At 48.9% G+C, this 57,671-nt stretch carries 50 protein-coding genes and 2 tRNA genes (2 of these 52 cut by a window edge); 42 read left to right on the top strand and 10 right to left on the bottom strand.

The features are described 5' to 3' along the window. Window positions 1-870, bottom strand: the 5' portion of a protein-coding gene (locus tag C942_RS09035; RefSeq protein WP_007464889.1) for an NADP(H)-dependent aldo-keto reductase. It extends 165 nt beyond the left edge of the window; 870 of the gene's 1,035 nt are visible here — the first part of the coding sequence; it begins with the start codon at window positions 868-870; the stop codon falls past the left edge of the window. A 187-nt stretch (window positions 871-1,057) separates the two neighbouring features. Here C942_RS09035 and C942_RS09030 point away from each other — a divergent pair, with 187 nt between their 5' ends. Continuing rightward, on the top strand, window positions 1,058-1,360 hold the full coding sequence (locus tag C942_RS09030; RefSeq protein WP_007464887.1) for a DUF6482 family protein: 303 nt from the start codon (window positions 1,058-1,060) through the stop codon (window positions 1,358-1,360). Here the strand turns inward: C942_RS09030 and mutH are convergent. Then, window positions 1,355-2,023 carry a DNA mismatch repair endonuclease MutH gene (gene mutH / locus C942_RS09025; protein WP_007464885.1) on the bottom strand — a complete coding sequence of 223 codons (669 nt, stop codon included), beginning with the start codon at window positions 2,021-2,023 and terminating at the stop codon, window positions 1,355-1,357. The genes C942_RS09030 and mutH overlap by 6 nt on opposite strands. A gap of 841 nt (window positions 2,024-2,864) precedes the next feature. Between mutH and rppH the strand changes: the two genes are divergently transcribed. The 5 genes from rppH to C942_RS09000 all read left to right on the top strand — a co-directional run bounded on the left by rppH (window position 2,865) and on the right by C942_RS09000 (window position 8,303). After that, the gene (gene rppH / locus C942_RS09020; RefSeq protein WP_007464883.1) at window positions 2,865-3,386 is read left to right on the top strand and encodes an RNA pyrophosphohydrolase; all 522 of its coding nucleotides are present in this window, start codon (window positions 2,865-2,867) and stop codon (window positions 3,384-3,386) included. Window positions 3,387-3,412: 26 nt separating this feature from the next. Next, window positions 3,413-5,671 (top strand): phosphoenolpyruvate--protein phosphotransferase, encoded by a 2,259-nt coding sequence (gene ptsP, locus C942_RS09015; RefSeq protein WP_007464881.1) that lies wholly within the window; start codon window positions 3,413-3,415, stop codon window positions 5,669-5,671. Between the two features lie 6 nt (window positions 5,672-5,677). Then, window positions 5,678-6,481, top strand: coding sequence for a sulfite exporter TauE/SafE family protein (locus C942_RS09010; RefSeq protein ID WP_007464879.1), 804 nt, complete (start codon window positions 5,678-5,680; stop codon window positions 6,479-6,481). Window positions 6,482-6,528: 47 nt separating this feature from the next. Continuing rightward, entirely contained in the window at window positions 6,529-7,335 is an 807-nt protein-coding gene (gene lgt / locus C942_RS09005; protein WP_007464877.1) for a prolipoprotein diacylglyceryl transferase, read from the top strand. Window positions 7,336-7,451: 116 nt separating this feature from the next. After that, window positions 7,452-8,303, top strand: coding sequence for a thymidylate synthase (locus C942_RS09000; RefSeq protein WP_036799403.1), 852 nt, complete (start codon window positions 7,452-7,454; stop codon window positions 8,301-8,303). A 137-nt stretch (window positions 8,304-8,440) separates the two neighbouring features. On the opposite strand, the gene C942_RS08995 is transcribed toward C942_RS09000, so the two are convergent. Continuing rightward, the gene (locus C942_RS08995; RefSeq protein ID WP_007464873.1) at window positions 8,441-9,583 is read right to left on the bottom strand and encodes a Na/Pi symporter; all 1,143 of its coding nucleotides are present in this window, start codon (window positions 9,581-9,583) and stop codon (window positions 8,441-8,443) included. Between the two features lie 480 nt (window positions 9,584-10,063). On the opposite strand from C942_RS08995, the gene nhaA reads away from it, so the two are divergent. The 4 genes from nhaA to C942_RS08975 all read left to right on the top strand — a co-directional run bounded on the left by nhaA (window position 10,064) and on the right by C942_RS08975 (window position 12,901). After that, window positions 10,064-11,224 carry a Na+/H+ antiporter NhaA gene (gene nhaA, locus C942_RS08990; RefSeq protein ID WP_007464871.1) on the top strand — a complete coding sequence of 387 codons (1,161 nt, stop codon included), beginning with the start codon at window positions 10,064-10,066 and terminating at the stop codon, window positions 11,222-11,224. A gap of 1 nt (window position 11,225) precedes the next feature. Continuing rightward, a complete protein-coding gene (locus C942_RS08985; RefSeq protein ID WP_007464870.1) occupies window positions 11,226-11,507 on the top strand; it encodes a hypothetical protein in 282 nt (93 codons plus the stop codon). Between the two features lie 96 nt (window positions 11,508-11,603). Next, window positions 11,604-12,488, top strand: a complete 885-nt coding sequence (gene nhaR, locus C942_RS08980; protein ID WP_036799379.1) for a transcriptional activator NhaR — start codon at window positions 11,604-11,606, stop codon at window positions 12,486-12,488. A gap of 110 nt (window positions 12,489-12,598) precedes the next feature. Continuing rightward, window positions 12,599-12,901, top strand: a complete 303-nt coding sequence (locus C942_RS08975; protein ID WP_007464868.1) for an ArsR/SmtB family transcription factor — start codon at window positions 12,599-12,601, stop codon at window positions 12,899-12,901. Between the two features lie 70 nt (window positions 12,902-12,971). Here the strand turns inward: C942_RS08975 and rpsT are convergent, their stop codons facing one another. Next, window positions 12,972-13,232 carry a 30S ribosomal protein S20 gene (gene rpsT / locus C942_RS08970; RefSeq protein WP_036799376.1) on the bottom strand — a complete coding sequence of 87 codons (261 nt, stop codon included), beginning with the start codon at window positions 13,230-13,232 and terminating at the stop codon, window positions 12,972-12,974. A 208-nt stretch (window positions 13,233-13,440) separates the two neighbouring features. Here rpsT and murJ point away from each other — a divergent pair, with 208 nt between their 5' ends. The 10 genes from murJ to C942_RS08920 all read left to right on the top strand — a co-directional run bounded on the left by murJ (window position 13,441) and on the right by C942_RS08920 (window position 28,236). Next, window positions 13,441-15,000, top strand: a complete 1,560-nt coding sequence (murJ, locus tag C942_RS08965; protein ID WP_007464867.1) for a murein biosynthesis integral membrane protein MurJ — start codon at window positions 13,441-13,443, stop codon at window positions 14,998-15,000. Window positions 15,001-15,114: 114 nt separating this feature from the next. Continuing rightward, window positions 15,115-16,086: a bifunctional riboflavin kinase/FAD synthetase gene (gene ribF / locus C942_RS08960; protein ID WP_036799373.1), complete on the top strand. Its 972-nt coding sequence runs from the start codon at window positions 15,115-15,117 to the stop codon at window positions 16,084-16,086. Then, the gene (ileS, locus tag C942_RS08955) at window positions 16,083-18,947 is read left to right on the top strand and encodes an isoleucine--tRNA ligase (protein WP_007464865.1); all 2,865 of its coding nucleotides are present in this window, start codon (window positions 16,083-16,085) and stop codon (window positions 18,945-18,947) included. The genes ribF and ileS overlap by 4 nt, the downstream gene beginning before the upstream one ends. Next, window positions 18,947-19,477: a signal peptidase II gene (lspA, locus tag C942_RS08950; protein ID WP_232428158.1), complete on the top strand. Its 531-nt coding sequence runs from the start codon at window positions 18,947-18,949 to the stop codon at window positions 19,475-19,477. The genes ileS and lspA overlap by 1 nt, the downstream gene beginning before the upstream one ends. Window positions 19,478-19,575: 98 nt before the next feature. Next, window positions 19,576-20,010, top strand: coding sequence for an FKBP-type peptidyl-prolyl cis-trans isomerase (gene fkpB, locus C942_RS08945; protein ID WP_007464861.1), 435 nt, complete (start codon window positions 19,576-19,578; stop codon window positions 20,008-20,010). Between the two features lie 12 nt (window positions 20,011-20,022). Next, on the top strand, window positions 20,023-20,964 hold the full coding sequence (ispH, locus tag C942_RS08940; protein WP_007464859.1) for a 4-hydroxy-3-methylbut-2-enyl diphosphate reductase: 942 nt from the start codon (window positions 20,023-20,025) through the stop codon (window positions 20,962-20,964). Window positions 20,965-21,086: 122 nt separating this feature from the next. Next, complete coding sequence (gene dapB / locus C942_RS08935) at window positions 21,087-21,896, top strand: 4-hydroxy-tetrahydrodipicolinate reductase (protein WP_007464857.1); 810 nt, start codon at window positions 21,087-21,089, stop codon at window positions 21,894-21,896. A gap of 550 nt (window positions 21,897-22,446) precedes the next feature. After that, the gene (gene carA, locus C942_RS08930; RefSeq protein ID WP_007464855.1) at window positions 22,447-23,586 is read left to right on the top strand and encodes a glutamine-hydrolyzing carbamoyl-phosphate synthase small subunit; all 1,140 of its coding nucleotides are present in this window, start codon (window positions 22,447-22,449) and stop codon (window positions 23,584-23,586) included. Between the two features lie 16 nt (window positions 23,587-23,602). Beyond that, window positions 23,603-26,830: a carbamoyl-phosphate synthase large subunit gene (gene carB, locus C942_RS08925; protein ID WP_007464853.1), complete on the top strand. Its 3,228-nt coding sequence runs from the start codon at window positions 23,603-23,605 to the stop codon at window positions 26,828-26,830. Between the two features lie 551 nt (window positions 26,831-27,381). Continuing rightward, the gene (locus C942_RS08920; RefSeq protein WP_007464848.1) at window positions 27,382-28,236 is read left to right on the top strand and encodes a magnesium transporter; all 855 of its coding nucleotides are present in this window, start codon (window positions 27,382-27,384) and stop codon (window positions 28,234-28,236) included. A 131-nt stretch (window positions 28,237-28,367) separates the two neighbouring features. Here the strand turns inward: C942_RS08920 and dacB are convergent, their stop codons facing one another. Together dacB and C942_RS08910 are read right to left on the bottom strand one after the other, a co-directional pair. Continuing rightward, window positions 28,368-29,780 (bottom strand): serine-type D-Ala-D-Ala carboxypeptidase, encoded by a 1,413-nt coding sequence (dacB, locus tag C942_RS08915; RefSeq protein WP_007464845.1) that lies wholly within the window; start codon window positions 29,778-29,780, stop codon window positions 28,368-28,370. A gap of 115 nt (window positions 29,781-29,895) precedes the next feature. Then, window positions 29,896-30,894 carry a porin gene (locus tag C942_RS08910; RefSeq protein ID WP_007464842.1) on the bottom strand — a complete coding sequence of 333 codons (999 nt, stop codon included), beginning with the start codon at window positions 30,892-30,894 and terminating at the stop codon, window positions 29,896-29,898. Window positions 30,895-31,414: 520 nt separating this feature from the next. Between C942_RS08910 and greA the strand changes: the two genes are divergently transcribed. Continuing rightward, the gene (gene greA / locus C942_RS08905) at window positions 31,415-31,888 is read left to right on the top strand and encodes a transcription elongation factor GreA (protein WP_007464840.1); all 474 of its coding nucleotides are present in this window, start codon (window positions 31,415-31,417) and stop codon (window positions 31,886-31,888) included. 106 nt (window positions 31,889-31,994) lie between these two features. Here the strand turns inward: greA and yhbY are convergent, their stop codons facing one another. Further along, entirely contained in the window at window positions 31,995-32,291 is a 297-nt protein-coding gene (gene yhbY, locus C942_RS08900) for a ribosome assembly RNA-binding protein YhbY (protein ID WP_007464838.1), read from the bottom strand. A gap of 140 nt (window positions 32,292-32,431) precedes the next feature. Here yhbY and rlmE point away from each other — a divergent pair, with 140 nt between their 5' ends. From rlmE to nlpI, 15 genes are all read left to right on the top strand, one after another. Next, window positions 32,432-33,061, top strand: a complete 630-nt coding sequence (gene rlmE, locus C942_RS08895; protein ID WP_007464837.1) for a 23S rRNA (uridine(2552)-2'-O)-methyltransferase RlmE — start codon at window positions 32,432-32,434, stop codon at window positions 33,059-33,061. 40 nt (window positions 33,062-33,101) lie between these two features. Continuing rightward, window positions 33,102-35,075, top strand: a complete 1,974-nt coding sequence (ftsH, locus tag C942_RS08890; RefSeq protein ID WP_086004394.1) for an ATP-dependent zinc metalloprotease FtsH — start codon at window positions 33,102-33,104, stop codon at window positions 35,073-35,075. A gap of 121 nt (window positions 35,076-35,196) precedes the next feature. Next, entirely contained in the window at window positions 35,197-36,042 is an 846-nt protein-coding gene (gene folP / locus C942_RS08885) for a dihydropteroate synthase (RefSeq protein WP_007464833.1), read from the top strand. A 9-nt stretch (window positions 36,043-36,051) separates the two neighbouring features. Further along, window positions 36,052-37,389, top strand: a complete 1,338-nt coding sequence (glmM, locus tag C942_RS08880) for a phosphoglucosamine mutase (RefSeq protein WP_007464830.1) — start codon at window positions 36,052-36,054, stop codon at window positions 37,387-37,389. Between the two features lie 202 nt (window positions 37,390-37,591). Further along, window positions 37,592-37,924: a preprotein translocase subunit SecG gene (gene secG / locus C942_RS08875; protein WP_007464828.1), complete on the top strand. Its 333-nt coding sequence runs from the start codon at window positions 37,592-37,594 to the stop codon at window positions 37,922-37,924. A 12-nt stretch (window positions 37,925-37,936) separates the two neighbouring features. Further along, window positions 37,937-38,021: transfer RNA gene (locus C942_RS08870), tRNA-Leu, on the top strand. A gap of 58 nt (window positions 38,022-38,079) precedes the next feature. Then, a tRNA-Met gene (locus tag C942_RS08865) sits at window positions 38,080-38,156 on the top strand. Window positions 38,157-38,337: 181 nt separating this feature from the next. Continuing rightward, entirely contained in the window at window positions 38,338-38,793 is a 456-nt protein-coding gene (gene rimP / locus C942_RS08860; RefSeq protein ID WP_036799368.1) for a ribosome maturation factor RimP, read from the top strand. A 22-nt stretch (window positions 38,794-38,815) separates the two neighbouring features. Next, the gene (gene nusA / locus C942_RS08855; RefSeq protein WP_007464824.1) at window positions 38,816-40,303 is read left to right on the top strand and encodes a transcription termination factor NusA; all 1,488 of its coding nucleotides are present in this window, start codon (window positions 38,816-38,818) and stop codon (window positions 40,301-40,303) included. Window positions 40,304-40,332: 29 nt separating this feature from the next. Beyond that, on the top strand, window positions 40,333-43,107 hold the full coding sequence (gene infB / locus C942_RS08850) for a translation initiation factor IF-2 (protein ID WP_007464822.1): 2,775 nt from the start codon (window positions 40,333-40,335) through the stop codon (window positions 43,105-43,107). A gap of 97 nt (window positions 43,108-43,204) precedes the next feature. Then, window positions 43,205-43,600, top strand: coding sequence for a 30S ribosome-binding factor RbfA (gene rbfA / locus C942_RS08845; protein WP_007464820.1), 396 nt, complete (start codon window positions 43,205-43,207; stop codon window positions 43,598-43,600). A gap of 2 nt (window positions 43,601-43,602) precedes the next feature. Continuing rightward, a complete protein-coding gene (truB, locus tag C942_RS08840; RefSeq protein ID WP_007464818.1) occupies window positions 43,603-44,547 on the top strand; it encodes a tRNA pseudouridine(55) synthase TruB in 945 nt (314 codons plus the stop codon). Window positions 44,548-44,877: 330 nt separating this feature from the next. Beyond that, window positions 44,878-45,147, top strand: a complete 270-nt coding sequence (gene rpsO / locus C942_RS08835; RefSeq protein ID WP_007464817.1) for a 30S ribosomal protein S15 — start codon at window positions 44,878-44,880, stop codon at window positions 45,145-45,147. A gap of 250 nt (window positions 45,148-45,397) precedes the next feature. After that, window positions 45,398-47,521 carry a polyribonucleotide nucleotidyltransferase gene (pnp, locus tag C942_RS08830; RefSeq protein ID WP_007464815.1) on the top strand — a complete coding sequence of 708 codons (2,124 nt, stop codon included), beginning with the start codon at window positions 45,398-45,400 and terminating at the stop codon, window positions 47,519-47,521. Between the two features lie 228 nt (window positions 47,522-47,749). Next, window positions 47,750-48,646 (top strand): lipoprotein NlpI, encoded by an 897-nt coding sequence (gene nlpI, locus C942_RS08825; protein WP_007464813.1) that lies wholly within the window; start codon window positions 47,750-47,752, stop codon window positions 48,644-48,646. 86 nt (window positions 48,647-48,732) lie between these two features. On the opposite strand, the gene C942_RS08820 is transcribed toward nlpI, so the two are convergent. The 3 genes from C942_RS08820 to C942_RS08810 all read right to left on the bottom strand — a co-directional run bounded on the left by C942_RS08820 (window position 48,733) and on the right by C942_RS08810 (window position 52,814). Further along, window positions 48,733-49,608, bottom strand: a complete 876-nt coding sequence (locus C942_RS08820) for a U32 family peptidase (RefSeq protein ID WP_007464811.1) — start codon at window positions 49,606-49,608, stop codon at window positions 48,733-48,735. Between the two features lie 11 nt (window positions 49,609-49,619). Further along, window positions 49,620-50,615, bottom strand: coding sequence for a ubiquinone anaerobic biosynthesis protein UbiU (ubiU, locus tag C942_RS08815; protein WP_007464807.1), 996 nt, complete (start codon window positions 50,613-50,615; stop codon window positions 49,620-49,622). A gap of 159 nt (window positions 50,616-50,774) precedes the next feature. Continuing rightward, window positions 50,775-52,814 carry a sensor domain-containing protein gene (locus tag C942_RS08810; RefSeq protein ID WP_007464805.1) on the bottom strand — a complete coding sequence of 680 codons (2,040 nt, stop codon included), beginning with the start codon at window positions 52,812-52,814 and terminating at the stop codon, window positions 50,775-50,777. A 198-nt stretch (window positions 52,815-53,012) separates the two neighbouring features. On the opposite strand from C942_RS08810, the gene ubiT reads away from it, so the two are divergent. The 6 genes from ubiT to glgX all read left to right on the top strand — a co-directional run. After that, window positions 53,013-53,534 (top strand): ubiquinone anaerobic biosynthesis accessory factor UbiT, encoded by a 522-nt coding sequence (ubiT, locus tag C942_RS08805; protein ID WP_007464803.1) that lies wholly within the window; start codon window positions 53,013-53,015, stop codon window positions 53,532-53,534. Beyond that, a complete protein-coding gene (locus tag C942_RS08800) occupies window positions 53,524-54,027 on the top strand; it encodes a GNAT family N-acetyltransferase (protein ID WP_007464800.1) in 504 nt (167 codons plus the stop codon). The genes ubiT and C942_RS08800 overlap by 11 nt, the downstream gene beginning before the upstream one ends. A gap of 133 nt (window positions 54,028-54,160) precedes the next feature. Beyond that, window positions 54,161-54,562, top strand: a complete 402-nt coding sequence (locus C942_RS08795; RefSeq protein WP_007464798.1) for a DNA polymerase III subunit psi — start codon at window positions 54,161-54,163, stop codon at window positions 54,560-54,562. Next, a complete protein-coding gene (gene rimI, locus C942_RS08790) occupies window positions 54,552-54,998 on the top strand; it encodes a ribosomal protein S18-alanine N-acetyltransferase (RefSeq protein WP_007464796.1) in 447 nt (148 codons plus the stop codon). The genes C942_RS08795 and rimI overlap by 11 nt, the downstream gene beginning before the upstream one ends. Window positions 54,999-55,226: 228 nt before the next feature. Then, on the top strand, window positions 55,227-56,807 hold the full coding sequence (prfC, locus tag C942_RS08785; RefSeq protein ID WP_007464793.1) for a peptide chain release factor 3: 1,581 nt from the start codon (window positions 55,227-55,229) through the stop codon (window positions 56,805-56,807). Window positions 56,808-56,963: 156 nt separating this feature from the next. After that, window positions 56,964-57,671, top strand: partial view of a glycogen debranching protein GlgX gene (glgX, locus tag C942_RS08780; protein ID WP_007464792.1) — the start only. 1,371 nt of this gene lie beyond the right edge of the window; only the first 708 of its 2,079 coding nucleotides appear in the window; the start codon lies at window positions 56,964-56,966; its stop codon lies off the right edge, out of view.

The raw sequence follows: 57,671 nt of genomic DNA, 5'->3' as shown, positions 1-57,671 counted from the left end.
CGCCATTTGAGCCGGGTCCAAACCGTGTTTATTGGCGATATCGATATAAGCCTGAGTTGCGGCAACGCCTTGTGGTGTGAAGTAGCGGGAAAAGCGCTCGAACAGAGCACAGCGAGCCCCTTCCGGACGGGCACCGTTTAAGTATTTGCCGCTCAGGGAACCGAATGCCAGCGGCGAATAGGCCAGCAGCTCCACGCCTTCATGGTGGCAGATTTCGGACAGTCCGACTTCAAAGCTGCGGTTAAGCAGGTTGTAAGGGTTCTGGATTGAAACCACTCGAGGAAGGTTGTGTTTATCAGCGAGGCGCAGGAATGACATTACTCCCCACGGCGTTTCGTTTGACAGCCCGATGTAACGGACTTTCCCGGCCCTGACCAGTTCGGCCAGTGCTTCCAGTGTATCGGTAATCGTGATCCCGCAATTTTGATCTTTATACGGATAGTTGAGTGTGCCGAAGCAGTTGGTTTCGCGCTGTGGCCAGTGGATTTGGTAGAGGTCGATATAATCGGTTTGCAGGCGGTTCAGGCTGTTTTCTATTGCATCATGGATATTGCGCCGATCCAGCGCCATACTTTCGCGGATATACGGCAGGCTTCTCGGGCCTGCGACTTTGGTCGCCAGAATAACTTTATCCCGCTTGCCACTTTTCTTCAGCCAGTTGCCGATATAGGTTTCCGTCAGCCCCTGAGTTTCCGGTTTTGGAGGAACCGGGTACATCTCAGCGGTATCGATGAAGTTTACTCCCCGCTCAAAAGCAAAATCCAGTTGACTGTGGGCATCCGTTTCGCTGTTCTGCTCGCCGAATGTCATCGTACCGAGACAGATTTTACTGACTTCCAGCGAGGAATGGGGGAGTCGGTGGTATTCCATAAGCCCTCCTTGGACCAGTGATTTACTTCGAATATAACCTGTCTTTATCGTGCTGAGAAGAATGGAAAGGTAATTTGAGATATTCAGAATTTCTGAAGGGCATCTTGCTGATATTATTAATATGTCACATAGTTAAACTCTGATTGATCTCAAACTAGGCATCAACCTCGTGAGTCCAGGAGGCAGCATGAAACTGACCCAGTTGAAGCATTGGCTGAAGGGAAGCCATAGTCAGACCCCCAAGTGTATTTTGACCAGTTATGCCGGCTGTTCAGATTATTTGATGGAAGTGGAGTTTAAGCATCAGCTTGAGCCGCTCAAGGACGACAATGATGAAATGCTGCATTTTCAGTCGATTGAGCAGGTGAAAGAATTGCTGCAGCCGCTCGGGATCACCTCTGTGACATTACGGGTGATTGATCCTTATGATGAATTTTCACCTGATGGCAAGCCATCCATTTGCCAGGAAGATATGACGATTGCGTTATAGGATGAAGTTACGCCCAAGCAGTCCTGCGGTGAAGCTGGTTTTAAGGTAAAAACCCCGCGGCAGGGTTTTTATCGGCTGGCCGTTGGCACCATAGGCTTCGGTCAGCGCTTTGCTGTTAGCGGCTTTCGGACGTAGTTGCAGTACTTCACCGTGCCTTGCGGTAATTTGTTCTACTTGTCCGAGAACAATCATGTCCATCAGTTCTTCCCAGTCTTGGCGAAGTTGCTGCTCCTCATCGGCAGACGGACTCCAAAGCAGTGGAGAGCCGACATGGCGATTCTCCAGAGGAATATCCCGCTCACCTTCAACCGGGATCCAGAGTACCCTTGCCAGCTTATGGCGGATATGGCTGTTTTCCCAGCTTAGCCCCTGCAAGCCGATAAGTGGTGCCACACAGACAAAGGTGGTTTCGAGCGGCTTGCCGTTATAACCGATAGGGATTGTCTTTAATTCAATGCCCAGCTCCATGAAGTCCGGCACCGGTTTACTGCCCGCTGCTGCCCCCAGATGCCACTCCAGTAACTGACCGACCCAGCCTTTATCCCGCTTCAGGTTAGGTGGCGGGATTATCCCTGCCTGTCTGGCTAGTTCGCCTAAGGTCAGTCCGGCCAGTTCATGGGCTCGGTCGAGAAGTTCTTGCTCTGTCTGGGGAGTCGGGCGCATATCGGTTGAAGTTCTGTTTGGGACAAATATTTGCCGGAGCCGGGCATACTACCACAGCGCTTCTATGCTGATAATAGTACTCCAATCGCTTCTTCAGTTCTTTGGCTCGAGTTATCTCTGTTTCAGTTGCTATTAGGCGGGCTGCGGTTGAAATATGAACGATCCTTTGTGTCAAATAATTGAATGGCTGCATAAAAAGGTAGGTGTTACCTGTATCCAATTGAATAATAGATGTTTTATTAGCTTTGTGAATAAATAGACGTCGACGACTTCGCTCGGAAAATACGGTTATCAAGTAAGAATGTAAGGATCTTTCACAAAGATATCCACAGGATATTTGGGTAAATATTGTGTTTTCAGTAGATATGTGTATTTATCCAGGTGTTTGTTGGATATTTAAACACATGTTTGAGCGGGATAACTGCTGCTGACGGTTTTTGGTGTGGATAAAGTGAGTGTTGGTTGATCTTTAACCGATCCGTTTTTTATAACAAAAATGATCTTGTCTTAATGAGCGGGTTATAATTTACGCTTGATTTAAGTTTATGATTCTAAATGCTTTATTTATTCTTTCTTTGCCTTTTGATTACAGTTTTGTATCTGGGGGACTCTGTCATAAAGCTGGAGTGACAGGGCTTCTTCACAAATGTATCCACAGAAAACGTGTATAAATGTGGCTTGGGTCTCATTTGCTTGTTTATAAATTAGTCAGGTGTGCGGAGTTATCCAGAAATTGAGTGCTAAGTAGGAAAAAACGGTTATTAATTAGAATGTTTGTTTACCCATTGCATTGTCTGTGAAAAAATCACTGTTAATAGAGAATTATATTAGAGGTCGTCCAGTGATTGATGGCGATGGATACCGCCCTAACGTAGGGATAGTTATCTGCAACAGCCATGGCCAGGTATTCTGGGCTCGACGATATGGACAACATTCCTGGCAGTTTCCGCAAGGCGGTATTGATGAGGGTGAAACGCCTGAACAAGCCATGTATCGGGAACTGTATGAGGAAGTAGGGCTTACAAAAAAAGATGTCCGGATTTTGGCGTCAAGCCGACATTGGCTTCGTTATAAATTACCCAAGCGCCTGGTAAGGTGGGACTCTAAGCCTGTTTGTATCGGGCAGAAGCAAAAGTGGTTTTTGCTCAGCCTGGAATGTGATGAGTCAAAGGTTAACATGCAGCGTGGCAGTACGCCGGAGTTTGATGGCTGGCGGTGGGTCAGTTATTGGTACCCGGTGCGTCAGGTTGTGTCTTTTAAGCGTGATGTCTATCGGCGGGCGCTGAAGGAATTTGCTGCAATGGCGATGCCATTCAAGGAGCGAAGAGAGCGTAAAGGCAAACGCCGAGGCAAGCGAGGATAATGCAGTAATCCCAGATAAGGTTAATTATGCTGACGCAGCTTAGAGAAATTGTTGAGAAGGTCGCAAGTGCCCCGAGCCTGATGGAAGCACTTGATCAGCTGGTAGTCAGTACCTGTAATGCGATGAAGACGGAGTGTTGCTCCGTCTATATTGCCGATCATAAGCGTCAGCAGTACACGCTGATGGCAACTCAGGGACTGACCAAGCCTCACCGTCAGATCCGGCTTGGTTTTGACGAAGGCCTTGTCGGTCTTGTCGGCAGCCGGGCTGAGCCGATTAATGTCGCCGATGCCCGCCATCACCCCCACTTCAAACATCTTCCCGGTATCGGTGAAGAGTCATTCGGCTCTTTTTTCGGTACGCCGATTATTCACCAGCGCCAGGTGCTGGGTGTTTTGGTTATTCAGCAGCGTGAGCGCCGTGAATTCGATGAGAGTGAAGAATCTTTCATGGTGACACTGGCTGCCCAGCTGGCGGTCATTCTGGCTCATGCCAAAGCGCAGGGAATGTGGCCGGATCAACGCAACGGCCTACATCTGGTCGGTTCTGCCGCTTCTCCAGGCGTGGCAATTGCCCGAGCCTGGTGGGATGACAACCAGCCTCGGCTGGAGCAGGTGCTGCCGGTATCCTGTGTCGATGTTGAAGCAGAGCAGGAACGGCTGAGTATTGCCATTGAGCTGGCCAGTGCGGAGTTTCGCCGACTGCGAAAGCGTTTTGATAGTGAACTTCATAAAGAGACGCTGGCCATTTTTGACCTGTTCAGCCACCTGCTCAACGATCCTATGCTGCGAAAGGATTTATTTGCCAAAATTGCGGATGGCGATCAGGCCGAGTGGGCGATCCGCCAGGTGGTTGAGGCGTACTCCGAGCGTTTTGCCCGGATGAAAGATGACTACCTCAAGGAGCGTGCTCAGGATATCCGAGAACTGGGTCAGCGCTTGCTATTTTTCCTTCAGAACGAGGAAGGCATTGAACACCAGTGGGATGAACCTGTGGTGTTGCTGACTCGTGAGCTGACGGCAGCCATGCTGGCCAGTATTCCCAGAGATAAGCTGGCGGCGGTGGTTGCTCAGGAAGGTGCGGCCAACTCCCATGCGGCTATTCTGTCGCGGGCATTAGGGATTCCGGCTATCATGGGCGTTGATTTTGTGCCGGAAAAAGTCCATGACAGCCAGGTGATTGTGGATGGTTACCTCGGGGATTTCCTGGTTGAGCCGAACCGTCATGTTATGGCCGAGTACACCCGTTTGCTTCGGGAAGAAAATGAGCTGACCCGGACGGTTGAAGGTGAGGTAGGTAAAGCTGCGTGTACTTTGGATAAGGAGCGGATTTACATCCACCTTAATGCCGGCCTGAGTGCTGATACCAGTATTGCGGTTAATCGCGGAGTAGACGGTGTAGGTTTGTACCGTACTGAAGTACCGTTTTTGCTACAACGCAGCTTTCCTTCCGAGGAAGAGCAAACGTTGCAGTATCGCTCTATTCTGATGACCTACCGAAGCAAGAAAGTGGTTATGCGGACGCTGGATATCGGTGGTGATAAGCCGTTGCCTTATCTGGCTATCGAGGAAGACAACCCGTTTCTCGGCTGGCGCGGTATTCGTTTTACCCTGGATCACCCGGAAATCTTTTTGATCCAGGTCCGGGCGATGCTCAAGGCAAGTATTGGACTGGAAAACATGGATATCCTGTTGCCGATGATTTCAGGCATCGGGGAGCTGGATGAATCGAGGGCGTTGATCGACCGCGCTTATACCGAAGTGGCCAAGTATGCACAGGAGCAGGGAGAGACTCTTAAGCGCCCTAAGATCGGGATCATGGTTGAAGTCCCGTCTATCCTCTATCAGCTTCCAGCCCTGAAAGGGAAAGTGGATTTTATTTCCGTTGGCAGCAACGACCTTACCCAATATTTATTAGCCGTGGACCGGAACAATTCCCGGGTTGCCAATGTCTATGATGCACTACACCCTGCGGTACTGAATGCACTTAAGCACATTGCAGATACCAGCCGGGTACTGGATATGCCTGTTAGTGTGTGTGGTGAGCTGGCCGGTGATCCTGTGGGAGCCTTATTGCTGGTGGGGATGGGATACCGTTCTCTGAGTATGAATACCCGCAACGTTGCCCGGATTAAGTATATTTTGCGTCATATCGCGGTCAGTGAGATGGAGCAGCTGACAGATTCGGCTCTGCAGTCGACTTTTGCCGATGATGTCCGCAAAATGGCAACGGAATTTGTAGACCAGCGAGGACTGGGTGGATTTATTCGTGCAGGTAAGCAGTAGGTTAGAATGATTGATAATGCGTTGTGGCTGTTTGCCATGTGTCTTGCGCTCGGTAGTGTGGTTGGTTTACTGGCCGGGATGCTGGGGATTGGCGGCGGTCTGGTTGTGGTTCCTGCGCTGGTATGGCTGCTACCGAAGGCTGGAATTGAAAGTAGTTTGGTAATGCACATTGCGCTGGCAACCTCTTTGGCCAGTATTGTTTTAACTTCTGGCTCATCAGCCCGTAATCACTTTAGATTAGGCAACGTTGATTTTTCCATTGTGAAGTCACTGGCGCCGGGAGTGGTTGTCGGCGGTCTCGGCGGCAGCGTTATTGCAGAGTTGGTACCGACGGAGCTCTTACCTAAGATTTTTGCCGTTATTGTCCTTATGCTGGCACTGCAGATGCTGCGTTCAATGCGGATCTCCCGCCAGGGCAAAATGCCGGGGCCTATTGGTACTATCTGCAGCGGAGGGGTGATTGGAGTGGTATCCAGTTTGGCCGGAATTGGCGGAGGCTCTCTGACAGTGCCATATTTGAATTGGCATGGTGTGGAAATGCGCAGGGCCATCGGTTGCGCTTCGTTGTCCGGTGCCATGATTGCCATTGCCGGAATGCTGGGCTTCATTGTTGCCGGCGTCGGAGATGAAGCCTTGCCGTCAATGAGTATCGGTTATGTTTATTTACCGGCATTGTTTGGCATCGTTATGACATCCATGGTAACTACTCGCTACGGTGCGGCTCTGGTCAGCCGGTTGCCGACGGCGACATTAAAGAAAATTTTTGCGGTCTTCCTGCTTTTTATCAGTATGAAGATGTTTTTGGGATAATTGTAGTTCAGGGGAGGTTCGCTTCCCTGCTTTCTGAGATTAATTGAATGAGCCAAGGTTATTTAACATTTCCTAATATTGACCCGGTTTTGATCCAAATTGGCCCGCTGGCAGTGCGCTGGTATGGTCTGATGTATCTGCTGGGCTTCGTTTTTGCCATGTGGCTGGCTAACCGCCGTGCGGATAAGCCGGGCAGTGGCTGGACTCGTGAGCAGGTCAGCGATTTGCTGTTTGCCGGTTTCCTTGGCGTTGTCCTCGGTGGGCGTATCGGTTATGTCCTGTTCTATAACTTTGATATGTTCCTTGCCAATCCGTTGTACCTGTTTAAGGTCTGGACCGGTGGTATGTCATTCCACGGCGGCCTTCTCGGTGTGATTACGGCTATGTTCTGGTATGGCCATAAAAATGGCCGGACATTTTTTAATGTAGCGGATTTTGTTGCTCCGCTGGTGCCGTTTGGTCTGGGGGTCGGTCGTTTGGGCAACTTTATCAATGGTGAACTGTGGGGACGAACCACAGATGTGCCATGGGCAATGGTGTTCCCGACGGGCGGTCCGCTGCCGCGTCACCCGTCACAGTTGTATGAATTCTTCCTGGAAGGTGTGGTTCTGCTGATCATCCTGAATATCTTTATCCGTAAGCCTCGCCCTGCCGGTGCGGTTTCCGGTTTGTTCCTGTTCGGATACGGTAGCTTCCGTTTCATTGTGGAATACTTCCGAGAACCGGATGCCCACCTGGGCCTGTATGGCGGCTGGATCAGTATGGGACAGATCCTGTCACTGCCGATGGTGATTGGTGGTTTGCTGATGATGCTTTGGGCGTACAAATTCCAGGCTAAAAACAAAACAGCCTGATTAAAAGACAGGTTATGGACAGCACAAAGGCGGCATCTTCGGATGCCGCCTTTTTTCTATTCTGGTAAAATCAGGCGCAATTTTGTGCCTAGGCACTGTCATTTATGGGTGGGAATATGAAACAGTATTTAGGCCTTTGTCAGCGTATTGTTGACGAGGGTGTATGGGTTGAAAACAAGCGAACTGGCAAGCGTTGCCTGACAGTGATCAATGCTGATTTGACATATGATGTGGCTAACAACCAGTTCCCACTGGTTACAACGCGCAAAAGCTTCTGGAAAGCGGCGATTGCCGAGCTGCTGGGCTATATCCGTGGCTATGACAATGCTGCTGATTTTCGCGCCCTGGGTACCAAGACCTGGGACATGAATGCCAATGATAACGAAGCATGGCTGAATAACCCGCACCGTAAAGGTGAAGATGATATGGGACGGGTATACGGCGTACAGGGCCGTAGCTGGCAGAAGCCTGACGGCTCGACCATTGACCAGCTGCGCAAAATTGTTGATAACCTGAGTCAGGGTATCGACGATCGTGGTGAAATCCTGACTTTCTATAACCCGGGCGAGTTCGATATGGGCTGCCTGCGTCCGTGTATGCACACGCACACGTTTTCTCTGCTGGGGGATACTTTGTACCTGACCAGTTACCAGCGCTCTTGTGACGTGCCGCTGGGGCTGAATTTTAATCAGGTTCAGGTTTACACCCTGTTGGCGCTGATGGCTCAGATCACCGGTAAGAAACCGGGTCAGGCTTACCATAAGATCATCAATGCTCATATTTATGAAGATCAGGTGGAGCTGATGCGTGATGTTCAGCTTAAGCGTGAGCCGTTTGAGTCACCACAGCTGATCATTAACCCTGAAATTAAGAGCCTGGAAGATTTGGAAACCTGGGTAACCATGGATGATTTTGAAGTGGTGGGTTACCAGCACCACGATCCGATCAAATACCCTTTTTCTGTATAAAACTGTTGCATGGGGTAACTAAGTGTTTACCCCTGAAACAACCGGAATCCGGACTGAGTTCGAAACAACAAAAAGCCCCGCATTTTCCATGCGGGGCTTTTCTTTTTTGGACTAGATTGGACTGTTTGTACTGGCTATTACGCTGTGAATGCCAGGATAGAACCAGGAATTGCCACAAACACCAGGCCAAGGTAACCGGCTACAGCAACTTTGCTCTTTGACGCCAGGTCACTCAGGTAGAACGCTGCTTTCAAAGGCAGTTCACGCAGAAGCGGGATACCGAAGATTAGCAGGGTTGCCATAATGTTGAATGTCAGGTGTACCAGTGCAATCTGCAGGGCAAATGCCGCATTGTCACCAGCGATTGCTGTTGCTGCCAGCAATGCGGTAATACAGGTACCGATGTTCGCGCCCAGAGTGAACGGGTAAACATCACGAACTTTAAGAACACCTGTACCTACCAGTGGCACCATCAGGCTGGTCGTTGTGGATGAGGATTGTACCAGTACGGTTACGACAGTACCTGAAGCGATACCATGCAGGGGACCGCGGCCGATAGCACTTTTCAGGATTTCGCGGGCACGGCCAACCATCAGGCTGCGCATCAGTTTACCCATTGCAGTGATCGCAACGAAGATCAGGGCGATACCGATGAAGATAAGGATCACGCCACCCATGTTACCAAATGCTTCCAGCGGACCTTTTACAAGTCCTACAGCAGGTTTGGTCAGCGGCTTCATGAAGTTAAGGCCTTTCATGCTCATGTCACCGGCACCCATCATAGGTGAAACCAGCCATGAAGAGATCTTATTCAGAATACCGAACATCATTTCCAGCGGCAGGAAGATAGCTACTGCAAGCAGGTTGAAGAAGTCGTGTACGGTTGCACTGGCAAAAGCGCGGCGGAATTCGTCTTTGCAACGAGCATGGCCCAGACTCACCAGAGTATTTGTGACAGTGGTACCAATGTTGGCACCCATGACCATAGGAATTGCAGTCTCAACAGGCAGACCACCGGCTACAAGGCCTACAATAATTGAGGTAACAGTACTGGAGGACTGGATCAGTGAGGTGGCTACCAGGCCAATCATCAGGCCGGCAACAGGGTGGGATGCAAATTCAAAAAGTGTTTTTGCCTGCTCACCGACAGACCATTTGAAGCCGCTGCTTACCATAGATACAGCGACCAGTAATACGTAAAGCATGAACGCTAGGTTTACCCAGCGGACCCAGCGCATAGAGCTGTTTATTGGCGCAGCAGTAGTGGCTTGGGTATTCATAATCAAATTCTCCATGACAAAAACATGTCGTTTGGGTTTCATTTTTTTGAAATCTGCGGCGATGGTAGAGCTGGAATATTTCAGAAATATGACACAGCCTGTCACAAAGAGATTTTCTGATTAAAACGTGACCATAATTGTGGTTTTTCTATGTAAGATTAAGCTTGCAGCAGTTATTAAACATTTGCTTTTATTGTGTTTTTTTTGGTTGGTGCCAAGGTTGGATGAAAATGGGCTTATATCGGGATTTTTTAGTTTGAAGAGTGATTACAATGTTAATTTGTTCAAAATCCGAGAATCATCATTAATTCTGATAGTTATATAAGTAATTTGCGGATATTACTTTGTATGAGGGATAATAGCTCGGTTTTTTCGAGGTGTTATCTCTAAACAAACGATTTTTCACTGGCATAGTGTGACGTCTAAACTAATTTTACATTTTTGTTGTGACATTAGTTTCATGTAAAGGAGTTACGGTCGATGGCCGAAGCAATTCGTAATTTTCTCAAAATGGAGTCTGCAGGCGGAATTATCCTGATCATTGCCGCAGCGATCGCGATGATTATTGCGAACTCGCCACTGGAGCCGCTGTATAACGGCACCCTGCATTCATATGTTGCCGGTCTGTCTGTTGCTCACTGGATTAACGACGGCCTGATGGCGATTTTCTTCCTGCTGATTGGTCTGGAAGTAAAACGAGAGCTGATTGAAGGTGCGCTGAATACTAAAGAAAAAGCGATCTTCCCGGCTATCGCAGCGGTTGGTGGCATGATTGCCCCGGCACTGGTTTATACGCTGTTTAACTTTGCCGATCCGATGGCAGTCAAGGGGTGGGCGATCCCGGCAGCAACCGATATCGCATTTGCTTTGGGTATTATGGCCCTGTTAGGCAGCCGCGTTCCGGTATCACTGAAAGTATTCTTGCTGGCACTGGCAATTATTGATGACCTTGGTGTTATTGTGATTATTGCTCTGTTCTACAGTAGTGATCTGTCAACCCTGGCTCTGGCTGTCGCGTTTGCTGCAACCGCTGCATTGTTCGTGATGAATGTGAAGAATGTAACCAAGATTTCCTGGTACTTGGCAGTAGGTGCGATTCTATGGATTAGCGTATTGAAGTCCGGTGTTCATGCGACATTGGCTGGTGTGGTACTTGGTTTTGCCATTCCGCTGGCAGGTAAAGACGGTGATCGCTCAGAGCATGCGTCACCACTGAAGCATATGGAACACGCACTGCACCCGTATGTCGCATTTATGATTCTGCCGCTGTTTGCATTTGCTAACGCAGGTATTTCACTGGATGGCGTGTCTCTGTCGGGCCTGACATCTATGTTACCGCTGGGTATTGCCCTTGGCTTGTTCATCGGTAAGCCGCTGGGGATCTTTACAGCAAGCGTTATGGCTGTGAAAACTGGCTTGGCGAAGCTGCCTGATGGTGTTGGCTTTACCCATATCTTTGCTGTATCCGTGCTGTGTGGTATCGGTTTTACGATGTCCATCTTTATCTCTTCGCTGGCTTTTGTCGGCGCACCAGAAGACTTCAGCACTTATTCGCGTCTGGGGATTCTGCTGGGCTCGACGATTGCAGCGTTAACGGGGTACTTCATGTTAAGTCGTACCTTGCCTAAAACGGAGGCGTAATATGAAACGTTATCTTCTAAGCGTTGTAATGTTGTCATCTTCAGCGGTTCTTGCGTCAGTTGATTACAATGACTGTACCGAGAACACTAATACGGAAGTGTGCCAGGCCTATTTGGCCGGCCTTAGCCACGGTAAGGCTAGCGTTGAAACCACAGTGATGTCTGAGTCGGAAGATGATTTTCGCTCACGAGCACTGGAGCAGCGTGTAGGAGAGCGTTACCGTAAATCTGTTCAGTCGCAGAAAGAATTGGTTCAGCCTGAAGAGGGCGAAGTTTCCTCCTGAACCACTTTATCCTGACTAATAACGGTTGAAGACCCCGAATGCACAGCGTAAGCTGCGCGTTTGGGGTTTTTCATTTCCGGGAAGTAGTAAAACAGGATGTCTCACCTAAATTACAATCACCTCTATTACTTTTGGATGGTCTGTAAGCAGGGCTCAGTGACCAAAGCTGCTGATGCCTTATTCCTGGCGCCGCAAACGGTGACAGGTCAGATCCGGGCGCTGGAAGAGCGACTGAAGGGTAAGCTGACCAAGCGGGTCGGTAGGAATATCGAGCCGACGGAGCTGGGGCAGTTGGTCTTTAAGTACGCCGATAAGATGTTCGATCTTAGTTACGAAATGCTGGATATCGTGAACTATACCCAGCGGGAAAACCAATTGCTTGAGGTTGGGGTCGCCGACGCTCTGTCTAAACGTCTTGTCAGCAAGGTGCTATTGGAAGGTATCCCTGAAGACGAACGGATTCATTTGCGTTGTTATGAATCCACTCACGAAATGCTGCTTGAGCAGTTGTCTCAGCATAAGCTGGATATGATTCTGTCGGACTGCCCGGTAGACTCAACGCAGAGTCCCGGCCTTTATAGTAAGAAGCTGGGTGAGTCGAGCATGAGCTTTTTCTGCTCGGTGCCGACTAATTCGCTGAATTTCCCAGCCTGTATTGAAGACTATAAGCTTTTGGTTCCCGGCCGACGGACCGCAATGGGGCGTAAACTGCATCATTGGTTTGATCAGCAGGGTATTACGCCAAATATCCTCGGTGAGTTTGATGATGCGGCATTGATGAAAGCGTTCGGGGCTTATCATCAGTCAATGTTTGTTGCTCCGTCAATTTATGCTGAAGAGATTGAGTCGAATAATATTCGTGAAGTGAAACGGGTAAAGGAAATCAAGGAAGAGTATTACGTCATTTTTGCCGAAAGAATGATTATGCATCCGGCCGTTAAGAAGATCTGTGAGGCAGATTTTAGGAAGTTGTTTAAATAACGTTGTTGAAATAAAGCTCCTTCTGGCACGATTTTTCATCGGCTACGGCTAGAAATGCGCTCGTAAATTAAGTACATTAGCATTAACTTAAGTTTAATGATGGTGGACGTATGGAACTACAGCAGATGGAGCAAAATGCCCCGAAGGCCGTAGCACTGCTGAAAGCCATGGCGAATGAACGACGTTTGTTTATCCTTTGCTATTTGCTGGAGCAAGAAATGTCGGTTGGGATGATGAGTGAAAAACTCGGTTTGAGTCAGTCTGCGCTATCCCAGCATTTAGCATGGTTAAGGCGTGATGGGCTGGTTGATACCCGCAAAGAGGCGCAAACAGTCTACTACCGTTTAAAAAGTGAAGAAGTGAAGGCGATGATGCAACTGCTTCATAAGTTGTACTGTGGCGGTGGTCAGTAAACTTCAGGCTTTAGGATATAAAAAAACCGGCGTTAGCCGGTTTTTTTATAACTGAATCGCAACTCTTAGATTAAAGAGCTTTGATTTTAGCAGCTAGACGAGCTTTGTGACGTGCAGCTTTGTTTTTGTGGATCAGGCCTTTAGTAGCCATGCGGTCCATAACAGGTTGCATTTCAGCGAAAGCTTGAGTAGCAGCTTCTTTGTTGCCAGCTTCGATTGCAGCAATAACTTTTTTGAAGAAAGTGCGCATCATAGAACGACGGCTAGCGTTGTGCTGGCGACGTTTTTCTGAAGTGATAGCACGTTTCTTAGCAGATTTGATATTTGCCAAGGGTAACTCCCAAATCTTGGTACGGTGACAATTTAAGGCCGAGGACTATGCCTGCTTAACCAGAGAATGTCAAATGATTTGTGCAAAGAACCGCCGAACCAAACATGTTTGGCACTTGCGGATTAACACGGTTAATATGGCGGCAGATTTTACCAGCATTTAGGTTCGGAAGTCACCTTTTCTGAGCTATCTTTATGAGGTTTTTTTTGTGAGTAAGCGTCTTTTGCGCTCTGGACTGATTGTCAGCACCATGACATTGGTCTCTCGGGTTCTTGGATTGGTGCGAGATGTTGTGGTGGCAAACCTAATGGGAGCCGGAGCTGCAGCCGATGTTTTCTTCTTTGCTAACAAAATTCCTAACTTTTTGCGCCGTTTATTTGCTGAAGGAGCATTCTCTCAGGCTTTTGTGCCTGTGCTTACTGAAAGCCATGCTGCCGGCGATATGGATAAGACCCGCCAGTTGATTGCTCGAGCCTCGGGTACTCTCGGGGTCATCGTTTCCGTGGTAACCCTGTTCGGTATTCTGGGCTCTGGTGTCGTAACCGCGCTATTCGGTGCCGGCTGGTTTATTGATTGGCTGCACGGTGGGCCGGCAGCGCCTAAGTTTGAGCTGGCGAGCCTGTTGCTAAAAATCACTTTTCCTTACCTGTGGTTTATTACCTTTGTTGCGCTGTCTGGCGCAATCCTCAATACCCTGGGTAAGTTTGCGGTTTCTTCTTTTACGCCTGTTTTTCTTAATGTTGCCATTATTGGTTGTGCCTGGTTTCTGGCTCCGAACCTGCCTCAGCCGGAAATTGGTCTGGCGATCGGTGTTTTCCTTGGTGGCCTGATTCAGTTCTTATTCCAAATCCCATTCCTATATAAAGAGGGTATGCTGGCTAAACCGCAATGGGGCTGGAACGATCCTGGGGTAGTAAAAATCCGCACCCTGATGATCCCGGCACTGTTCGGTGTGTCTGTCAGCCAGATCAATTTGCTGTTCGATACCTTTATTGCCAGCTTCCTGACAACAGGTTCAATCAGTTGGCTGTATTACTCCGACCGCTTGCTGGAATTCCCGCTGGGGCTGTTCGGCATTGCGATAGCAACAGTGATCTTACCTGCGCTGTCACGTAAGCATGTAGAACAATCAAGCGAGCATTTTGCTCACACCATGGATTGGGGCGTGCGTATGGTTTTGCTACTGGGGATCCCTGCCATGCTCGGCCTGATGGTTCTGGCGAAGCCAATGCTGATGGTGCTGTTTATGCGAGGTGAGTTTTCACCAACCGATGTAGAGCAGGCTTCGTTGTCATTACTGGCTTACGCTTCTGGTTTGCTTAACTTTATGCTAATTAAAGTACTGGCTCCGGGGTACTATGCCCGCCAGGATACCAAGACACCGGTACGCTTCGGTATTATCGCAATGTTTACCAATATGGTGTTTAACGCCATCTTTGCTTATTTGTATGGTTACATTGGCCTGGCAATGGCCACAGCTCTGTCGGCTCTGGTTAATGCGGCACTGCTGTACCGAGGCCTGCATATGGCGAATGTTTACCGAATCAGCAAAACAACACTGCTGTTTGTTGCGCGTCTGGTATTAGCTGGTGCAGCTATGGTTGCGGCTTTGCTTTGGGCTCTGCCGGCAATGGATCACTGGCTGGCCTGGACACTGAGCGCTCGAGTAATGTGGCTGGGTGGTTTGATTGCTGTAGGAGCGCTAGTGTATCTGGGGACGGTTGTTGTTCTGGGGATACGCCTTCATCATCTGAAGGCTGAGGGCTAAGCTCTTGCCTGAAATATGATATCAGCCAGCGGGAAAATGATTCCGATTGGTATGATGGGCTCAGAGTAGTATATAATCCGTCAGTTTTTCACTCTGCGAAAATTAAAGCGGCGCATGGAATTAATCCGAGGTATACATAATATCAAGCCAGAGCATCACGGAAGCGTGTTGACGATTGGTAACTTTGATGGTGTTCACTTAGGTCATCAGGCGGTGTTGCGCCAGGTGCAGGCCAAAGCCAAAGAACTGGGCTGGCCGGCAACTGTGATGAGCTTTGAGCCTCAGCCGATGGAATTGTTTGCAGGGGATAATGCCCCGGCCAGACTGACGCGGTTCCGAGATAAGTACCAGCAATTGAAACAGCTGGGAATGGATCGTTTGTTTTGTGTCAATTTTAATGCCCATTTCGCCAATATGTCACCGCGAGATTTTGTTCGCCGCTTGTTGGTAGAGCAATTGGGTGTTAAGTTTCTGGTTGTTGGTGATGATTTTTGCTTCGGAAAAGGCCGGAGCGGGAATTTTGCTATGCTAGAAGCTGCGGGGAAAGAGTTCGGTTTTACGGTTGTCAGTACCCAGAGCTTTTGCGTTTCTGAACAACGTGTCAGCAGTACGGCAATTCGTCAGGCCCTGGCAAATAATGATTTGCCGCTGGCAGAGTCGATGCTTGGCCGTCCGTATACTATCGGCGGACGCGTCTCCCATGGACGTAAACTGGGCCGGACTATCGGTTTTCCTACAGCAAATGTACCTCTTAAACGGCGGGTATCACCGGTCTCCGGTGTTTACGCTGTAGAGGTTTTCGGTGTTGATGGTGCTCCGCTTCCCGGAGTTGCCAATGTTGGCCACCGACCGACAGTTAATGGTGTGCGCCAGCAACTGGAAGTACACCTGTTTGATTTTAAATCTGATCTCTACGGACGCCAGATTGAAGTCGTGCTGCGTCATAAGCTGCGTGACGAAATTAAATTTGAATCATTTGATGCGCTGAAAGCGCAAATAGAGCGTGATGCTCAAACAGCACGGGTGTGGCTGTCTGAGCGTAATAATGTCCAATTTCGCCCAAGTAACGGAATCGAGAATCAATGAGCGACTACAAAGATACCCTGAATTTGCCTGAAACAGGGTTTCCGATGCGAGGCAATCTAGCTAACCGTGAGCCTGCGATGCTTAAGCGTTGGTATGATGAAGACCTTTACGGTGAAATCCGTAAAGCCAAGAAGGGTAAAAAATCCTTCGTATTACACGATGGCCCTCCATATGCCAACGGTGATATTCACATTGGTCACGCACTGAACAAGATTCTTAAAGACATTATTATTAAGTCAAAGACTCTGTCTGGCTTTAACGCACCATACATTCCTGGCTGGGACTGCCACGGTCTGCCAATCGAATTGATGGTAGAGAAGAAAGTTGGCAAGCCAGGCCAGAAAGTGACTGCGGCTGAATTCCGCGAGAAATGCCGTACTTACGCTGCTGGTCAGGTTGAAGGTCAGAAAGAAAGCTTCATGCGTCTGGGTGTATTGGGTGAGTGGGACAAGCCTTACCGCACTATGGATTTTGCAACAGAAGCGAACATCATTCGCTCTCTGGGTAAAATTGCAGACCAGGGCCACCTGCTGAAAGGTTTCAAACCTGTTCACTGGTGTACTGACTGTGGTTCAGCATTGGCTGAAGCAGAAGTTGAATATAAAGATAAAGTTTCACCGTCTATCGACGTAAAATTCAAAGCGGTTGACGAAGCGGCGGTTGTAGCTAAGTTCGATTGTGCTGAAGGCCACGAAGGTCAGGGTGATGTGTCTATTGTTATCTGGACAACAACACCATGGACTCTGCCAGCTAACCGTGCCGTTGCTATCCGTGATGATCTGGAATACGTACTGATCCAGACTGAAGGTGGCTCTGATAGTGAACAGCCTTCTGAGCGTCTGATTGTTGCTGCTGAGCTGGCTAAAGACGTAATGGATCGTGCCGGTATCGAGCAATACCGTAACCTTGGTTTCTGTAAAGGTGCCGAGCTGGAGCTGGTTCGTTTCAACCATCCGTTCTATAGCTTCGATGTTCCTGTGATCCTTGGCGATCACGTAACGACTGATTCTGGTACAGGCTGTGTACACACAGCACCTGGCCACGGTCAGGAAGACTTTGCAGTTGGTCAGAAATACGGTCTGGAAGTTGCTAACCCAGTGGGCAGCAACGGTGTTTACCTGCCGGATACAGAACTGTTTGCCGGTCAGCACGTATTTAAGGCGAACGATGCTGTTGTTGAAACGCTGAAAGAGCACGGCGCACTGCTGCACCACCACGCTTACGAGCACAGCTACCCGCATTGCTGGCGCCACAAGACGCCAATCATCTTCCGTGCGACTCCACAGTGGTTCGTATCGATGGATCAGGCAGGCCTGCGTGCAAAAGCGCTGGAAGAAATTAAGAGTGTTCAGTGGATGCCTGAATGGGGTCAGAGCCGTATCGAAGGTATGGTTGAAGGTCGCCCTGAATGGTGTATCTCTCGTCAGCGTACTTGGGGTGTGCCAATCGCACTGTTCGTTCACAAAGAAACTCAGGATCTTCACCCTAATACCAGCGAGCTGATTGAAAAAGTAGCTAAGCTGGTGGAAGAAAAAGGTATCCAGGCATGGTGGGATGTAGAACCTGCTGAGCTGATGGGTGAAGAAGATGCGGCTAATTACGAGAAAGTACTTGATACTCTGGACGTTTGGTTCGATTCAGGTGTTACTCACTTCTCAGTTGTAGACAGCCGCGAAGAATACAATGGCAACAGTGCCGATCTGTATCTTGAAGGTTCTGACCAGCACCGTGGCTGGTTCCAGTCTTCACTGATCTCTTCTGTTGCAATGAAGGGTAAAGCTCCTTATAAGCAAGTGCTGACTCACGGTTTCGTTGTTGACGGTCAGGGCCGTAAAATGTCGAAATCTATCGGTAACGTTGTTGCACCGAAAGATGTAACTAACAAGCTGGGTGCTGATATTCTGCGTCTGTGGGTTGCATCAACTGACTACACCGGTGAAGTTGCCGTTTCTGATGAAATCCTGAAGCGTTCTGCTGATGCTTACCGCCGTATCCGTAACACAGCACGTTTCTTCCTTGCTAACCTGAGCGGTTTCAACCCTGAAACTGACTGTGTAGCGGCAGAAGATATGGTTGCTCTGGATCGCTGGGCTGTTGGCCGTGCGAAAGCTGCACAGGAAGAAATCATCAAGGCTTACGATGATTACAACCTGCACGCAGTAACTCAGCGCCTGATGCAGTTCTGTTCGGTTGAAATGGGTTCATTCTACCTGGATGTAATCAAAGACCGTCAGTACACTGCGAAGCGCGGTGGCCACGCACAACGCAGCTGTCAGACTGCTCTGTACTACATTGTTGAAGCTCTGGTTCGCTGGATGGCACCAATCATGTCGTTCACTGCTGACGAGATCTGGAATGAAATGCCAGCTTCTCAAGGTAATGGTGAGCAGCGCGACAAGTTCGTATTCACGGGTGAGTGGTACGAAGGTCTGTTCGGTCTGGCAGAAGGTGAAGAGCTGAGCAACGAATTCTGGGCTGAGATCCAGCACGTTCGTGGTGCTGTGAACAAACTGCTGGAAGGTGCACGTAAAGATAAAGTTATCGGCGGTGCCCTGCAGGCTGAAGTAACACTGGCTGCAAATGAAGAGCTGGCAGCGAAGCTGAACAAGCTGGAAGACGAACTGCGTTTCGTTCTGCTGACTTCTAAAGCTGACGTTGTTGTTGCTGACAGCAAGCCGGAAGGTGCACAGGAAACTGACGTTGAAGGTCTGTATGTAACAGTTAAAGCGTCAGAAGCTGCGAAGTGTGATCGTTGCTGGCACCACGTTGCGGATGTAGGCACTATCGAAGGTCACGAAGAAGTTTGTGGTCGTTGTGTAAGCAACATTGACGGTAAAGGTGAAGAGCGTAAGTTTGCCTAATGATCAAGTTATCGCCTAAACAAATGCCCTCGTTGAAAGAGTCCGGAGTTCGCTGGCTGTGGCTGGCGGCCCTGGTGTTCGTCATGGATTTTGTCAGCAAGCTGCTGGTTATGAATACCATGGAATACGGTTGGCCTAACCGTATTGAGCTGCTGCCGTTCTTTAATCTGCTGTATGTACACAACTATGGTGCGGCATTCAGCTTTTTGAGTGACGCTGGTGGTTGGCAGCGCTGGTTGTTTACGGCGATTGCACTTGCAGTGTGTGGTTTGCTTATCTTCTGGATGCGCCGCTCGCCGGCCTCCCATAAGTTGGCAAATTGTGCATATGCCCTGATTATCGGTGGTGCACTCGGTAACTTGTTTGACCGTTTGTATCATGGCTTTGTGGTCGACTTCCTGGATTTTTATATCGGTAAGCACCACTGGCCGGCATTCAATATTGCCGATGTCGCTATTTGTGTCGGTGCCGGACTGATTGTCCTGGAAGGCTTTTTGGCCGATAAAGACAAGCAACCGGTTAACCGCTAAAAGCGATCAGACCTTATAACCTTAAGCGCTGTCCGTTGATACGGGCGGCGCTTTGTTGTAAAAAGAGCGCTATAAATATTCAATTCAGGGAAGTGAGCATGTCGGTTATCAAGGAAAACAGTGAAGTTCTGATGCACTTTGCCATTAAGCTCGATGACGGTTCAGTGGCAGATTCAACCCAGGCAGTGGGGAAACCGGCAAAGTTCCGTATGGGCGATGGTAGCCTGACGGAAAATTTTGAAAAATGCCTGTTGGGACTGAGCGTTGGCCAGAAAAGCTCGTTTAAACTGGAGCCGAAAGATGCCTTCGGACCGGCTAATCCCGACAATATCCACCATCTCGAACTGTCTAAATTCGGTGCCGATGCACCTGCCGAGGTGGGAACCATTATTGCCTTCAGTGGCCCTGATGGTCAGGATATCCCAGGAATAATTACAGAAGTTGCCGGCGACTCAGTAACCGTTGACTTCAATCACCCGCTTGCCGGGCAACGGGTCACTTTTGATGTCGAAGTTGTGGCCATAGAAAACTAAGAGCTGTTAGCAATGAAAATCTTATTAGCCAACCCACGCGGTTTTTGTGCCGGCGTAGACCGTGCGATCAGTATCGTTGAACGTGCACTGGAACTGTATCAACCGCCAATTTATGTTCGCCATGAAGTCGTCCATAACCGTTTTGTGGTCGAAGGTCTTAAGCAACGTGGTGCTATTTTTGTCGAAGAACTGCACGAAGTGCCGGATGACAATATTGTGATTTTCTCTGCCCACGGCGTATCTCAGGCTGTTCGCAATGAAGCGAAAGCCCGCCAGCTGACAGTGTTTGATGCAACCTGCCCGTTGGTAACCAAAGTCCATATGGAAGTTGCGCGCGCCAGTCGCCGCCATATGGAAGTGGTACTGATTGGTCATGCCGGTCACCCTGAAGTTGAGGGTACCATGGGCCAGTACACCAGCGAAGAAGGTGGCATGTACCTGGTTGAGAGGCCGGAAGATGTTGAAAAACTGAAGGTCAAAGATCCGAGTAACCTGCATTATGTCAGCCAGACAACCCTGTCTGTCGATGAAACTGCAGATGTGATTGCTAAATTGCGTGAGGTTTTCCCTGAAATTCAGGGGCCGCGTAAAGATGATATCTGTTATGCAACTCAAAACCGACAGGATGCTGTGCGTGAAATGGCGAAGTCGGTAGATGTGGTGATTGTTGTTGGCTCAAAGAATTCGTCTAACTCAAACCGTCTGCGTGAACTGGCTGAGAAGCTGGGAACGCCGGGTTGTCTGACGGACTGTCCGGAAGATATCCAGCCTGAATGGTTCGAAGGTAAAGCGAAAGTGGGGATTACAGCCGGAGCTTCGGCACCGGAAGAACTGGTTAACCAGATCATTGAGCGAATCCGTCAGCTAAGCGGTGCAGAAGTTGAGGAGCTGACCGGTCGGGAAGAGAATATGTTCTTCGAAGTGCCACGTGAACTTCAGGTCAAGAACGTATAAGCCTTGCTGGAAGAATACAATCGGTTTGAAAGCCTCAGCGAATGCTGGGGCTTTTTTTATATCCGTCAACAGGCTACAGTGGAGTAGAACAACATAAGAGATTTTTAGGGAGAAAATACGCAATGGTAAGAATTGCGATTGCCGGTGCGGCAGGACGCATGGGCCGACAGCTGTTAAAAGCGACACACCTGTCAGAACTGGCTGCACTGGGTGCAGCGACTGAGCGTAGTGAATCCACTTTGGTTGGTGTTGATGCCGGTGAACTAGCGGGAATTGGTGCACTGTCTGTCACCGTTGTTGATGATCTTGCGGCTGCGAAGGATGACTTCGATGTGCTGATTGATTTCACAGCACCTGTAGCGACTCTGGCAAATATTGAATTCTGTCAGCAGCATGGCAAAAAAATTGTCATTGGTACAACCGGTTTTACCGAGCAGGAGCGACAGCAGATTGATGAGGCAGCTAAGAGCATGCCGATTGTGATGGCGCCAAACTACAGCGTTGGTGTAAACCTGATGTTCAAGTTACTGGAAAAAGCCGCCAAGGTTATGGGTGATTATTGTGATATCGAAATCATCGAGGCCCACCATCGCCATAAGGTCGACGCTCCGTCAGGAACAGCGATCGGTATGGGGGAGGCTATTGCTGGTGCGATGGGTAACAAGCTGAGTGATGTAGCCGTGTATGCCCGTGAAGGTATTACTGGTGAACGCAGCCGTGATGAAATCGGGTTTGCAACAGTTCGTGCCGGTGACATTGTTGGTGAGCATACCGCTATGTTTGCAGATATTGGTGAGCGAGTGGAAATCACTCATAAAGCGACCGATCGTATGACGTTTGCCAATGGAGCTGTCCGAGCTGCGGCATGGCTGAATGATAAAGCGCCTGGTTTTTATACAATGCAGGACGTGCTTAGTCTGGACGAATTATAAGTATCTCCGCAATTACTGCCAAATTTCCTTTCTGCGGTAACTATTCCAGCCAATTACATTGATATGCACTCACAGACCTGTGGGTGCATAATTAGTGAATCCTCCCCTTCGATTTCTATTGTTTTTTTGAATCTGTGCTTTTGCTGTAATTTTAATCAAGATTTCTGTCATTTTTGTATTGTTGGTAATGGTTTTGTTGTGAGTTGTGCAAAAGTGAGCTTTAATTTTGGTTTTTTTACGGTTTGGTACTTAGATTATTGTTTGTCGAGTTCGTTAAATCCAGGCAAACGATAAAATGAGATCGGGTTCTGCTTTGTGTGATGAAAAACCGATGAAAATGTGCGGTTATACAGCGTTGGTCTGTTTTTTCTCTTGGGTTGGTCTAAATTTAAATTAATTTTGACTGTTTTATTGACACTTTAAAGAGTGGTCTCTAGAATGCGCGCAATTTGTCAAAATTATGCTTGACTCGCTTTTTGACTTTGTATGGAATGGGTAAGTGCAAAATTATCTGTTTTAAGTGCATTTTTATTGTTTTATGGAGGTTGTCTTGAGCAAATCAGCACTGTTAGTCCTGGAAGATGGGACAGTGTTCCACGGCGTGTCCATTGGGGCAGACGGATCGGCCGTTGGTGAAGTTGTTTTTAATACCTCGATGACGGGGTACCAAGAAATTCTCACCGACCCTTCCTATTCACAACAGATTGTTACCCTCACTTATCCCCATATTGGCAATACCGGAACTAATTCCGAAGACGAAGAATCCACCTCCATCCACGCGCAAGGCCTGGTAATCCGCGATCTTCCCCTTATCGCTTCAAACTTCCGTAATCAACAATCCCTTTCTGATTACCTTAAATCCCAGAACATTGTCGGCATTGCCGATATCGACACCCGTAAGCTGACACGCATCTTGCGTGAAAAAGGTGCCCAGAATGGCTGCATCATGGCGGGTGACAACCTGGATGAAGCGCTGGCATTGGCGAAAGCCAAAGAGTTTCCCGGCCTCAAAGGTATGGATCTGGCGAAAGAAGTGACCACCGGTGAAAGCTATCAGTGGAAACAGGGTTCATGGACGTTGGAAAACGGTCTGCCAGAACCGGCAGATGACAGCGAGCTGCCATACCATGTGGTTGCTTACGACTTCGGTGCCAAGCGTAATATTCTGCGTATGTTGGTTGACCGCGGTTGCCGCCTGACTGTTGTACCGGCACAGACTTCGGCTGAAGAAGTGCTGGCGATGAATCCGGATGGCGTATTTCTGTCAAACGGCCCGGGTGACCCTGAGCCATGTACCTACGCAATTGAGGCAACAAAAACATTCCTGGACAAGGGCCTGCCAATTTTTGGTATCTGCCTTGGCCACCAAATCCTGGCACTGGCTTCCGGTGCGAAGACAGTGAAGATGAAGTTCGGCCACCATGGTGCCAACCACCCGGTGAAGGATCTTGACCGCAATGTTGTGATGATCACTTCGCAAAACCACGGCTTTGCTGCTGATGAGGCGTCGCTGCCTGAAAATCTGCGAGCGACACACAAGTCCTTGTTTGACGGTTCCCTGCAAGGTATCCATCGCACCGACAAGCCGGCATTCAGTTTCCAGGGGCACCCGGAAGCGAGCCCGGGTCCGCATGATGCGGCTCCGTTATTTGACCACTTTATCGAACTAATCAAGCAGCACAGCGCCTAAGCCGGGAGTAGAAGAAATGCCAAAACGTACTGACATTAAAAGTGTTCTTATTCTGGGTGCCGGTCCGATTGTTATCGGTCAGGCATGTGAATTTGACTACTCTGGTGCACAGGCTTGTAAAGCCCTTCGCGAAGAAGGCTACCGTGTAATCCTGGTCAACTCTAACCCAGCGACTATCATGACCGACCCGAACATGGCCGATGCAACTTACATTGAGCCAATCCACTGGGAAGTAGTACGTAAAATCATTGAGAAAGAGCGCCCGGATGCAGTATTGCCGACCATGGGGGGCCAGACAGCACTGAACTGTGCGCTTGACCTGGAGCGTCATGGCGTGCTGGATGAGTTCGGCGTCGAAATGATTGGTGCAACGGCGGATGCTATCGATAAAGCAGAAGACCGTTCCCGCTTTGACGCGGCGATGAAGGCTATCGGCCTTGAGTGTCCGCGTGCCGATACTGCCAAGAGCATGGAAGAAGCCTATCAGGTTCTTGAGATGGTTGGCTTCCCATGTATCATCCGCCCATCCTTTACTATGGGGGGGACCGGTGGCGGTATCGCCTATAACAAGGAAGAGTTTGAAGAAATCTGCCGTCGTGGTTTGGACTTGTCTCCGACCAATGAGCTGCTGATTGATGAATCTCTGATCGGCTGGAAAGAGTACGAGATGGAAGTTGTCCGTGATAAGAACGACAACTGCATCATCGTTTGCGCGATTGAAAACTTCGACCCTATGGGTATCCATACCGGTGACTCCATTACTGTCGCACCGGCACAGACTCTGACGGATAAAGAGTATCAGCTGATGCGTAACGCATCGCTGGCGGTACTGCGTGAAATCGGCGTTGAAACCGGTGGCTCTAACGTTCAGTTCGGTATCAACCCGAAAGATGGCCGTATGGTTATCATCGAGATGAACCCGCGTGTATCCCGTTCTTCTGCACTGGCCTCAAAAGCGACCGGTTTCCCGATTGCTAAGGTAGCGGCGAAACTGGCAATTGGTTTTACCCTGGATGAGTTGATGAACGATATCACCGGTGGTGCGACGCCGGCTTCATTCGAACCGACCATCGACTATGTGGTAACTAAGATCCCGCGCTTTAACTTCGAGAAATTTGCCGGTGCCAACGACCGTCTGACAACCCAGATGAAGTCTGTCGGAGAGGTGATGGCAATCGGTCGTAACCAGCAGGAGTCGATGCAAAAAGCGCTGCGCGGCCTGGAAGTCGGCGCAAACGGCTTTGATGAAATGGTAGACCTGGATGCACCGGATGCCCTGACTAAAATTCGCCACGAGCTGAAAGATGCTGGTGCAGAGCGTATCTGGTATATCGCTGATGCTTTCCGTGCCGGGCTGTCGGTTGACGGTGTCTTCAACCTAACTAATATCGATCGCTGGTTCCTGGTACAGATTGAAGAGCTGGTGAAGCTTGAAAATCAAGTGAAAGAGGGCGGTTTTGCCGGTTTGAATGCACAGACACTGCGCAAGCTTAAGCGCAAAGGCTTTGCTGATGCCCGCTTGGCGAAGCTGCTGGGTGTAGCGGAAACGGAAATTCGCAAGCTGCGTGACCAGTTCGACATCCACCCGGTTTACAAGCGCGTTGATACTTGTGCGGCTGAGTTTTCTTCCGATACGGCTTACATGTACTCATCGTATGATGAAGAGTGTGAAGCAAATCCAACCGACAATAACAAAATCATGGTACTGGGCGGTGGTCCTAACCGTATCGGGCAGGGTATCGAATTTGACTACTGCTGTGTTCATGCTTCGCTGGCGCTGCGTGAAGACGGTTATGAAACCATCATGGTTAACTGTAACCCTGAGACAGTTTCAACCGACTATGACACATCCGATCGCCTGTACTTTGAACCGGTAACGCTGGAAGACGTGCTGTCGATTGTCCGTGTAGAGAAGCCGAAAGGGGTTATCGTTCAGTACGGTGGCCAGACACCATTGAAGCTGGCGCGAGCACTGGAAGCCGCTGGTGTTCCTATTATCGGCACCAGCCCGGATGCCATTGACCGTGCGGAAGACCGTGAACGTTTTCAGGCTGCAGTTGAGCGCCTTGGCCTGAAACAACCTGAGAATGCGACAGTGACAGCGCTGGAGCAGGCTGTTGAAAAGTCGAAAGAAATCGGCTTCCCGCTGGTGGTTCGCCCATCTTATGTACTGGGTGGCCGTGCAATGGAAATCGTCTATGACGAAAGCGACCTGCGCCGTTACTTTAACGAGGCGGTCAGTGTGTCTAACGAGTCCCCGGTATTGCTGGACCGCTTCCTGGATGACGCAACTGAAGTAGATATCGACGCTATCTGTGACGGTGAGAATGTAGTTATCGGCGGTATCATGGAGCATATCGAGCAGGCCGGTGTTCACTCCGGTGACTCAGCATGTTCACTGCCGGCTTATACTTTGAGCCAGGAAATCCAGGATGTGATGCGCCAGCAGGTTGAGAAACTGGCCTTCGAATTGGGTGTGCGTGGCCTGATGAATACTCAGTTTGCGGTCAAGGACAACGAAGTTTACCTGATTGAGGTGAACCCGCGTGCAGCACGTACCGTTCCTTTTGTATCTAAAGCTACCGGTGCGCCGCTGGCGAAGATTGCTGCCCGCGTAATGGCTGGTCAGTCACTGGCATCGCAAGGTTTTACCAAGGAAATTATTCCTCCGTACTACTCAGTGAAGGAAGTGGTGCTGCCGTTTAACAAGTTCCCGGGTGTTGACCCGCTGCTTGGCCCTGAAATGCGCTCTACCGGTGAGGTAATGGGCGTTGGTAACACTTTCGCTGAAGCTTTTGCGAAAGCGGAATTGGGTTGCGGAAAAGTGAAGCAGGCCAAAGGTCGTGCTCTGCTATCGGTTCGCGGTAATGACAAGCAACGTGTGGTTGATTTGGCATCCAAACTGGTAAAACAGGGTTATGAGCTTGATGCGACGCACGGTACTGCGATTGTGCTGGGTGAAGCCGGTATCAACCCGCGTCTGGTAAATAAGGTATATGAAGGTCGACCGCACATTCTTGACCGTATTAAGAATAACGAATACACCTACATCGTTAATACGGCTGAAGGTCGTCAGGCGATTGAGGATTCGAAAGTGCTGCGCCGGGGCGCATTGGCTGAAAAGGTGAACTACACCACGACGCTGAATGCCGCTTTTGCTACCTGTATGGCCTGGAGTGCTGATGACCGTAACACGGTTAATTCAGTGCAGGAACTGCATGCACGAGTAAAAAGCGCTGAATAGTTCCTTATAAAGAACTAACAGTAGACCAAACAGCCCGCATTTTGCGGGCTGTTTCATTTTTGCCCAAAGAATGAGCAAAGGCATCAAAAGTCAGGCCATTAGTGCTTGAACTGAACATCGAATCACGTAGAATTGGCCGCGTCGCATAAGCGATAAATTATTTTGGAGACTTTAATGAACGATACCGACCATCCCCCGAGTATGAAGGTGGAAAATCAAACCCGCTAACGGTGTCGGTCTCCTGTGATTCCGAACCTCTGATACGGGTTCGGAATAGTATGTCTTTTGTATCTTTTCTTATTGATACCTTCCTTTGACAAACCATTCCCTGGTTTTCTTGCCAATTTCTCAATGATAGAACGGCGTCACGCTATTGCTGATGACCGGGTTGTAGCTATTCCAGTGATGGTGAAATTGTATTTATTTTGCCCGGAACTGGATGTTATTGCTCGTTCGTATGTGTAGTAAGACGCGATTCTGGTGGTCGTTACCCTATGCCACGTATTTTGCCTTGAAGGCGAATGCGGGTGTTGCCAATCGGGAGATTCGCCATGGCGGTAATGAACTATGCAGCACACGCTGCAATAGCAACTGAACATTTGGGTCAGAATGATGTACTGGCCGTTCGTAATGCGTTTTTGAAATATGACATCGAGGAGCAGGCTACTCTGCTGGTTCGAATGCCGATTTCAGAAGCGATTGCGGTATTACATGAGTGCCCGCTGCGGCACGTGCAGACCTTGCTGGATCTGCTTGATGAAAGAAATGAAGATGTCCGTATGCGCCATTTGGCGAACGGACTTGGGCTGATCTGCTCGGAAGCGGAACCGGCAGGGCATTACCTTAAAAACAGCGTTTTCAGTCATGTGCGCGAGCGCATTGGCTGGATTGTTGGTCTGGCTTTGCTGGGTATTGTGTCTGGTTTGATCATTTCACACTATGAGGACACCTTGAGCCAATTGGTATTACTGGCGATTTACATGCCGGTAATTGCTGCTGCCGGGGGTAATACCGGCTCTCAGGCGGCGACATTGGTGGTCAGGGCACTGGCAATGGAAGAGATACGATGTCGCGACTGGCTGGCCGTATTGTGGAAAGAGTTCCGTGTAGCGATTGTGATTGCCGTTGTGCTGGCAATGGTGATTGTCGGCCGGGTCATGCTTTTCAGTGATGGCTCGGTCCTGCCGGTCGGGATGAGCCTTCATGATATTGCATTGGCGATCGGGATGGCAATTTCGCTTCAGGTGGTACTTTCAACCACTGTCGGTGGTGTATTACCGATGATAGCTCGAGCCTGTAACCTGGACCCGGCTGTTTTGGTGAGTCCGGTTCTGGCATCGGTGGTTGATATTTCCGGGATGATTATCTACTTCACCACGGTGAACTGGTTCCTGGGGCTGGCATAGAGGCTCGGAATCCTCGGAGTCAATAACCAGACCGGAGATACGAGGGGAGAGCGACGAGTGTCGGATCTCCTCTCGATACTCATTTGTCTCCCCTAAGCTCTTCTGCTATATCTCTTTTGGTATTAAGTTATTTAATAATTCTCGTACAACGCCCTGTACAGTTCCCTTTCAAACTGTTCAATCGGCGGGGCGACTTTGGGCGCATCATCGTCTTTTTCCGGTGGATGGTAGTTGGATACCAGCTGGACAAACATCAACTGCTTACCTGATTTTGTCGTAATGAAGCCAGCCAGGTTATGGGTTCCGAACAGCGAACCGCTTTTCGCGGCAATTTGCCCGCTTAGTGGCTGGTGGCGGATACTCTGGCGATAGCGCAGGGTTCCGGTCTGGCCGCTTATTGGTAGGGTGGATAACAGCTTTAACTGTTTGTCATTACGGTAGTAGTAAGTAAGCACTTCCATCATTTGTGCCGCTGTCAGCCGGTTGTTTCGGGACAGACCTGAGCCGTCGACCATCACTGCGGCGCTGAGATCGATACTGGCTTGCTCTAGCAGAATCGTTTTTATTGCAGCGACTCCGTTGGTAAATGTACCTTTTTGATTGAAGTAGCGGTGGCCTAGTGTTTTGGCAAGGTTATCGGCAATCAGGTTATCTGAATCCTTCACCATGGTATCAAGCAACTCGCTTAGGGGGGCGGAACTGTGGCGGGCAATGCGTTTACCTCTGGCATTGTCGTTGCGCATTATCTCGCCATTAAATCGGATCCCGGCCCTTTTCAGTTCACTCCGGATCACCGCGGCAGTGTAGTCTACGGTATTTTGAACCGCAAAGTTCAGCGGAAGCGGACGGTCCATTTGGGCAAGGCAGCCACTGAGCTGGTAATGATTGGAAGCATCAGCATAGAGCTCCAAATCACAATGCCGTTGTTTTTGCTGCTCTTTGGTCACAGTGATAGCGGAAGTGGCGACTTTGATTGGCTGGTGTGCCGGAACATGCACCCGAGTCACTTTGCCCGCGCTTTTACTGCTGTACAAAGCTCCTTGTACACAGTTGTGCTCCAGAGAAATACTGCTGGAAGGCGCACTGTAGCAAACCCCCAAAATATCCCATGGCCAGCCGGGAGCATGCTCATAGCCGCTGAAAACACTGCCGTTAAGAATAATGTTGCCGCTGATTTTGTTCTTACTGATTTTTCTCAACAGATTTGCCAGTTGTTGGCGTGACAGGCTTGGGTCACCACTGAAATGAATGATGTAGTTTTTGCCGTCTTGTTCCAGGTCGGTATAAAAACGAAAATCTTTACCAAGGTAGAGCCGGGCTGCCAGTGCTGTGATGAGCTTCTGGGTACTGGCCGGAGCCTGAAACTGATTTTCTCGCTGACTAAATAGTGTTGTACCAGTTGCAGGGTCGATAATAAGCAGGGCTGTGTCCTGGGCTGCTGGTAACTGGTTGAGAGCAAACTGAGGAGAAAAACCGGCTATAGCCGGGAGGCCTAATAAGAGACCTAGCAGAAAAGGGAATACTCGTAACATCATTGGTGCCATAAGAAGTCTTTGGGAAGAGGCTTAGATATAAACCTTAGTCATCTTATAGCAAAACGGTACCGACCCGAAAGCCTGTACCGTTTTTTTGGAGCTAATGCTATGAATTCTAATTAAATTAGAAGTCGTAACGAGCACCCAGAACGAATTCGTCAGATGTTGCTGCTTTGTTGATACCCGCAGTAGCATTTTCGTCTAGGTTGTTGAACTTGTATGATGCGTAAGCGCGGAAGTTCTTGTTGAAGTAGTGAGTTGCATCAACTGCGATTGAGTCACGCAGGTCGATGTTTTTATCAGAATCTTCCAAGTAGTTGTAAGTTGCGATGAATACAGTCTTACCCATAGTGTAAGATGCTGCGAATTCATAACCTGATGATTCTTTAACGTTCACGTCTGCATTGCTAATTTTATATACGGAAGTGTTTTCTGCGTCTTGATATAGACCAGCGAAGTAGAAATCACCAATGGTGTAAGAGATAGCACCGAATAGTTGCTTACCTTTTTCTGCTGTACCACTGTCTTGTTCACCGTAGCCAAGACCGAAACCAAGACCCATGTCCATTACGTATTGAGCACCAAGAGAGTAACCGTCTTTGTTATCACCGTTGTCAAATACGTAGTTGGTTTTTACTGTCAGGTTGTTGCCCATCAGGTCGAAAGAACCAACGTAAGATAGGTTGTTTTCAGTACGGTCTGCTGCAGCCAGTTTGTTACCCGCTTCGTTACCGTGGTATGACATGATATCAGTGTAGTCAGTCAGCATACCAAGAGAACCGTCTGCCTTACCGTACACTAGACGACCGTAAGTACCGCCGATACCCGCGTAAGCGTAACGAGTTTCATCATCGCTGCTGTCTGCGCTCTGGAATTCTTTTTCGAAGAAACCAGTACCGTACAGGCCGTCAGAGATGTCAGTTTTACCTGCTACGTTGATACGTACGCGAGTTTTATCAGAAACTTTGTTGCTGTCAGTTGCTGTGTCAGCCATTAGGGCACGAGCTTCGAAACGACCGCCAACTGCCAGGCTAGATGCTTCATCTGAGTACACTTCTGCAGCAGTTGCTGCGCTTGAAATTGTTGCTGCTGCTACTGCTAAAGCAATAAGGTTCTTGTTCATTGTCGAATCCTTTTGGAAATCCATTTTGGAATTATTTTGTTGTATGCATAAGAGTGCTAAATGCATACTGTTCTTTTTACTGGTTACTGCTGTCAAAGGGTTAGTAAAAAAAACTGAAAAATACTTTATGAGTATGATTTACAATAGGTTTTTTGTTTTTATATTGTGATTTATCAGTCACTTAACTGATTTAATAAAAGTTCGCTGTGGGGTGTTTTTTTTAGCTCAATTTAGAAGTGTGTTGAGCTTTTCTTTGGTGAGAAATTTGTGCTATTAAGTATTTTTGTGACTACAAACACATTAATTTTTTGCCTATTCTTGTAGGCAAGGTTTAGCCTTTTGTTTATGCAACAACTGCGACCTGATTGTCGATGTGATCCGGGATGATCTCTGGCGCAAGTTTGTTTAGAATGAGCTTGTTCCCTATTAACGATGTTGGTTCAGCACTGATGCTGGGCTAGCTTTTTTTTGCCCGAAAAAGTGACAAGCGCTTAAGGGTGGTATTGAGGTAAATATATTTATGGATAAGATTCCAATGACTGTCCGCGGCGAAAAAAAGCTGCGTGAAGAACTGGAAACTCTGATTAAGCGTCGTCCACTAATCTCTCAAGCGATCGGTGAAGCGCGTGAACTGGGCGATTTGAAAGAGAATGCGGAATATCATGCTGCTCGTGAAGAACAGGGTATCTGTGAAGCTCAGATCCGTGATATCGAATACAAACTGTCTGTCGCTCAGGTTATTGACGTTACTAAGATGGAAAACAGCGGCAAGGTTATCTTCGGTGTAACTGTAACTTTGATCGATGTCGACACTGACGAAGAAGTGACTTACCAAATCGTGGGTGACGATGAGGCAGATATTAAAGCCGGCCGTATCTCTGTTAACTCTCCGATTGCTCGTGGCCTGATTGGTAAGATGCAAGATGACGAGGTGACAATCACTACACCTGGCGGTCAGAAAGAATTTGAGATTGCCGAAGTTGCTTACATCTAAGTTGTAGTTGTTGGCATGAATTGTTAGTGAATGTTTCCGTCAGCTGCAGTGACAGGCATTTCATGCCATGATCGAAATGTAAAAAAGGCCGCAACGGCGGCCTTTTTTATTTTCGAGGAAGCTCGATTTTGCGCTCTTCGCTTGGGCGATAAAGAACCAGCGTTTTACCGATAACCTGTACTTTTTCAGCTTTAGTTTCGCGAACAATAGCATCCACGATCAAAACCTTTGTCTCACGCTCTTCTGCTGCAACCTTAACCTTGATAAGCTCGTGGTGGTCAAGAGCAAGTTCAATCTCAGCCAGAACTGCTTCAGTCAGGCCGTTTGCACCCATAAGGACAACAGGTTTCAGGTTGTGAGCAAGGCCTTTTAGGTATTGCTTCTGTTTGGTGCTCAGGTTCATGATGACTCTATTTTTTTATTACTAGGGTTGAAAACAGGGTATTCTAACGCCATCTAGTCTAGAAGACTAATTTGTTTAGTATACGCCACGGTATGTTGGTCAAGTATACTTTATAAGTACGCTAACTCATTAGGTAAATCATGAGTAAAAAAAAGCACTCGGCGAGTTCAGGCCGTTGGCTGAAAGAACACTTTGATGATAAGTATGTTCAGGAAGCTCAAAAAAAAGGCTATCGCTCCCGCGCGATTTTTAAAATTGAAGAAATTCAGAATAAAGACAAGCTATTAAAACCAGGCATGACAGTGGTTGACCTTGGTGCTGCACCAGGTGGTTGGTCACAGTATGCAGCAGAAATTGTCGGCGATGAAGGTCAGGTTATCGCCTGTGATATTCTGCCAATGGATTCCCTGCCAGGTGTCAGCTTCCTACAGGGCGACTTCCGTGAAGAAGCTGTATTGGATGCATTGCTTGAACGTATTCAGCCGGATATGGTTGATGTAGTACTTTCAGACATGGCTCCGAACATGAGCGGAAATTTGGCTTCAGATCAGCCTAGAGCTATGTATCTTGTTGAACTAGCATTAGATATGTGTAGGCAAGTGCTTGCGCCAAACGGCAGCTTTGCGGTAAAAGTGTTCCAGGGAGAAGGCTTTGACCAGTATTTGGCTGAAGTGCGTAGCATGTTTAAAGTGGTCAAAATTCGCAAACCGGATTCGTCGCGAGATCGCTCTCGTGAGGTATATATCGTAGCTACAGGTTACAAACTGTAGTACCCTAAATTCATCTTTAAGTTATCGCGAGGTTAACACCTTGAGTGACATGGCAAAAAACTTGATTCTGTGGTTGGTTATCGCCGTGGTTCTTATGTCTGTTTTTCAGAGTTTTGGACCGGGTGACAGTGCTGGCCGTCAAGTCGACTATACAACCTTTGTCCGTGAAATCGGTCAGGATCAGATAAGGGAAGTGCGATTCAATGATCGTGAAATCACCGTTTATAAACGTGATAACGCGCGATACGTGACTTATCTGCCTGTCGTTAACGACCAGAAGCTGTTGGACGACTTAATTAATGCGAACGTGAAGGTGATGGGTACACCGCCTGAAGAGCCTAGCTTGCTGGCTTCCATCTTCATTTCCTGGTTCCCGATGCTGCTTCTTATCGGTGTCTGGATATTCTTTATGCGCCAGATGCAGGGCGGTGGTGGCAAAGGTGCCATGTCGTTCGGTAAGTCTAAGGCTCGCATGATGAGCGAAGACCAGATCAAGACGACTTTCGCAGACGTTGCCGGTTGTGACGAAGCGAAAGAAGACGTTAAAGAGCTGGTGGATTATCTGCGTGATCCGAGCCGCTTCCAGAAGCTGGGCGGTAAGATTCCGACCGGTGTACTGATGGTTGGTCCTCCGGGTACAGGTAAAACTTTGCTTGCTAAGGCGATTGCCGGTGAAGCAAAGGTACCGTTCTTCACTATCTCTGGTTCAGACTTCGTAGAAATGTTCGTTGGTGTGGGTGCTTCCCGTGTCCGTGACATGTTCGAACAGGCGAAGAAAGCCGCGCCTTGTATTATTTTCATCGATGAAATCGATGCGGTAGGTCGCCAGCGTGGTGCCGGTGTTGGTGGTGGTCACGATGAACGTGAGCAAACACTGAACCAGATGCTGGTTGAAATGGACGGTTTTGAAGGTAACGAAGGTATCATTGTTATCGCTGCAACTAACCGCCCTGACGTTCTGGACCCTGCCTTGCTGCGTCCTGGTCGTTTTGACCGTCAGGTTGTTGTTGGTCTGCCTGATGTCCGCGGTCGTGAGCAGATCCTTAAAGTTCACATGCGTAAAGTGCCGCTGGACAATGATGTGAAACCATCACTGATTGCTCGTGGTACACCTGGTTTCTCCGGTGCTGACCTGGCTAACCTGGTTAACGAAGCGGCCCTGTTTGCTGCACGCGGTAACAAGCGTACGGTATCTATGGTTGAGTTCGAGCTGGCGAAAGACAAGATTATGATGGGTGCTGAGCGTAAGTCCATGGTGATGACTGACGATCAGAAAGAGTCGACTGCTTACCATGAAGCAGGTCACGCAATCATTGGTCGTCTGGTGCCGGATCATGACCCTGTTTACAAGGTATCGATCATTCCACGTGGTCGTGCGCTGGGTGTGACTATGTACCTGCCTGAGCAGGATCGTGTAAGCCACTCTCGCGAATACCTTGAGTCGATGATCTCAAGCCTTTATGGTGGTCGTTTGGCTGAAGAGTTGATTTACGGTGTTGAGAAGGTATCAACCGGTGCGTCTAATGACATTGAGCGTGCAACAGACATTGCTCGTAAAATGGTGACGCAGTGGGGCTTTTCCGACAAACTAGGTCCGCTTTTGTACGCTGAAGAAGAAGGCGAAGTGTTCTTGGGTCGTTCAGTTACTCAGACCAAGCATATGTCTGATGACACTGCGCGTGCGATTGATATGGAAGTTCGTGCCATTATCGACCGTAACTACGAGCGTGCTCGTGAAATTCTTATCGAGAACATGGACATCATGCATGCAATGAAAGATGCACTGATGAAGTATGAAACTATCGATGCGTCTCAGATTGATGATCTGATGGAACGTAAGTCGGTAATTCGTGCGCCGAAAGGCTGGACTGACGAGAATGACACGCTGGTTGCTTCTGAAGCTGAGGCTACAAAGGAAAAGGATGACAAGGCTGCTGACGAAAGTTCAGTAACTGATAATGTCGACAATACTCCTGAAGCCGACAACAAAGAAGACAACAAACCACAAGTATAATTTGTGAGTGAAATACTAAAACCCCGAGTTGTCTCGGGGTTTTTTTTGTTTCACCTCTGTGTGATTAGAGGCAGTTTGCTTTGGCACGACATTGCGGCAACTGTCTGTTAGGGAGAACTTGATGATCCTGACAAGTAAAGATAAGACGCTGGATCTGTCTTATGCCCATACCATGGGAATTTTAAATGTTACGCCAGACTCATTTTCAGATGGCGGTAGATTCAACCAGCTGGACAAGGCGTTGTACCATATCGAGGAAATGCTGGCTGCCGGAACCAGTATTATTGATATTGGCGGAGAGTCGACTCGTCCCGGAGCGGCGGATGTTGTGCTTGATGATGAGCTGGCACGAGTGGTGCCGGTTATCGAAGCTATTCGCAGCCGTTTTGATTGCTGGATATCTGTCGATACAAGTAAAGCCAAAGTAATGACTGAAGCGGTTAACGCCGGTGCTGATTTGATCAATGATGTGCGGGCTTTGTTGGAGCCGGGAGCACTTGCTGCGGCGGCAGATGCAAATGTACCTGTTTGCTTAATGCATATGCAGGGACAACCGCGTACAATGCAAACGCAGCCGGAATATAACGATTTAATTACTGATGTTAGTGATTTTCTTGCTGAACGAGTGGCTGTTTGTGAGGCGGCGGGAATACGTCGTGAACAGCTGTTGTTGGATCCCGGATTTGGCTTTGGCAAAACGCTGGAGCATAATTACCAGCTGCTTGCGCAGTTAGACAGATTTCATCAGTTTGGTTTACCGCTGCTGGTCGGTATGTCGCGTAAATCAATGATTTTTAAATTATTAGATAAAAAGCCTGCTGAATGTCTGGCTGGTAGCTTGGCTTGCGCGACGATTGCAGCCATGAAAGGTGCCCAGATCATTCGGGTCCACGATGCACAGGAAACCGTTGATGTATTAAAAGTGTGTCGTATGACTTTAGAGCAGGAAAATAAGATAAATAGCTAGGAGCTGATAATGGCAGAACGTAAGTTCTTTGGTACGGATGGTGTACGTGGTTTAGTCGGTGAAGGGCCAATTACCCCTGAGTTTGTATTGAAACTGGGTTGGGCTGCCGGCCGTGTTCTTTCCAAGCAGGGCACAAGAAAAGTGATCATCGGTAAAGATACCCGTATTTCAGGTTATATGCTGGAATCAGCACTGGAAGCTGGCCTGGCTGCAGCTGGTCTGCAAGCGGCATTTACTGGTCCGATGCCGACTCCGGCAGTCGCTTATTTAACTCGTACATTCCGCGCCGAAGCCGGTATTGTTATTTCGGCTTCTCATAACCCTTACTACGATAACGGCATCAAGTTCTTCTCGTCAGAGGGGACTAAATTACCTGATGAAGTCGAGTTGGCCATTGAAGCTGAGCTGGAAAAACCACTGACCTGTGTTGAGTCCGCCATGTTGGGTAAGGCGTACCGCATCAGTGATGCGGCCGGTCGTTACATCGAATTCTGTAAAGGTACTTTCCCGACAGAGCTTAGCCTTGCCGATTACAAGATTGTTGTGGACTGTGCTCACGGCGCGACTTATCACATTGCACCGAATGTTTTTAAAGAGCTGGGTGCTGAAGTGATCACTCTTGGTTGTGAGCCGAACGGTACTAACATCAATGATAAAGTCGGTGCGACTGACGTTGCTGCGCTTCAGGCTAAAGTGCTGGAAGAGAAAGCAGACTTTGGTATTGCCCTTGATGGTGACGGCGACCGTGTGATCATGGTTGATGAAGAAGGTAATAAGGTTGATGGTGACCAGATTGCTTACATCATTGCCCGTGATGCTCTACGTCGTGGCGAGCTGAAAGGCGGTGTGGTTGGTACTCTGATGACTAACCTGGGCATGGAAGTTGCCTTGAAGAACCTGGGTATTCCATTTGTTCGTGCCAAAGTGGGTGACCGCTACGTGATGGAAGAGCTGGTGAAACACAACTGGCTGATTGGTGCTGAAAACTCAGGCCACGTGATCCTGCTTGATAAAGTAACGACAGGTGACGGTATTGTTGCTGGCCTGCAAGTGATGGCATCAATTGTTGGCAGCAAGATGACACTGAAAGAGCTGACTGATGGTATGACTATGTATCCTCAGGTTCTGGAAAATGTTCGCTTCTCCGGTGATGCTAACCCACTTGAATCTGAGGCGGTTCTGGCAGCACAGGCAGAGGTTGAAGCTAAACTTGGAGATAGCGGTCGCGTGCTGCTTCGCAAGTCTGGCACAGAGCCTTTGATTCGTGTCATGGTTGAAGGTAAAGATGCTGATTTAGTTAAAGAATCTGCGCTTTCGATTGCTAAGGCCGTTAAAGAAAACTGCTAATCTCCTTTTATAGGAAATAGTGATTTATGTGTCGGGTTTTGCTTAAAACTTGGTCAAGTGATTCATGGCAATAGTCTTTTTGTCAGATTTTACTTGTCACAGAGTGAGGGTTTCGCTAGTATTCTCTCGCTCCTGGAATTAGGGAGTGCGCTGGCACTGCTTAAGCAAAGCCGGCACAACAATTTAACCATAGGTGGAAACTATGTACGAAATTCTACTTGTGATTTATCTGTTGGCTGCGCTTGGTGTAATTGGCCTAGTTTTGGTTCAACAAGGTAAAGGCGCAGATATGGGAGCTTCATTTGGGGCTGGCGCATCAGGAACTCTGTTCGGCGCAAGCGGCTCTGGAAACTTTCTGACCCGAATGACTGCAATCTTTGCAACTGTTTTCTTCGTTATCAGTCTGATTCTTGGTAACCTTTCTGCTAAGCATGGTGAAGAGACCAGCGGCTGGGAAGACCTGACAGCCCCTGCAGTAGAAAAAGTTGTTGAAGAAGCTGAGAGTGTTCCTGCAAACAGTGACATTCCTCAGTAATAAAAGAATTTAGCCGAGATGGTGAAATTGGTAGACACGCTAGCATGAGGTGCTAGTGCCGCAAGGTGTAGGGGTTCAAGTCCCCTTCTCGGCACCATTATTCAGTTACTTGAAAGAGTAACAACTGGACGATATAATCATCGCCAGATTACGGACGCGGGGTGGAGCAGCTTGGTAGCTCGTCGGGCTCATAACCCGAAGGTCGTCGGTTCAAATCCGGCCCCCGCAACCAAGTTTTGAAAAAACGGCTATCCTATTAGTGAAGTGCGTTTTTTCTATCATAGCTAATAGCTGTGATAATCAGGGTCCAGTAATAAAAAACCCCGTAATTCGGGGTTTTTTATTATCTGAAAAATGACCATTCAGGTATTTACTGGGCTTTAGTGCCCTTTTTTTGTTTCCAGGGGGTTGTTTTGACAGCTTTAGAGATGCAATTAACCGAACTGCTTGAAGCACCGGTAACGGCTTTGGGCTATGAACTAGTCGGTTTGGAATTTATCCGTGCAGGTGAACACTCAACATTGCGTATTTTCATTGATCATGAAAATGGCATTACTGTTGATGATTGTGCCGATGTTAGCCGCCAGGTTAGTGCGGTAATGGATGTAGAAGATCCGATTACAGTGGCTTACAACCTGGAGGTGTCATCCCCTGGTCTTGAAAGGCCACTATTTAAAGCAGAACATTATCAGCAATTTATTGGCCACGAGGTCAGCCTGGTATTGAAAATGGCGATGGATAATCGTCGTAAGTGGAAAGGTGACATCGTTGCCGTTGACGGTGAGCTAGTCACTCTGAAAGTTGATGGCAATGAAGAAACATTTGCACTAAGCAATATTTCCAAGGCCAACCTGGTTCCAAAATTCTAACCGCTAAGTTGGGGCATTAGAAATGAACAAAGAAATCTTGGCTGTCGTTGAAGCGGTATCCAATGAAAAAGCTGTTCCTCGTGAGCGTATCTTCGAAGCACTTGAGATCGCACTGGCAACAGCGACAAAGAAAAAGTACGAAGCAGAAATCGACGTACGTGTAGCAATCGACCGTAAGACTGGTCATTTTGATACATTCCGTCGCTGGAAAGCTGTAGAAGAAGTGACTCAGCCTACGTTGGAAATCACTCTAGAAGCAGCTCAGTACGATGATGAAAGCATCAAGCTGGATGACTTCGTTGAAGAAGAAATCGAATCAGTAACGTTTGACCGTATCACGACTCAAACTGCTAAGCAGGTAATCGTACAGAAAGTACGTGAAGCTGAGCGTGCACAGATCGTGGAACAATTTATTGACAACGAAGGTGAACTAATTACCGGTGTTGTTAAAAAAGTTAACCGTGATGCTGTTATCATTGACCTTGGCAATAACGCGGAAGCTGTTATCCAGCGTGATGACCAGCTACCTCGTGAAAACTTCCGCCCGGGTGACCGTGTTCGCGGTCTGCTGTACTCAGTTCGTCCAGAAGCACGTGGCTTCCAGTTGTTTATGACTCGCTCTAAGCCGGAAATGCTATCTGAGCTGTTCCGTATCGAAGTACCGGAAATTGGCGAAGAAATGATTGAACTGATGGGCGCGGCTCGTGATCCAGGTTCTCGTGCGAAGATTGCTGTTAAGACTAACGACAAGCGTATCGACCCTGTTGGTGCGTGTGTTGGTATGCGCGGTGCGCGTGTACAGGCTGTTTCTGGCGAGCTTGGCGGTGAGCGTATCGATATCGTACTGTGGGATGAAAACCCAGCTCAGTTCGTTATTAACGCAATGGCTCCGGCTGAAGTTAGCTCTATCATCGTTGATGAAGACAATCACACAATGGATATTGCCGTTGAGAAGGATAACCTTGCTCAGGCAATTGGTCGCAGCGGTCAGAACGTACGTCTGGCTTCTCAGCTAACTGGCTGGGAACTGAACGTAATGACGGTTGAAGATCTGCAGAAGAAACACCAGGAAGAAGCGCAAGAGTCAATCGAAGCGTTTACTAAGCACCTGGATATCGATGAAGACTTCGCAACTGTATTGGTTGAAGAAGGTTTCACGACACTAGAAGAAATCGCTTATGTTCCAGTGAACGAGCTTATGGACGTTGAAGGTCTTAACGAAGAGACTGTAGACGAACTACGTAACCGTGCTAAGGAAGCGCTAACAACGCTTGCTCTTGCCCAGGAAGAATCTTTAGATGGTGCAGAGCCAGCTGAAGATCTATTAGGCCTTGAAGGCCTGGAACGCGAAATGGCGTTCAAACTTGCGGCAAAAGGTGTAAGTACGCTTGAAGATTTGGCTGATCAGGCTACTGACGACCTAATCGACATCGAAGGCATGGACGAAGCAAAAGCGGGTGAGCTAATTATGGCCGCGCGTAATATCTGCTGGTTCGGTGACGAAGCGTAATCACAAATGTCAAGCAAGGGAGGAGCAGCATGTCAGAGGTTACAGTTAAAGCATTAGCTGAGGAAATCGGTACGCCGATTGATCGTCTGCTTACACAGTTTGCCGATGCTGGTATCAGCAAGAATGCTGGAGATAGCGTAAGTCAACAGGAAAAACAGACGCTGTTAGCTCACCTGAAGAAAGAACATGGTGGCGAAAGCGCCGGCGGGGCTCCGACACGCCTTACTCTTCAACGTAAAACTCGCAGCACACTGAGTGTTGCAGGTGCAGGTGGCAAGAGTAAAAGTGTTCAGGTCGAGGTGCGCAAGAAGCGCACCTACGTAAAACGTTCTGCTCTTGAAGAAGAGCAGCGCGCAGCTGAAGAAGCGAAGCGCCAGGCAGAAGAAGCTGCCAAGCGTGAAGCAGAAGAAGCCGCCAAGCGTGAAGCTGAAGAAGCCGCTAAACGTGCAGCTGAAGAAGCTGCTAAGCGTGAAGCGGAAGAGAAGGCGAAGCGTGAGGCTGAAGAAGCAGCCAAACGTGCCGCTGAAGAGAAGTGTTTAGCTGAAGAACAGGCTAAGCGTGATGCAGAACATAAGGTCGAACGTGATGCTGAGGATAAGCAGAATCGTGAAGCCGAGGAAAAACGTTTAGCTGAAGAGGCTAAGCGAGCCGCCGCTGATAAACAGGCTAAAGAAGAAGCTGAGGCACTACAACGTCGCCGGGAAGAGGAAGCCAAGCGTAAAGCCGAAGAAGAAAGTCAGCGCCAGCTAGAAGAGGCACGCAAAATGGCAGAAATGAATCAGAAGAACTGGTCAAAGGCTGATCAGAATACGAGTAATATGGAAAAAGCAGACTACCATACTACAACGTCTAGCTACGCTCGCGCAGCTGAAGACGAACAGGATCGTAAAGAAGAAGGCGGTCACCGTCGTAAGAAGAAGAAAGCTGGCGCTAAGTCAGATGACCGTAATGCAGGTCGCGGTGGTCGCAACCAGCGTGGTCGCGGCAAGCAGCGTATGCACAAGCCGACTTCAATGCAGCACGGCTTTGACAAGACGGCAACAGTTGCTAAGCAAGATGTTGTAATCGGCGAAACTATCGTTGTATCTGAGCTTGCTAACAAGATGTCAGTTAAATCTGCTGAAGTTATCAAAGTGATGATGAAGATGGGCGCAATGGCGACCATTAACCAGGTAATCGACCAGGAAACTGCACAGCTTGTTGCAGAAGAAATGGGCCACAAAGTAATTCTGCGTAAAGAAAACGAGCTGGAAGAAGCTGTACTTTCTGACCGTGATGAAAACCTTGTTGCTGTTCCTCGTGCTCCTGTTGTTACCATCATGGGTCACGTTGACCACGGTAAGACTTCGACACTTGACTACATCCGTAAAGCACACGTGGCTTCAGGCGAAGCGGGCGGTATTACTCAGCACATCGGTGCGTACCACGTGCAGACTGACAATGGCATGATTACCTTCCTGGATACTCCGGGACACGCCGCATTTACTGCAATGCGTGCTCGTGGTGCTCAGGCTACGGATATCGTTGTTCTTGTTGTTGCTGCGGATGATGGCGTAATGCCACAGACTGTGGAAGCTATCCAGCACGCGAAAGCGGCAGGTGTTCCACTGATCGTTGCAGTGAACAAGATCGATAAAGAAGACGCTAACCCAGATAACGTGAAGAACGAGCTGGCACAGTACGATGTTATTCCTGAAGAGTGGGGCGGTGAGAACATGTTCGTTCACATCTCTGCTAAGCAAGGTACAAACATCGACGGTCTTCTTGAAGCTATCCTGCTTCAGTCTGAAGTACTTGAACTTACAGCCGTTTCTGAAGGTATGGCTCGCGGTGTAGTTGTAGAGTCTCGCCTGGATAAAGGTCGTGGTCCTGTTGCAACAGTTCTGGTTCAGGAAGGTACGCTGCACAAAGGCGATATCGTTCTTTGTGGCCTGGAGCACGGTCGTGTTCGTGCAATGCGTGATGAACTGGGTCAGGAAATTGAAAGTGCCGGTCCGTCAATTCCGGTTGAGATCCTGGGTCTTTCTGGTGTTCCTTCTTCTGGTGATGAAGCAACAGTTGTACGAGATGAGCGTAAGGCTCGTGAAGTTGCACTTTACCGTCAGGGTAAATTCCGTGATATTAAACTTGCTCGCCAGCAGAAAGCGAAACTGGAGAACATGTTCTCCAACATGACTGCCGGTGAAGTTGCTGAATTGAACGTAGTACTGAAAGCTGACGTACAGGGTTCTGTTGAAGCAATTGCTGACTCACTGCGTAAGCTGTCAACTGACGAAGTTAAAGTTAACATCGTTGGTTCTGGTGTTGGTGGTATCACTGAAACTGATGCGGTTCTTGCAGCAGCATCTAACGCTATCATTCTTGGCTTCAACGTACGTGCTGACGCTTCTGCACGTAAGACAATTGAAAACGAGAACCTGGATCTGCGTTACTACTCAATCATCTACCAGCTGATTGATGAAGTGAAAGCGGCAATGGGCGGCATGCTTGCTCCTGAGTTCAAGCAAGAAATCATGGGTCTTGCTGAAGTACGTGATGTCTTCAAGTCACCTAAGATTGGTGCTATTGCCGGTTGTATGGTTACTGAAGGTACCATCAAGCGTAACAACCCAATCCGCGTTCTGCGTGATAACGTTGTTATCTACGAAGGTGAGCTTGAGTCTCTGCGTCGCTTCAAAGATGACGTTCAGGAAGTTAAGAACGGCTACGAATGTGGTATCGGCGTTAAGAACTATAATGATGTTCGCGTTGGTGACCAGATCGAAGTTTACGAAATCGTTGAAGTTAAGCGTACTCTTGACTAATCCTCAGAGTAATCAGCTGTTTTATAACGACTAATCTTATGGGGAGCCTCGGCTCCCCATTCTTTCAAGAAAGCATTCTTAGAGAGAGAAAACAATTATGGCAAAAGAATTTAGCCGTACCCAGCGTGTTGCACAGCAGCTGCAAAAAGAGCTGGCGGTGATCCTGCAGCGTGAGATTAAAGATCCGCGCCTAGCAATGACAACCATTTCAAGTGTCGATGTATCCCGTGATATGGGTTACGCAAAAGTTTATGTGACTTTCCTGACTGTTGGTGAGCAAACTGCGGAAGACAGCCTGGAAGCACTGCGCGAGATGGCTCCGTACATCCGTTCACTGCTGGGTAAGCAAATCCGTCTGCGTGTGACTCCTGAACTGAACTTCATCTTTGATCAGTCACTGACTGAAGGTATGCGTATCTCTAGCCTGGTTACTAAGGCGGTACGTGATGATGAAGTTCGTCGTGGTGATGAAACGGAAACAGACGAGGAATAAGCATGGCACGTCGTCGTAAAGGCCGTCCAGTCGATGGGGTAATCCTTCTCGACAAACCAACCGGACTCAGCTCGAACGATACGCTGCAGAAAGTAAAGCGTATCTTCTTCGCACAAAAAGCAGGACATACGGGGGCGCTTGACCCATTGGCAACTGGTATGTTGCCAATTTGCTTTGGTGAGGCGACGAAGTTTTCCCAATTCCTGTTGGACTCAGACAAGCGCTATCGCGTTATTGCCAAGCTGGGCGAACGTACAGATACTTCGGACTCTGATGGCGAAGTTGTCCAAACGCGTGAAGTGAAAGTGGATCGTGGCCAGCTGGAACGTTGCATTGCCAAGTTCCGCGGCACTACTGACCAAATTCCTTCAATGTACTCGGCACTTAAATACCAGGGGCGTAAGCTGTATGAATATGCCCGCGAAGGTATCGAAGTACCACGTGAGTCCCGTAAGATCACTGTGTATTCCGTTGAGCTGCTTCGTTTTGAAAACAACGAAGTAGAGATGGAGCTGCATGTTTCTAAGGGTACTTACATTCGCACTATTGTTGATGACCTTGGTGAAATGCTGGGTTGTGGTGCGCACGTAACTTACCTGCGTCGTACCGGTGTTTCCAACTACCCGATGGAACGTATCGTGACGTTGGAGCAGCTTCAGGCACTACTGGATCAAGCTAATGAGCAGGGCATTGCCCCAAGTGAACTGCTTGATCCTCTGTTGTTGCCGACCGACACTGCGGTTCAGGATCTGCCGGAAGTAAACGTGCTGCCGATGCTTGCTACTTATATTCTAAATGGTAACCCGGTTCAGGCCGGTCGAGTGCCGGAAACAGGTACGCTGGTGCGTATTACTGTGGGTGAGCAACGTGAATTTATCGGTGTGGGTGTTATCGATAGTGATGGCATGCTGGCACCAAAACGCGTGATGGCGAATAAGCAAGGTTAAAGTAGAAATAGCAACTGACGCTGCGCTCCGAGATGCGGGTGCGGCACTTTGGCCGTGTGGTTCTGTAAAAAGAGCGGAGTGCTTAGCTTTAGCATTCCGCTTTTTTATTCCGCTCTGTGGCCATAGAACCAGGCCACTAGATTTTCCTTTCCCCGTGCGTAGAAACTGGCATCTCATATCTCGATCTTCTTGTTCTTTTTAATCTCGCGACTTCTTGTAATCTTCACTTGTAGTTACAGCGGCCTGACAGTATAATCCGCGGCTCGGGTGTCGGCTGAATCAGAGATTGGCTGGCACAAATTAAAAATATCTTTGTATTAGGAATGAGTTATGTCTCTGAATGCAGAAACTAAAGCAGCAATCGTTGCTGAATACGCGCAAGGCGCAAACGACACTGGTTCTCCTGAAGTTCAGGTTGCACTGCTAACTGCACAAATCAACCACCTTCAAGGTCACTTTGCTAACCACAAACACGACCACCACAGCCGTCGCGGTCTGCTACGTATGGTTTCTCGTCGTCGTAAGCTTCTAGACTACCTGAAAGGTAAGAACCTAGATCGCTACCAAGACCTAATCAAGCGTCTGGGCCTACGTCGCTAAGATTGCTTTCTAGAAAGGAGCCTAACGGCTCCTTTCTTTTTTATCCGGCCCTTTAAATCAGTGAGATCACGAGTCGTTTTCGTCGACCCTCAGGTCGCGGCTAATGACAGTTCTTATCCTGCCGAGAATTATCATTAGTCGCGATACGTGAAATCACCGTAAAGTGCCTTTCATCACATGACGCTTTTCTTTGTGTCAGATATACTTAACGACGCAAATAGAAAGCGGAATAAAAATTAAGGAAATTCACGTGAATCCTATCGTAAAGACTTTCCAGTACGGTAACCACACAGTTACCATCGAAACTGGTGTAATGGCACGTCAGGCGACTGCTGCTGTAATGGTAAGCATGGACGACACATCTGTGTTTGTTTCTGTTGTTGGTAAAAAAACAGCGGTAGAAGGCCAGGACTTCTTCCCTCTGACTGTTAACTACCAAGAGCGTACTTACGCGGCAGGTAAAATCCCAGGTGGTTTCTTCAAGCGTGAAGGCCGTCCATCTGAAGGCGAAACACTGACTGCTCGTCTGATTGACCGTCCAATCCGTCCGCTATTCCCAGATGATTTCAAAAACGAAGTTCAGGTTATTGCAACTGTGGTTTCTGTTAACCCAGATGTACAGCCAGATATCGTTACTATGATCGGTACCTCTGCGGCGCTTGCTATTTCTGGTATTCCGTTCAACGGCCCAATCGGTGCAGCTCGTGTAGGTTACATCAACGACCAGTTCGTTCTTAACCCAAGCAATACTGAGCTGGAAGAAAGCCGTCTTGACCTTGTAGTTGCCGGTACTGAAAGTGCAGTACTGATGGTTGAATCTGAAGCTGATCGTCTGTCTGAAGAGCAGATGCTACAAGCTGTTGTATTCGGTCACGACCAGCAGCAAGCTGTTATCAAAGCGATCAATGAATTCGCTGCTGAAGTAGCAACTCCTGCTTGGGATTGGGAAGCTCCAGCTGAAAACACAGAGCTTAAAGCACTGGTTGCAGAGAAAGCTGAAGCTCGCCTTGTTGAAGCTTACCAAATCACAGAAAAAATGGCTCGTTACGACCAAGTTGGCGAGATCAAGAATGACGTGGTAGAAGCACTGCTGGCAGAGAACGAAGAACTGGATGAGCGCGAAATTCGTGACATGCTGGGTTCTCTGGAGAAGAAAGTAGTACGTAGCCGTATCATCGCTGGCAACCCACGTATCGACGGCCGTGAGAAAGACATGGTTCGTGCTCTTGATGTTCGTACAGGCGTTCTGCCACGTACTCACGGTTCTTCACTATTCACCCGTGGTGAAACTCAGGCGCTGGTAACTGCAACACTGGGTACGCAGCGTGATGCACAGATCATCGATGAGCTGACTGGTGAGCGTAAAGATCACTTCCTGCTGCACTACAACTTCCCTCCATACTGTGTAGGTGAAACTGGTTTTGTTGGTTCTCCTAAGCGTCGTGAAATCGGCCACGGTAAACTGGCGAAGCGTGGTATTGCTGCTGTAATGCCTTCTGTTGATGAATTCCCGTACACAGTACGTGTTGTTTCTGAAATCACAGAATCTAACGGTTCATCTTCAATGGCTTCTGTATGTGGTACTTCTCTGGCGCTGATGGACGCTGGTGTGCCAATCAAGGCTTCTGTTGCGGGTATCGCAATGGGTCTTGTTAAAGAAGGCGATGACTTTGTTGTTCTTTCTGACATCCTGGGTGACGAAGACCACCTGGGTGACATGGACTTTAAAGTTGCTGGTACTGACGACGGTATCACTGCACTGCAGATGGATATCAAGATCGAAGGTATCACTAAAGAGATCATGCAGATTGCCCTGAACCAGGCGAAAGGTGCGCGTAAGCACATCCTGAGCGTAATGGACGATGCAATCAACGCTCCTCGTGAAGATATCTCTGAATTCGCTCCGCGTATTCACACAATGAAGATCAACCCAGAGAAGATCAAAGATGTGATCGGTAAGGGTGGTGCAGTTATCCGTGCTCTAACGGAAGAGACTGGCACAACGATCGAAATCGAAGACGACGGTACAGTGAAGATCGCTGCAACTGAAGGTACAGCTGCGAAAGAAGCTATCCGCCGTATCGAAGAAATCACTGCTGACGTTGAAGTTGGTCGCATCTACACCGGTAAGGTAATGCGTATTGTTGATTTCGGTGCTTTCGTTTCTGTGATTGGCGCGAAAGAAGGTCTGGTACACATTTCTCAAATCTCTCAGGAGCGCATTGAGAAAGTGGCAGATCACCTGGAAATGGGTCAGGAAGTTAAGGTTAAAGTCCTTGAGATTGACCGTCAGGGCCGTATTCGCCTGAGCATGAAAGAAGCGGTAGCAGAGCAAAATGAAGCTCCGGCAACTGAAGAGAAGCCAGAAGCTTAAGTCTTTTTGCTAAAAGCATGATATAAAAGGGGCTGAAAGGCCCCTTTTTTAGATCCTTTAATAACAAATGCCAAGCCAGAAAGTCTGCAACCCGGCCGTGGTGTCGTGAAAGTCGCAGGATAATTGTTCCGTTTGGTATTAGCCTTAACGATACGCGCCTTCTTGCGCTGATGGTATAAGCTAGTAAGAAGAGCTTGTCCGTTTGGTATGACCTCAGGGAGAATTGCATTGATTGCAAACAGGTTAAAAATCGCATGTATTGCGGTGATGATGTTAGCTGGCTGCAGCTCAGCACCTCAGTCTAAATGGGCTCATCCCCCGATGGCGGTACCTTTCCAGCCGACAATTCAGCAACAGATCCAGCTGGCTCGCATTGATCAGCTGCTAAAGCGCAGTGATCTGGACAATAACACCCTGGCCCAGGTGTATTATGAGCGCGGTTTGCTTCATGACAGTATTGGCCTTCGGGATCTGGCTCGCCTTGATTTTAACCAGTCGCTGTCATTAAAACCTGACCAGCCGGATGTCTTTAACATCCTTGGTGTCTATTTCACCCAGAGCGCACATTTTGATGCGGCTTATGAAGCCTTCGATTCCACCCTGGAGCTGAACCTTCGTCACCCGTTTGCCCAGCGCAACCGTGGGATCGCCTTGTATTATGGCGGTCGTTACGACCTGGCTCATGAAGATTTGGTGGCTCACTATCAGCAGAATGTAAATGATCCGTACCGGGTGATTTGGCTCTACCTGGTTGATCTGGAACGCACACCGGATACAGCTCAGGATAGGCTGAAACAGCGTTATGAAGTGGCTGAAAAGCAAGAATGGGGGTGGGAAATTGTCCGTCTTTATTTGGGTGAGCTGAGTGAAAGTGAGTTACTGAACCGGATTGCCAACGAAAGTGAAGATAATGACATCCTGGCAGAACGTCTTACCGAGGCGTATTTCTACCTGGGTAAAATCTATCACCATAACAGGGATTACCAGTCAGCCCTGATGCTTTATAAGCTGGCGTTGTCCGGTAATGTTTATGAGTTTGTCGAGCACCGTTTTTCGCTGTTAGAGCTGAGTCGCCTGATGGCCGAAGCAAAGCGGGAGCAAGAAACGGAGCAAAGCGACAGCTGATAGCACCGTACGCTATAGTTTGAATAGAATAAAAAAAGCCGCGAATTCGCGGCTTTTTTGTATTTCAGGCTGGCAAATCAATCCGATCAGATAATCTCAAGACCGGCCAGATTATGCCAGTAGCCGTTACATTGATGGCCGCCTTCGAGCTGGTGACGGGTTGCGCCTTGTTCGTTAGCGCGGAAGTCATCAACCAGCGATAGAGTTTCAGTACCTAGCGGGCTCAGGCGAACTACGTCCACCAGGCCTTCCATTCCTTTTAGATCATTGATCAGGTTATAGCAGTAACCTGATTGGGTCTGGATACCGTTCAGGGTAAAGACTTTCTGTGATTCCTGGCTGTTTACCGTGATCCCGTTCGGGTACTTGATACAGCAGGTTTCGCAGTCATCTTTGGCTCGGTTTTCGGCACGGGCGGTGAAGCAGCGGGCAGAATAGGCCAGCGGCAGGTAGCCGTAGCTGAAGACTTCGGTTTCGAATTTGTCACGAATACCCATCGTCTCACATTGCTGAACGACATTTTGCAGCCATTCGCGTGACAACTCGACCGGCATACACCAGCGTACCATGCCTTTTTTCAAAAACAGGTTCAGGGTCTGCGGGTTGTAGCAGTTCACCGCAGGGCCGACAGCAAACGGGATACCTTTTTCGTGAGCCATCTGAATCGCAGACACATCGTTGGCTTCGATGATGAAGTCACCGTTGTCGATGTATTTCTTCATCACATTGACTTCACTTGGTGCTTCAAGCAGTGCCATGGTCGACAGTACCACTTGTTTGCCGGTGGAAGCGATGTCTTTGGCTATTTCAAACCAGTGTGCTGGCTTCATTTCACGGCGCTTCGAGCATACGGTTTCACCCAGGTAGATGATATCGGTGTTGGCTTCTTTCGCCTGCTGGTAAAAAGCTTCAACATCATCTTTTGGCCAGAAATAAAGGAGTGGGCCAAGCGAGTATTTCATAGTGTTCTCCTTTATTGCCATTTACGGTGGTACGCGCCAAGGGTGGTTTGGCTGCCTTCAGAGACATTGCCCAGGCAAGCGTTCCACGCCGGATCTACGTGGTAGCCTTCAGGGTTTGCCAGGTAGCGGTCGATTGCAGCGCGCCAGGTGCGGGTAACCTGCTCGACATAAGCCGGGCTGCGCTGACGGCCTTCGATTTTCACCGAAGCGATGTTGGCTTTAAACAGTTCCGGCAGAATTTCCAGCGTATTCAGGCTGGTTGGTTCTTCAAGGGCATGGTAGCGCTTGCCGTCAACTTCGAAGCGACCTTTACACAGGGTAGGGTAACCCGCGTTTTCTCCGGCTTCGTAACGGTCAATCAGGACGTTGTTCAGGCGTGACTCCAGACCCTGCGGGGTTTCCTGCCAGCGTACATATTTAGCCGGAGAACAGGCTCCGACAGTGTTTGGTGATTCACCGGTCATGTAGGAAGACAGGTAGCAGCGACCTTCGGACATGATACACAGACTGCCGAACGCAAAAACTTCCAGTTCCATATCTGTATTGCGTGCCAGCTGTTTAACCTGATGGATAGACAGTACGCGAGGCAGTACCACACGCTTAACATTGAAGTTCTGTTTGTAGAAATCAATGGCAGCGGTGTTAGTGGCTGACGCCTGTACCGACAGGTGAAGCTCCAGATCCGGGTATTTGGTTGCCGCATAGTCAAGTACCGCAATGTCAGCCACGATCAGGGCATCCACCCCCATGGCTGCCGCATTGTCGACCGCTTTGGCCCAGCGATCGAAACCGTCAGGGTGAGCGAAGGTGTTCAGGGCTACATGTAACTTCCTGTCATGATCTTTCACGTATTGGACAGCTTTCTCCAGCTTGCGACCAGTAAAGTTTAAACCTGCAAAATGACGGGCATTGGTGTCATCTTTAAAGCCGATGTACACCGCGTCCGCACCGTTATCAATGGCAGTTTTCAGCGCCGGAAGGTTACCGGCGGGGCAGAGTAGCTCCATAATTATTATATCTACCAGTGGTGGAATGAAAGTTATGGAGGAATAGTAGGGGGCTTGGTGCCCCCTTGTCTTGATATCAGGCAGGTTTTATTGATTTAGGACAATTTTTTCGTGTTTAATGGCCGTTTTGTAATCAATCGGGCAAAATTTTGTGAAATTTTAGTCTTGCCGACGGCTGTGCTTGAGTAGGATCGCTTCGAGCTCATTCTTCGGTTGTGGCCGGTAGAAATGGAACCCCTGGATATAGTCGCAGTTAAGGTTCGACAGTAAGGTTGCCTGCTGGCGGGTCTCTACCCCTTCAGCCACAATGCTCATATTTAGTGACTTGCCTAGGTTGATGATGTTTTCGATCAGGGTAACCTGTTTGGGCAGGGTTTCGATGTCTTTGATAAAGGCCCGGTCTATCTTCAGTTCATCAAGCGGGAAGCGGGCAAGGTAAGACAGTGACGAATAGCCGGTGCCGAAATCATCGATAGACAGCGCAAAACCCTGCTTTTTGATAGCGTTCAACATCTGAATGGCATGTTCGCCGTCACTCATTACCGCACTTTCTGTTAGCTCGAAAGTAATGTCGTTAGGATTGACCCCGGTGGATTTCTTTAACTGCTCAACGTAAGTGATTAAGTTTGGATTACCGAACTGCTGCGGTGAAAGGTTGATGGCAACGCGTCCGGCCATCAGGCCCTGCCGTTTCCATTTACGGACGGTGGTGAAGACTTCCTTCATGACCACCTGGCCTAGCTGTTCAATCATCCCGGAGCGCTCTGCGACCGGAATAAACTGGGCCGGGCTGATGTAGCCTTCCACTGGGTGCTTCCAGCGCACCAGTGCTTCGGCACCGTCGATCACGAAGTCACGGGCATTGACCTTTGGTTGATACCAGACTTCCAGCCCGTTATGTTGCAAGGCTTTCTGCAATTCAATCTCCAGCCATAGCTGCATCCGTGCTTCTTTGTTCATCTCTTCGCTGAACTTCACCAGACGGTTACGACCACGGTTTTTGGCCTCATACATGGCTGTATCGGCATTTTGCAACAGGATACGGGCATCATTACCGTCCCCCGGGTAGTTGACCATACCGATAGAGCAAGCCAGATGCTTGCTGAAGTGGTGGAGGTCAAACGGTTGGTTGATAAGAGCAATGATTTGTTGGGAAATCAGCTCGCCGGCACGGTCGTGTTCCGGCTCTGGCAGGATAATGGCAAACTCATCGCCGCTCAGGTGGCCAATAATGGCTGACTCCGGTAAAAGGCGCTGCAGACGCTGGGAAATTTCCTGGAGCACACGGTCTCCGATATGGTGGCCAAGCGAATCATTGATGTTTTTGAAGTTATCAAGGTCAAGGTAGAGCATTACCAGTGGTGTGCTCTGGCTGATCAGCTGGCTTAATCGACGGCTGAAGCCGTGGCGGTTATATAGGCCGGTCAGGGGATCAGTATGCACCAACTGTTCAACCTGCCCTTGTTGTGCTGCTTGCTCTGAATTGTCTTTCATCAGTATCAGCTTGGCCGGTGAGCCGAGCAGGGTGATATCAGAAGCGGTCACCTGAAGCATACGTTCTGTGTTACATCGAGGGCTGGTCTGGCATTGACGAGGTGAGGTCTTACCGAGCTGGCTGATATGGCCGCCGAGGATACGCTGGCTGTGGCTGTCGATCAGGAGCCGGCCGAGTTCTTCACCAATCAGTTCCCGAGGAGATTCGAAGCCGAGTAAATCGGCAGCGGCCTGGTTGGCGGAAATAATGATATCGCCTTCGACAATACAGCTGCCGTCTGTGAGCAGTTCATTGAGCTGGTTGAGCTGGTTTTCCATCTCCTGCAGTGAGTTGGCCAGTACCTGGCGCTCAGATGTGTCGGCTGAATGAAGGACAATATAAGCAATATCGCCGGATTTGTCTGGTAGCGGTGCGAGGCTGAAGTGCATACTGGTATCGTGGCGATTATCGTTCAATACCACTTCACCTTCGACGGATTCTCCTTTGAATGCCCGTTCATAGTAGGGGCGTAGAGAGTCGTAAAATGCCTGACCGAGAATCGCTTTGTCGTTCTGGCCTGTCAGCTCTTCACGTTTCAATCCGCTTATCTCGCAGTAGCGGTTATTGACGACCAAGTAATTATGCTCTTTGTCCAAAACAGCAAATAAAAAAGGGCTGTTATCGGTCAGCAGTGGTAACCAGTAATTAAGTTGCTCTGTCGGCATTGATGAATCGTACGTCCGTATGCGTTAGACTTCGGCCTTAGCCGGTCAAATATCAGTGCCGGATACTATAACCTGTGATGAAGGCGCAATTCCAAACTTTGCGAGCATAGAAACGTTTTTTTTGACCCAAGGCATAAAAAGCACCGCCTTCATTACCCTACAATCGATCAATAAGTGTGAAACAGACAGGATAATAAAGTGATTGCTCAACTACGAAAGCATATGGTACAGCATGGCCCGGCGTTGATCCGTGTGCCAGCAAAGTTGACCCCCTTTGCAGTCCAGAAGAAAGTGATGCTGGATGGCCTGGCGATGGTGTTCAAAGAAGCGCTGGAAGACGGTGACTTTGAATTTCTGGAAGACCGCTGGCTGAAAGTGGAAGTCAGAGATCTGGGCCTGCGCTGGCACATCAGTTACCAGGATGAAAAGCTGGTTGTATCTGAGCACGTTGAGCAGGAAGATGTTAGCTTTAGCGGCGACTGCAATGATCTGGTTTTGATTGCAGCCCGCAAAGAAGACCCGGATACCCTTTTCTTCCAGCGCCGTCTGCGCATTGAAGGTGACACCGAACTAGGCTTGGAAGTGAAGAACCTGATGGACAGTATCGATCTGGATTCACTGCCGGCCCCGGTTAAATTTGTACTGGAGCAGTCTGCGGACTTCATCCAGAAAGGCATGCAGGATATTGCTGCAGAACACGAGGTAATTAATGCTCATTAGAACTGAAGCACCGGCAGATATTCTGCCTATCGACAGGTTACTGAAAGCCGCTTTTGAAACTGAAGCTGAAGCCAACCTGGTAATGAAACTGCGCGAAAACGGCCGTTGCACATTGTCGCTGGTGGCCTGCAGTGATGAAGGTGAGGTTATCGGCCATCTGTTTTTCAGCCCGGTGACTGTCGATGGTCAGGATGATAACTGGCAGGGGCTGGCTCCGCTGGCAGTGAAGCCGGAGTTTCAGCGTCAGGGCATTGGCCTGGCACTGATGGAAGAAGCGAAAGAAACGCTGGCTGAGTTTGGCTACCCGGTTACTGTTGTGCTGGGCCACAGTGATTATTACCCGAAGGTCGGTTTTGTGAAGGCTTCAGATTATGGCCTGAGCTGCAGTTGGCCGGTGCCTGATGAGGCATTCATGGTGCTGGAGTTGATCCCGGGTACCCTGGCTGGCAGAAATGGGCTGGTGGAGTACAGCGCTGAATTTTCAGACGTTTAACTTTGCTTTGCTCATGAACTGCAAAAATGCCACCTTCGGGTGGTATTTTTATGGATAATAATTCAGTTTGGCGGGGCGGTTCTGGTAGGATCGCACGCCGGAGTGATACCACCACACAGAGAATGGTAAGAGGATGAAACAGCGAGATATACAGGTTTTGCAGGAAATGGACCTGACTTACTGGCAGGTAAGAAAGCCATCTTTTTTTCCTGAGGTGCAGGTGCCTGTGATTGATCTTCCCGAGAAATGCAAACTGCTGTTTGTCTGCGAAGATGAACTGGACGAACATGACCGCTGGTTATTTGGCCGGATCCTGCAGAGCATGAAGCTGACGCCGGAGCAGGCGCTGCTGGTGCCGCCGCAGGCGCTGGAGCAGATTCGTGAACATCATCTGACCTGGTGCTGGTTGGCTGGCTGTCAGGGGGGAAATCCTGCGGGTAGCCGACTGTTGACCTCGGTATCACTGAAACAAATGCATACCAATCCAGCAGGCAAAAAAGCCCTATGGCAACAAATTTGTTCATATGACTCATAAAATTGTATCACTTGAGCCACATCACCTGGACGATGTCTGGCGTATTGAGCAGGCTGCTCACGCATTTCCCTGGTCTGAATCGCTGATCCGTAAAGAGCCGGGTAAGTTTGCTGTTAATTTAGTTTTGCAGGCTGGCGACCAGGTTGTCGGTTATTGTTTTGGCCAGAATATCGTTGGCGAGGCAACGTTGCTGAATATTGCCGTTGATCCGGCTTTTCAGGGTAAGGGTTACGGCAAGGTTTTGCTGGAAGGCTTTATTGATTGTCTGGCACAGGGCAATGCTGAGGAAATCTGGCTTGAAGTTCGGGCCAGCAACACCCGTGCATTTCAGTTATATGAAGCCCTTGGTTTTAATGAAATCAACCGCCGTGAGGATTACTATCCGACAGCGACAGGACGGGAAGACGCCCTGATCATGACTTATATGTTCATGTAGCGACTTAACCTTTTATAAGCGGTAAACCGGATAGGTTTACCGCTGTGACTTTCCGCGGAGTTTGCGTATAATTCCGCCATCTTTTGGCTCCAGTGGCTCGCTGGCCGGCACTTGTGCCGGTGAGTAACCGAATAGCGGTGCCGAACCAGGAGCCCGACAGCCTTTCGCTGAAATATCAGCAGGGCTGCGACTCGATTATTGAAATCTCTCACAGGATTATCAGCGCTTATGTCTTTTCTATCTGAAGTGAACAAACGTCGTACGTTTGCGATCATTTCTCACCCGGATGCGGGTAAAACAACGATTACCGAAAAAGTTCTGTTATTCGGAAACGCGATCCAGAAAGCCGGTACGGTAAAAGGCCGTGGCTCCAACCAGCATGCTAAGTCTGACTGGATGGAAATGGAAAAAGAGCGTGGTATCTCGGTAACAACATCGGTAATGCAGTTCCCATACAACGACAGCCTGGTGAACCTGCTGGATACCCCGGGACACGAAGACTTCTCGGAAGATACTTACCGTACCCTGACTGCTGTTGACTCCTGTCTGATGGTTATCGACGCAGCGAAAGGTGTAGAGGATCGAACCCGTAAGCTGATGGAAGTTACCCGTCTGCGTGATACGCCAATTATCACCTTCATGAACAAACTTGACCGTGATATCCGTGATCCGATGGAGCTGCTTGACGAAGTTGAGAGCGAGCTGAACATCGCTTGTGCACCGGTTTCATGGCCTATCGGCTGCGGTAAAGAGTTCAAGGGGGTGTACCACATCCACCGTGACGAGACTATTCTTTACACCACAGGTCAGGGCCACACAATCCAGGACGTTCGCATCATTAAAGGTCTGGACAATCCTGAACTTGATACCGAAATTGGTGAAGAGCTGGCAGAGCAATTGCGTGAAGAGCTTGAGCTGGTACTGGGTGCATCACACGAATTTGACCGTGAGCTGTTCTTGCAAGGTGAACTGACACCGGTATTTTTCGGTACTGCACTGGGTAACTTCGGTGTTGACCACATGCTGGACGGTCTGACTGAGTGGGCGCCTGCGCCACAGACTCGCCAGACAAACGAGCGTGTTGTTGAAGCAACGGAAGAGAAATTCTCCGGTTTCGTGTTCAAGATCCAGGCAAATATGGATCCTAAGCACCGTGACCGTATTGCTTTCATGCGTATTGTATCGGGTACTTACACCCAGGGCATGAAGATGAACCACGTACGTACCGGTAAGAACGTCAGCATTTCTGATGCGGTAACCTTCATGGCCGGTGATCGTGCACGTGCTGAGAACGCATACGCGGGTGATATTATCGGTCTGCACAACCACGGTACTATCCAGATCGGTGATACCTTCACTCAGGGTGAATCTCTGAAGTTCTCTGGTATCCCTAACTTTGCACCGGAACTGTTCCGTCGTATCCGCCTGAAAGATCCTCTGAAACAGAAGCAGCTGCTGAAAGGTCTGGTACAGCTGTCTGAAGAAGGTGCGGTACAGGTATTCCGTCCGCTGCAGAACAACGACCTGATTGTAGGTGCGGTTGGTGTGCTTCAGTTTGACGTGGTTGTTGCCCGTCTGAAGGCTGAATACAACGTAGAAGCAATCTACGAGAGCGTTAACGTAGCGACAGCACGTTGGGTTGAATGCGACGATGCCAAGAAGCTGGAAGAATTCAAACGTAAGAACCAGTCTAACCTGGCACTGGACGGCGGCGATAACCTGAGTTACATCGCTCCGACCATGGTTAACCTGAACCTGGCAAAAGAGCGCTTCCCGGACATTGATTTCCGTGCAACCCGTGAGCACTAAGCAATTTTGTTACAGGCCTTAGCCTACCGATCGACAAAGCCGTCACAATCGTGGCGGCTTTTTTTATGACATTTCTACGGATCTGCCCTGGCTCTCTTTCCTTCTGACGGTTACAGCTTAATATTCCATTAGTTGCATCAGATAAAGGAGGGCGTAATGGAATTTTTCGCCGAGAACGAAATCAGAGCCTTGCAGGGAGAGCCCTATCCGCTGGGCGCAACAATGAAAGATCAGGGCGTAAACTTCAGCCTTTATTCCAAAGATGCCACCCGGGTGACGTTACTGTTGTTTGATAACCCGGATGCCAGTCAGCCGTTTCGGTCGATTGAATTAAACCCCGTAGACCACAAGCGCGGTCATTATTGGTTTGTGTTCGTGACCGGTATCGGTCATGGCCAGGTTTACGGTTTTCAGGTGGCCGGGCCGTGGAAACCCCGTACCGGTCTGCGTTTTGACCGGGATAAAGTGTTGATCGACCCTTACAGCCAGGCGATTTGCTTCGGGCAGAATTACAGTCGCGATAGGGCCATCGGTCCCGGTTCGAACATGGGATCCAGTATGCTCAGTATGGTCGTAGATCAGCACGGGTTTGACTGGCAGGGGGCTACATCACCCAATCATTCGCTTACCGATACCATGATTTATGAGATGCATGTCGGAGGGTTTACCCGGCATCCGTCATCCGGTATCGAAGAGACCCGACAGGGCACATTCGCCGGGATTATCGAGAAAATTCCGTACCTGAAGTCGCTTGGGGTGACGGCGGTAGAGCTGATGCCGATACAGCAGTTTGATGTTCAGGATGCACCGGAAGGACGGCAAAACTATTGGGGATACAGCCCGATAAACTTCTTTGCGATTCAT

Source organism: Photobacterium marinum, assembly GCF_000331515.1.
In the GTDB taxonomy this organism is placed as follows: domain Bacteria; phylum Pseudomonadota; class Gammaproteobacteria; order Enterobacterales; family Vibrionaceae; genus Photobacterium; species Photobacterium marinum.
This window is presented reverse-complemented; position numbering and strand designations above follow the sequence as displayed.

Coding starts and splice junctions, on each gene's coding strand:
- C942_RS09030 (WP_007464887.1), top strand. CDS start 1,058: ATGAAACTGACCCAGTTGAAGCATTGGCTGAAGGGAAGCCATAGTCAG.
- mutH (WP_007464885.1), bottom strand. CDS start 2,023: ATGCGCCCGACTCCCCAGACAGAGCAAGAACTTCTCGACCGAGCCCAT.
- ptsP (WP_007464881.1), top strand. CDS start 3,413: ATGCTGACGCAGCTTAGAGAAATTGTTGAGAAGGTCGCAAGTGCCCCG.
- C942_RS09010 (WP_007464879.1), top strand. CDS start 5,678: ATGATTGATAATGCGTTGTGGCTGTTTGCCATGTGTCTTGCGCTCGGT.
- lgt (WP_007464877.1), top strand. CDS start 6,529: ATGAGCCAAGGTTATTTAACATTTCCTAATATTGACCCGGTTTTGATC.
- C942_RS09000 (WP_036799403.1), top strand. CDS start 7,452: ATGAAACAGTATTTAGGCCTTTGTCAGCGTATTGTTGACGAGGGTGTA.
- C942_RS08995 (WP_007464873.1), bottom strand. CDS start 9,583: ATGAATACCCAAGCCACTACTGCTGCGCCAATAAACAGCTCTATGCGC.
- nhaA (WP_007464871.1), top strand. CDS start 10,064: ATGGCCGAAGCAATTCGTAATTTTCTCAAAATGGAGTCTGCAGGCGGA.
- C942_RS08985 (WP_007464870.1), top strand. CDS start 11,226: ATGAAACGTTATCTTCTAAGCGTTGTAATGTTGTCATCTTCAGCGGTT.
- nhaR (WP_036799379.1), top strand. CDS start 11,604: ATGTCTCACCTAAATTACAATCACCTCTATTACTTTTGGATGGTCTGT.
- C942_RS08975 (WP_007464868.1), top strand. CDS start 12,599: ATGGAACTACAGCAGATGGAGCAAAATGCCCCGAAGGCCGTAGCACTG.
- ribF (WP_036799373.1), top strand. CDS start 15,115: ATGGAATTAATCCGAGGTATACATAATATCAAGCCAGAGCATCACGGA.
- ileS (WP_007464865.1), top strand. CDS start 16,083: ATGAGCGACTACAAAGATACCCTGAATTTGCCTGAAACAGGGTTTCCG.
- lspA (WP_232428158.1), top strand. CDS start 18,947: ATGATCAAGTTATCGCCTAAACAAATGCCCTCGTTGAAAGAGTCCGGA.
- fkpB (WP_007464861.1), top strand. CDS start 19,576: ATGTCGGTTATCAAGGAAAACAGTGAAGTTCTGATGCACTTTGCCATT.
- ispH (WP_007464859.1), top strand. CDS start 20,023: ATGAAAATCTTATTAGCCAACCCACGCGGTTTTTGTGCCGGCGTAGAC.
- dapB (WP_007464857.1), top strand. CDS start 21,087: ATGGTAAGAATTGCGATTGCCGGTGCGGCAGGACGCATGGGCCGACAG.
- carB (WP_007464853.1), top strand. CDS start 23,603: ATGCCAAAACGTACTGACATTAAAAGTGTTCTTATTCTGGGTGCCGGT.
- C942_RS08920 (WP_007464848.1), top strand. CDS start 27,382: ATGGCGGTAATGAACTATGCAGCACACGCTGCAATAGCAACTGAACAT.
- dacB (WP_007464845.1), bottom strand. CDS start 29,780: ATGGCACCAATGATGTTACGAGTATTCCCTTTTCTGCTAGGTCTCTTA.
- C942_RS08910 (WP_007464842.1), bottom strand. CDS start 30,894: ATGAACAAGAACCTTATTGCTTTAGCAGTAGCAGCAGCAACAATTTCA.
- greA (WP_007464840.1), top strand. CDS start 31,415: ATGGATAAGATTCCAATGACTGTCCGCGGCGAAAAAAAGCTGCGTGAA.
- yhbY (WP_007464838.1), bottom strand. CDS start 32,291: ATGAACCTGAGCACCAAACAGAAGCAATACCTAAAAGGCCTTGCTCAC.
- rlmE (WP_007464837.1), top strand. CDS start 32,432: ATGAGTAAAAAAAAGCACTCGGCGAGTTCAGGCCGTTGGCTGAAAGAA.
- folP (WP_007464833.1), top strand. CDS start 35,197: ATGATCCTGACAAGTAAAGATAAGACGCTGGATCTGTCTTATGCCCAT.
- glmM (WP_007464830.1), top strand. CDS start 36,052: ATGGCAGAACGTAAGTTCTTTGGTACGGATGGTGTACGTGGTTTAGTC.
- secG (WP_007464828.1), top strand. CDS start 37,592: ATGTACGAAATTCTACTTGTGATTTATCTGTTGGCTGCGCTTGGTGTA.
- nusA (WP_007464824.1), top strand. CDS start 38,816: ATGAACAAAGAAATCTTGGCTGTCGTTGAAGCGGTATCCAATGAAAAA.
- infB (WP_007464822.1), top strand. CDS start 40,333: ATGTCAGAGGTTACAGTTAAAGCATTAGCTGAGGAAATCGGTACGCCG.
- rbfA (WP_007464820.1), top strand. CDS start 43,205: ATGGCAAAAGAATTTAGCCGTACCCAGCGTGTTGCACAGCAGCTGCAA.
- truB (WP_007464818.1), top strand. CDS start 43,603: ATGGCACGTCGTCGTAAAGGCCGTCCAGTCGATGGGGTAATCCTTCTC.
- rpsO (WP_007464817.1), top strand. CDS start 44,878: ATGTCTCTGAATGCAGAAACTAAAGCAGCAATCGTTGCTGAATACGCG.
- C942_RS08820 (WP_007464811.1), bottom strand. CDS start 49,608: ATGAAATACTCGCTTGGCCCACTCCTTTATTTCTGGCCAAAAGATGAT.
- ubiU (WP_007464807.1), bottom strand. CDS start 50,615: ATGGAGCTACTCTGCCCCGCCGGTAACCTTCCGGCGCTGAAAACTGCC.
- C942_RS08810 (WP_007464805.1), bottom strand. CDS start 52,814: ATGCCGACAGAGCAACTTAATTACTGGTTACCACTGCTGACCGATAAC.
- C942_RS08800 (WP_007464800.1), top strand. CDS start 53,524: ATGCTCATTAGAACTGAAGCACCGGCAGATATTCTGCCTATCGACAGG.
- C942_RS08795 (WP_007464798.1), top strand. CDS start 54,161: ATGAAACAGCGAGATATACAGGTTTTGCAGGAAATGGACCTGACTTAC.
- rimI (WP_007464796.1), top strand. CDS start 54,552: ATGACTCATAAAATTGTATCACTTGAGCCACATCACCTGGACGATGTC.
- prfC (WP_007464793.1), top strand. CDS start 55,227: ATGTCTTTTCTATCTGAAGTGAACAAACGTCGTACGTTTGCGATCATT.